General features: G+C 59.7%; 51 protein-coding genes (2 of these 51 only partly in view). 26 read left to right on the top strand and 25 right to left on the bottom strand.

Annotation, left to right across the window (positions count from 1 at the left end; all coding sequences use genetic code 11):
- Positions 1–980, bottom strand: the 5' portion of a protein-coding gene (locus tag EDY99_RS10115) for an exoribonuclease II (protein ID WP_033643246.1). The gene continues 955 nt to the left of window position 1, outside the view; the window shows 980 of its 1,935 coding nt (coding positions 1–980); it begins with the start codon at positions 978–980; the stop codon falls past the left edge of the window.
- Positions 981–1,165: 185 nt separating this feature from the next.
- The gene (gene gloA / locus EDY99_RS10110) at positions 1,166–1,693 is read right to left on the bottom strand and encodes a lactoylglutathione lyase (protein ID WP_019452681.1); all 528 of its coding nucleotides are present in this window, start codon (positions 1,691–1,693) and stop codon (positions 1,166–1,168) included.
- A gap of 99 nt (positions 1,694–1,792) precedes the next feature.
- On the opposite strand from gloA, the gene EDY99_RS10105 reads away from it, so the two are divergent.
- Entirely contained in the window at positions 1,793–2,647 is an 855-nt protein-coding gene (locus EDY99_RS10105; protein ID WP_089197113.1) for a LysR family transcriptional regulator, read from the top strand.
- A gap of 15 nt (positions 2,648–2,662) precedes the next feature.
- Here EDY99_RS10105 and EDY99_RS10100 read toward each other — a convergent pair whose 3' ends face one another.
- Positions 2,663–4,969 carry an FdhF/YdeP family oxidoreductase gene (locus tag EDY99_RS10100; protein WP_033650271.1) on the bottom strand — a complete coding sequence of 769 codons (2,307 nt, stop codon included), beginning with the start codon at positions 4,967–4,969 and terminating at the stop codon, positions 2,663–2,665.
- A 282-nt stretch (positions 4,970–5,251) separates the two neighbouring features.
- Here EDY99_RS10100 and dacD point away from each other — a divergent pair, with 282 nt between their 5' ends.
- Both dacD and EDY99_RS10090 read left to right on the top strand, forming a co-directional pair.
- Positions 5,252–6,421 (top strand): serine-type D-Ala-D-Ala carboxypeptidase DacD, encoded by a 1,170-nt coding sequence (dacD, locus tag EDY99_RS10095; protein ID WP_089197111.1) that lies wholly within the window; start codon positions 5,252–5,254, stop codon positions 6,419–6,421.
- A 64-nt stretch (positions 6,422–6,485) separates the two neighbouring features.
- On the top strand, positions 6,486–7,391 hold the full coding sequence (locus EDY99_RS10090; RefSeq protein ID WP_033643241.1) for a LysR family transcriptional regulator: 906 nt from the start codon (positions 6,486–6,488) through the stop codon (positions 7,389–7,391).
- 88 nt (positions 7,392–7,479) lie between these two features.
- Here the strand turns inward: EDY99_RS10090 and EDY99_RS10085 are convergent, their stop codons facing one another.
- Together EDY99_RS10085 and EDY99_RS10080 are read right to left on the bottom strand one after the other, a co-directional pair.
- Positions 7,480–8,028 carry an inclusion body family protein gene (locus tag EDY99_RS10085; protein ID WP_033643240.1) on the bottom strand — a complete coding sequence of 183 codons (549 nt, stop codon included), beginning with the start codon at positions 8,026–8,028 and terminating at the stop codon, positions 7,480–7,482.
- A 451-nt stretch (positions 8,029–8,479) separates the two neighbouring features.
- Positions 8,480–9,664 carry a peroxidase-related enzyme gene (locus EDY99_RS10080; protein ID WP_047575019.1) on the bottom strand — a complete coding sequence of 395 codons (1,185 nt, stop codon included), beginning with the start codon at positions 9,662–9,664 and terminating at the stop codon, positions 8,480–8,482.
- Positions 9,665–9,680: 16 nt separating this feature from the next.
- Between EDY99_RS10080 and EDY99_RS10075 the strand changes: the two genes are divergently transcribed.
- Positions 9,681–9,938, top strand: a complete 258-nt coding sequence (locus EDY99_RS10075) for a hypothetical protein (protein ID WP_004930590.1) — start codon at positions 9,681–9,683, stop codon at positions 9,936–9,938.
- 145 nt (positions 9,939–10,083) lie between these two features.
- Here the strand turns inward: EDY99_RS10075 and sapF are convergent, their stop codons facing one another.
- The 5 genes from sapF to sapA are packed head-to-tail and all read right to left on the bottom strand — an operon-like array spanning position 10,084 to position 15,378.
- Positions 10,084–10,896 carry a putrescine export ABC transporter ATP-binding protein SapF gene (gene sapF / locus EDY99_RS10070; protein ID WP_016927550.1) on the bottom strand — a complete coding sequence of 271 codons (813 nt, stop codon included), beginning with the start codon at positions 10,894–10,896 and terminating at the stop codon, positions 10,084–10,086.
- Between the two features lies 1 nt (position 10,897).
- Positions 10,898–11,890: a putrescine export ABC transporter ATP-binding protein SapD gene (gene sapD / locus EDY99_RS10065; RefSeq protein ID WP_016927551.1), complete on the bottom strand. Its 993-nt coding sequence runs from the start codon at positions 11,888–11,890 to the stop codon at positions 10,898–10,900.
- Positions 11,890–12,780 (bottom strand): putrescine export ABC transporter permease SapC, encoded by an 891-nt coding sequence (sapC, locus tag EDY99_RS10060; protein WP_004930580.1) that lies wholly within the window; start codon positions 12,778–12,780, stop codon positions 11,890–11,892. Before sapC ends, sapD begins: the two co-directional genes overlap by 1 nt.
- The gene (sapB, locus tag EDY99_RS10055; RefSeq protein WP_004930575.1) at positions 12,767–13,732 is read right to left on the bottom strand and encodes a putrescine export ABC transporter permease SapB; all 966 of its coding nucleotides are present in this window, start codon (positions 13,730–13,732) and stop codon (positions 12,767–12,769) included. Before sapB ends, sapC begins: the two co-directional genes overlap by 14 nt.
- Positions 13,729–15,378 carry an ABC transporter substrate-binding protein SapA gene (sapA, locus tag EDY99_RS10050; protein WP_033643238.1) on the bottom strand — a complete coding sequence of 550 codons (1,650 nt, stop codon included), beginning with the start codon at positions 15,376–15,378 and terminating at the stop codon, positions 13,729–13,731. Before sapA ends, sapB begins: the two co-directional genes overlap by 4 nt.
- 204 nt (positions 15,379–15,582) lie before the next feature.
- On the opposite strand from sapA, the gene folE2 reads away from it, so the two are divergent.
- The 5 genes from folE2 to EDY99_RS10025 all read left to right on the top strand — a co-directional run bounded on the left by folE2 (position 15,583) and on the right by EDY99_RS10025 (position 20,762).
- On the top strand, positions 15,583–16,509 hold the full coding sequence (gene folE2 / locus EDY99_RS10045) for a GTP cyclohydrolase FolE2 (RefSeq protein ID WP_060660656.1): 927 nt from the start codon (positions 15,583–15,585) through the stop codon (positions 16,507–16,509).
- The gene (locus EDY99_RS10040) at positions 16,499–17,059 is read left to right on the top strand and encodes a carbonate dehydratase (protein ID WP_060660657.1); all 561 of its coding nucleotides are present in this window, start codon (positions 16,499–16,501) and stop codon (positions 17,057–17,059) included. The genes folE2 and EDY99_RS10040 overlap by 11 nt, the downstream gene beginning before the upstream one ends.
- Positions 17,060–17,069: 10 nt before the next feature.
- Positions 17,070–18,257, top strand: coding sequence for a zinc metallochaperone GTPase ZigA (zigA, locus tag EDY99_RS10035; RefSeq protein WP_033650275.1), 1,188 nt, complete (start codon positions 17,070–17,072; stop codon positions 18,255–18,257).
- Positions 18,258–18,641: 384 nt separating this feature from the next.
- The gene (locus tag EDY99_RS10030) at positions 18,642–19,601 is read left to right on the top strand and encodes an SDR family NAD(P)-dependent oxidoreductase (protein WP_117187747.1); all 960 of its coding nucleotides are present in this window, start codon (positions 18,642–18,644) and stop codon (positions 19,599–19,601) included.
- 30 nt (positions 19,602–19,631) lie between these two features.
- Positions 19,632–20,762 carry an MFS transporter gene (locus EDY99_RS10025; RefSeq protein WP_060660659.1) on the top strand — a complete coding sequence of 377 codons (1,131 nt, stop codon included), beginning with the start codon at positions 19,632–19,634 and terminating at the stop codon, positions 20,760–20,762.
- Positions 20,763–20,917: 155 nt separating this feature from the next.
- Here EDY99_RS10025 and pspF read toward each other — a convergent pair whose 3' ends face one another.
- A complete protein-coding gene (gene pspF / locus EDY99_RS10020; RefSeq protein ID WP_033650277.1) occupies positions 20,918–21,925 on the bottom strand; it encodes a phage shock protein operon transcriptional activator in 1,008 nt (335 codons plus the stop codon).
- Between the two features lie 184 nt (positions 21,926–22,109).
- Here pspF and pspA point away from each other — a divergent pair, with 184 nt between their 5' ends.
- The 4 genes from pspA to pspD all read left to right on the top strand — a co-directional run bounded on the left by pspA (position 22,110) and on the right by pspD (position 23,785).
- Positions 22,110–22,775 carry a phage shock protein PspA gene (gene pspA, locus EDY99_RS10015; protein ID WP_046687135.1) on the top strand — a complete coding sequence of 222 codons (666 nt, stop codon included), beginning with the start codon at positions 22,110–22,112 and terminating at the stop codon, positions 22,773–22,775.
- A 63-nt stretch (positions 22,776–22,838) separates the two neighbouring features.
- Entirely contained in the window at positions 22,839–23,066 is a 228-nt protein-coding gene (gene pspB, locus EDY99_RS10010) for an envelope stress response membrane protein PspB (RefSeq protein ID WP_004930553.1), read from the top strand.
- Complete coding sequence (pspC, locus tag EDY99_RS10005) at positions 23,066–23,425, top strand: envelope stress response membrane protein PspC (RefSeq protein WP_123061730.1); 360 nt, start codon at positions 23,066–23,068, stop codon at positions 23,423–23,425. Before pspB ends, pspC begins: the two co-directional genes overlap by 1 nt.
- Positions 23,426–23,521: 96 nt before the next feature.
- Complete coding sequence (gene pspD / locus EDY99_RS10000; RefSeq protein ID WP_071883554.1) at positions 23,522–23,785, top strand: phage shock protein PspD; 264 nt, start codon at positions 23,522–23,524, stop codon at positions 23,783–23,785.
- 20 nt (positions 23,786–23,805) lie between these two features.
- Here pspD and EDY99_RS09995 read toward each other — a convergent pair whose 3' ends face one another.
- A complete protein-coding gene (locus EDY99_RS09995) occupies positions 23,806–25,653 on the bottom strand; it encodes a hypothetical protein (RefSeq protein WP_103101519.1) in 1,848 nt (615 codons plus the stop codon).
- 308 nt (positions 25,654–25,961) lie between these two features.
- On the opposite strand from EDY99_RS09995, the gene EDY99_RS09990 reads away from it, so the two are divergent.
- From EDY99_RS09990 to tyrR, 3 genes are all read left to right on the top strand, one after another.
- Positions 25,962–27,359 (top strand): YcjX family protein, encoded by a 1,398-nt coding sequence (locus EDY99_RS09990; protein ID WP_103101518.1) that lies wholly within the window; start codon positions 25,962–25,964, stop codon positions 27,357–27,359.
- Positions 27,356–28,417, top strand: coding sequence for a YcjF family protein (locus tag EDY99_RS09985; RefSeq protein WP_046687133.1), 1,062 nt, complete (start codon positions 27,356–27,358; stop codon positions 28,415–28,417). The genes EDY99_RS09990 and EDY99_RS09985 overlap by 4 nt, the downstream gene beginning before the upstream one ends.
- Before the next feature lie 313 nt (positions 28,418–28,730).
- On the top strand, positions 28,731–30,302 hold the full coding sequence (gene tyrR, locus EDY99_RS09980; RefSeq protein WP_033643230.1) for a transcriptional regulator TyrR: 1,572 nt from the start codon (positions 28,731–28,733) through the stop codon (positions 30,300–30,302).
- Between the two features lie 56 nt (positions 30,303–30,358).
- Here the strand turns inward: tyrR and tpx are convergent, their stop codons facing one another.
- On the bottom strand, positions 30,359–30,862 hold the full coding sequence (gene tpx, locus EDY99_RS09975) for a thiol peroxidase (protein WP_004930536.1): 504 nt from the start codon (positions 30,860–30,862) through the stop codon (positions 30,359–30,361).
- 225 nt (positions 30,863–31,087) lie between these two features.
- Between tpx and ycjG the strand changes: the two genes are divergently transcribed.
- Complete coding sequence (gene ycjG, locus EDY99_RS09970; protein ID WP_047575037.1) at positions 31,088–32,062, top strand: L-Ala-D/L-Glu epimerase; 975 nt, start codon at positions 31,088–31,090, stop codon at positions 32,060–32,062.
- Positions 32,063–32,065: 3 nt separating this feature from the next.
- On the opposite strand, the gene mpaA is transcribed toward ycjG, so the two are convergent.
- Positions 32,066–32,773, bottom strand: coding sequence for a murein tripeptide amidase MpaA (gene mpaA, locus EDY99_RS09965; RefSeq protein WP_033643228.1), 708 nt, complete (start codon positions 32,771–32,773; stop codon positions 32,066–32,068).
- Positions 32,774–32,979: 206 nt separating this feature from the next.
- Here mpaA and EDY99_RS09960 point away from each other — a divergent pair, with 206 nt between their 5' ends.
- Positions 32,980–33,330 (top strand): hypothetical protein, encoded by a 351-nt coding sequence (locus EDY99_RS09960; protein WP_015378006.1) that lies wholly within the window; start codon positions 32,980–32,982, stop codon positions 33,328–33,330.
- A 158-nt stretch (positions 33,331–33,488) separates the two neighbouring features.
- The gene (locus tag EDY99_RS09955) at positions 33,489–35,123 is read left to right on the top strand and encodes an ABC transporter substrate-binding protein (protein WP_033650282.1); all 1,635 of its coding nucleotides are present in this window, start codon (positions 33,489–33,491) and stop codon (positions 35,121–35,123) included.
- Positions 35,124–35,281: 158 nt separating this feature from the next.
- Here the strand turns inward: EDY99_RS09955 and EDY99_RS09950 are convergent, their stop codons facing one another.
- The 3 genes from EDY99_RS09950 to EDY99_RS09940 form a co-directional block, all read right to left on the bottom strand.
- On the bottom strand, positions 35,282–35,530 hold the full coding sequence (locus EDY99_RS09950; RefSeq protein ID WP_004930507.1) for a hypothetical protein: 249 nt from the start codon (positions 35,528–35,530) through the stop codon (positions 35,282–35,284).
- 194 nt (positions 35,531–35,724) lie between these two features.
- Positions 35,725–36,816: a hypothetical protein gene (locus EDY99_RS09945; protein ID WP_103101517.1), complete on the bottom strand. Its 1,092-nt coding sequence runs from the start codon at positions 36,814–36,816 to the stop codon at positions 35,725–35,727.
- Positions 36,768–37,472: a hypothetical protein gene (locus EDY99_RS09940; protein WP_033643225.1), complete on the bottom strand. Its 705-nt coding sequence runs from the start codon at positions 37,470–37,472 to the stop codon at positions 36,768–36,770. The genes EDY99_RS09945 and EDY99_RS09940 overlap by 49 nt, the downstream gene beginning before the upstream one ends.
- Positions 37,473–37,627: 155 nt before the next feature.
- Between EDY99_RS09940 and zntB the strand changes: the two genes are divergently transcribed.
- Positions 37,628–38,611, top strand: coding sequence for a zinc transporter ZntB (zntB, locus tag EDY99_RS09935; protein WP_033643224.1), 984 nt, complete (start codon positions 37,628–37,630; stop codon positions 38,609–38,611).
- A gap of 217 nt (positions 38,612–38,828) precedes the next feature.
- Here zntB and EDY99_RS09930 read toward each other — a convergent pair whose 3' ends face one another.
- The 3 genes from EDY99_RS09930 to nifJ form a co-directional block, all read right to left on the bottom strand.
- The gene (locus tag EDY99_RS09930) at positions 38,829–39,227 is read right to left on the bottom strand and encodes a VOC family protein (protein WP_033643223.1); all 399 of its coding nucleotides are present in this window, start codon (positions 39,225–39,227) and stop codon (positions 38,829–38,831) included.
- A gap of 147 nt (positions 39,228–39,374) precedes the next feature.
- Positions 39,375–40,313, bottom strand: coding sequence for a tRNA 2-thiocytidine(32) synthetase TtcA (gene ttcA / locus EDY99_RS09925; protein WP_033643222.1), 939 nt, complete (start codon positions 40,311–40,313; stop codon positions 39,375–39,377).
- A gap of 229 nt (positions 40,314–40,542) precedes the next feature.
- Positions 40,543–44,076 (bottom strand): pyruvate:ferredoxin (flavodoxin) oxidoreductase, encoded by a 3,534-nt coding sequence (gene nifJ, locus EDY99_RS09920; RefSeq protein ID WP_103681817.1) that lies wholly within the window; start codon positions 44,074–44,076, stop codon positions 40,543–40,545.
- A 247-nt stretch (positions 44,077–44,323) separates the two neighbouring features.
- On the opposite strand from nifJ, the gene ssmE reads away from it, so the two are divergent.
- Positions 44,324–44,656: a multidrug efflux SMR transporter SsmE gene (gene ssmE, locus EDY99_RS09915; protein ID WP_033632935.1), complete on the top strand. Its 333-nt coding sequence runs from the start codon at positions 44,324–44,326 to the stop codon at positions 44,654–44,656.
- A gap of 499 nt (positions 44,657–45,155) precedes the next feature.
- The gene (locus tag EDY99_RS09910; protein ID WP_015377999.1) at positions 45,156–45,410 is read left to right on the top strand and encodes a DUF333 domain-containing protein; all 255 of its coding nucleotides are present in this window, start codon (positions 45,156–45,158) and stop codon (positions 45,408–45,410) included.
- Positions 45,411–45,439: 29 nt separating this feature from the next.
- Here the strand turns inward: EDY99_RS09910 and hslJ are convergent, their stop codons facing one another.
- Both hslJ and EDY99_RS09900 read right to left on the bottom strand, forming a co-directional pair.
- The gene (hslJ, locus tag EDY99_RS09905; protein ID WP_123061729.1) at positions 45,440–45,865 is read right to left on the bottom strand and encodes a heat shock protein HslJ; all 426 of its coding nucleotides are present in this window, start codon (positions 45,863–45,865) and stop codon (positions 45,440–45,442) included.
- A 52-nt stretch (positions 45,866–45,917) separates the two neighbouring features.
- Complete coding sequence (locus EDY99_RS09900) at positions 45,918–46,910, bottom strand: 2-hydroxyacid dehydrogenase (RefSeq protein WP_033650287.1); 993 nt, start codon at positions 46,908–46,910, stop codon at positions 45,918–45,920.
- A 443-nt stretch (positions 46,911–47,353) separates the two neighbouring features.
- Here EDY99_RS09900 and EDY99_RS09895 point away from each other — a divergent pair, with 443 nt between their 5' ends.
- The 3 genes from EDY99_RS09895 to EDY99_RS09885 are packed head-to-tail and all read left to right on the top strand — an operon-like array spanning position 47,354 to position 50,492.
- Positions 47,354–49,966, top strand: a complete 2,613-nt coding sequence (locus EDY99_RS09895) for a YdbH family protein (RefSeq protein ID WP_046687126.1) — start codon at positions 47,354–47,356, stop codon at positions 49,964–49,966.
- A complete protein-coding gene (locus EDY99_RS09890) occupies positions 49,963–50,160 on the top strand; it encodes a YnbE family lipoprotein (protein ID WP_025302979.1) in 198 nt (65 codons plus the stop codon). The genes EDY99_RS09895 and EDY99_RS09890 overlap by 4 nt, the downstream gene beginning before the upstream one ends.
- Positions 50,161–50,168: 8 nt before the next feature.
- Positions 50,169–50,492, top strand: coding sequence for a YdbL family protein (locus tag EDY99_RS09885; RefSeq protein WP_033643218.1), 324 nt, complete (start codon positions 50,169–50,171; stop codon positions 50,490–50,492).
- A gap of 119 nt (positions 50,493–50,611) precedes the next feature.
- On the opposite strand, the gene azoR is transcribed toward EDY99_RS09885, so the two are convergent.
- Positions 50,612–51,217 (bottom strand): FMN-dependent NADH-azoreductase, encoded by a 606-nt coding sequence (azoR, locus tag EDY99_RS09880; protein WP_015377994.1) that lies wholly within the window; start codon positions 51,215–51,217, stop codon positions 50,612–50,614.
- 269 nt (positions 51,218–51,486) lie between these two features.
- On the opposite strand from azoR, the gene hrpA reads away from it, so the two are divergent.
- Positions 51,487–55,374: an ATP-dependent RNA helicase HrpA gene (hrpA, locus tag EDY99_RS09875; RefSeq protein ID WP_103101513.1), complete on the top strand. Its 3,888-nt coding sequence runs from the start codon at positions 51,487–51,489 to the stop codon at positions 55,372–55,374.
- 96 nt (positions 55,375–55,470) lie between these two features.
- On the opposite strand, the gene EDY99_RS09870 is transcribed toward hrpA, so the two are convergent.
- Entirely contained in the window at positions 55,471–56,283 is an 813-nt protein-coding gene (locus EDY99_RS09870; RefSeq protein ID WP_042784631.1) for a serine protease, read from the bottom strand.
- 295 nt (positions 56,284–56,578) lie between these two features.
- A protein-coding gene (gene asr, locus EDY99_RS09865) for an acid resistance repetitive basic protein Asr (RefSeq protein WP_033643216.1) crosses the window boundary here: on the bottom strand, positions 56,579–56,766 show its 3' portion. 91 nt of this gene lie beyond the right edge of the window; the window shows 188 of its 279 coding nt (coding positions 92–279); the start codon falls outside the window, past its right edge; its stop codon occupies positions 56,579–56,581.

Here is a 56,766-nt window from a genome sequence, read left to right as displayed (position 1 = left end):
TGCCAGCCGGCAATGCCGTCCAGCCAGTCGGAGACTTCGTCGTACACCAGTTTGGCTTTGGATTCGATCTCGGCGGCGAAGAACTGAATATCTTCGCCCAGCGCGCCGTCGGCGGCGATGGTCACGCGGCAAGCCAGCACCTGACGGCGCTCGTTAGGGCGCAGCGAGCACAGGTTGTCCGACAGATCGCGCGGCAGCATCGGGATGTTGAAGCCCGGCAGATAGTTGGTGAAGGCGCGCACGCGGGCGATATCGTCCAGCTTGCTGCCTTGTTCTACGTAGGCAGTAGGATCGGCGATGGCGATGGTCAACTGCAGCGAACCGTCACCGTTGTCGGTCACGTACAGCGCATCGTCCATGTCTTCGGTGCTGGCGCTGTCGATGGTGACGAATTCTAGCGCGGTCAGATCTTCACGCACCAGCTCAGAGTCCGGCTCGCTGAGGGCCTGCATCTCCGGCGCCTCTTTTTCCAGGTTGTGACGCGCCAGCGTCACCCACCACGGGGCGAAATGGTCTTCACCGTCGGTGATAAACTGGGTCAGGTCGGCGTTGAAGCCGCGATCGCCTTTCAGCGGATGGCGGCGCATTTCCGCCACCGCCCAGTCGCCGGCCTGGAAGTTGTGGGTCAGTTCACGCACCGGGCGGCACGGAATCGCGTCTTTCAGCAACGGATGATCGGGCACGATGGACAGACGATCGTCGCGCTTTTGCACGCGGCCGACAAAGCGCGACAGGAATGGCTCGACCAGGGTTTCCGGCTCGGCGATTTCGCGCTCTTTCTCGGTGTGCAGGGTGGCGATAATGCGATCCCCGTGCATGACTTTCTTCATGTACGGCGGCGGAATGAAGTAGCTTTTTTGACCGTCTACTTCAAGAAAGCCAAAGCCTTTCTCAGTCCCTTTCACTACGCCTTCAACGCGCGGGGTCTGAGAGTGAAGTTGCTGTTTTAGCTGCGCCAGCAGCGGGTTATCTTGAAACATATCGTCCAGTGAATGGGTTGTGAGTGGCAAGATTTGCGGCTGACAGTTTTACGCGAATCACCCGCTGCGAGCAAGCCTAACGTCACGGAACCCCGCGTTGCCGCGCGATTTTGCGCAAGATTGGTCAATCGGAGGGCGAACGATGAAAAACCCCGGCGCGCAGGCCGGGGTGAAGGAGGGGGCAATCAGTCCTGCAGCGGCGTCGGCTGCAGGATTTCAATCCAGTAATCGTCCGGATCGCGAATGAACGCGACGTAGTTCATGCGGCCTTCATGCAGGCGTTTCTGGAAGGTGACGCCCAGGCGCTCAAAACGCTCGCAGGCGGCGCGCACGTCCGGCACCGTGACGCACAGGTGGCCAAAGCCGCGCGGCTCGCCGTTGCCGTTGTGGTAATGGAAATCCGCCTGATTTTCGGTGCCGTGGTTATGGGTCAGCTCGAGAATGCCCGGTTGGCTCAGCGCCCAGCGTTTGCGTTCGTCGTCATCCTGCGGGATCTGCTCGCGCGGGCTGCGCGTCAGGTAGCAGATGGTGAAGGCGGCCTCTTTGAATTCTTCCAGATAGACCGGGGTAAAACCCAGTACGCGAGTGTAGAAATCCAGCGCTTTGGTCAGGTCTTTCACGCGGATCATGGTGTGGTTGAACACGTAACCGTCGGTTACCGCGTCCGGTTGGGCCGCCACGCCGGGCAGCGTCAGTAAATCATTCAGTGGCATCAGTGATCCTCCTCAGGGTGTCGACAGACTGTAGGTGAAATCGATGCTAATCTAAAGTGATTGTTTTTAACTAAAACGCTAACTAAAAGTGAATGATAGATGAAGCTGAGCCAGCTGAAGTTTTTCTGCACCGTGGTGGAACACAAAACCATCGCCGCCGCCGCCCGTGAGCTGCACTGCGTGCCTTCCAACGTTACGCTGCGGCTGCGCGAGCTGGAAGAGACGTTGGGCGGCGAGCTGTTTTTCCGCGATAAAAACCGGCTGTACGTCAATCCCAAAGGCCGGCTGTTCTACCAACAGGCGCGCGACATCGTGGCGCAGGCGGAGCGCAGCAAGCAGCTGTTCGCCGGAGAACATCAGCATGGGCTGCTGAACCTCGGGGCGCTGGATTTCTCGCTGGTCAGCCATTTGCCGGCGCGCATCGCCCGGCTGCGCCGTTTACAACCCCATCTGCAGATCAACGTGCTCAGCCGCGATTCATTGGTGCTGGAGCGCATGCTGATCGACAGTGCCCTCGATCTGGCGATCACCGACGGCCCGATTGAACATCCGTTGCTGGCCAGCCAAAAGGCGTTTGACGAACAGCTGGTGATGCTGATGCCGGCCGATGCCGGGCAGCCCGATGCCGCCACGCTGGCGGCGCTGGAATTTTACACGTTCAGCCGCGAATGTTCGTTTCGCCTGAAGGTGGATCACTGGCTGGCCTCGCGCGGGCTGAAACCGCGCATGACGCTGGAAATGGAGTCTTATGCCGCGATGGCGGCCTGCGTGCAGGCAGGTTGCGGCGTCGCTTGCGTGCCGGGTTCTTTGCTGCCGCAGATTTTGCCCGCTCCGGGGCTGAAGGTGGTGGAAATGGGCGAGGAGGGCGTGAGCGATCTGTACTTCGTCTGGCGACGGCATCAGCTGTCCGACGAATTACAGACCATCCTGGAAATATTGGCGCGCCCGGCGTGAACCGGGCGCGCGTTTTCAGGCAATGCGCAGCGAGGGTTGCTGTTCGCTGCGGCGAATCGCCACCGGGATCGACTTCGACGTCGGGGTGCCGGTGCCGTCGCCGAAGCTGGCCAGCGGCACCAGCGGGTTGGTTTCCGGGTAGTAGGCCGCCAGGTTGCCACGCGGAATGTCGTAACTCACCAGCTTGAATCCGTCCACTTTACGCACCACGCCATCGTTCCACAGGGTCTCTATCTCAACCCGTTCGCCATCCTGCAGGCCCAGCGCCGCCAGATCTTCCGGATGGATGAACAACACTTCGCGCTGGCCGTAAACGCCGCGGTAGCGGTCATCCAGGCCATAGATAGTGGTGTTGTACTGATCGTGCGAGCGCAGCGTTTGCAGGGTAAACGGCGCTTGCACGTCGCCCAGTTGCGGGAACAGGGTCGCTGGCAGCGCGGCGGCGCTGAATTCCGCCTTGCCGCTCGGCGTGGCGAAGCGCAGTTCGGCGGCGGCATTGCCCAGGTAGAATCCGCCGGGCTGCTCGCAGCGACGGTTGAAATCCTCAAAGCCGGGAATGGTGGCGGCGATATGATCGCGGATCAGCGAGTAGTCGTCGGCCAACTCCAGCCAGTCCAGCTGCTGCGTGCCCAGCACCGCGTCGGCGATGCCGCAGACGATCGCCGTTTCCGAACGTTGGGTATCCGCCAGCGGTTTGCCGATGCCTTCCGAAGCGTGAACCATGCTGAAAGAATCTTCGACCGTGATGTACTGCGAGCCGCTGGCCTGCATGTCCAATTCGGTGCGGCCCAGCGTCGGCAGGATCAACGCGTCTTTGCCGGTCACCAGGTGGCTGCGGTTAAGTTTGGTGCTGATGTGTACCGTCAAATCGCAGTTGCGCAGGGCGCGGGCGGTGCGCTCGGTGTCCGGCGCCGCGGCGGCCAGATTGCCGCCCAGCGCGATCAGCACTTTCACTTCGCCGCGCAACATCGCTTCGATCGCTTCCACCGTGTTGTGGCCCACCGCGCGATTGGCGGTGAAGTTAAAGTGGCGTTCCAGGCTGTCGAGCAGCGCCTTGGGCGACTTCTCGTCAATTCCCATGGTGCGGTTGCCCTGGACGTTGCTGTGGCCGCGCACCGGACACAGACCGGCGCCCGGTTTGCCCAGTTGCCCGAACAGCAGCTGCAGGTTGGTGATTTCACGCACCGTCGCAATCGAGTGCTTATGCTGAGTCACGCCCATCGCCCAGGTGCAGATCACCCGCTCGGCGCCCTGGTAAGTGGCCGCCGCCTGGCGCAATTGCGCCTCGCTCAGGCCCGACTGCGCGGTAATGGTCTGCCACTCGGTCGCATCCACCTGCGCCAGGTATGCCTCTACGCCGACGCTGTGCCGTTCGATAAACGCCAGGTCGAACAGGGGTGGCTCACCGGCGGCCAGCCGCTGGCGGTGGGTTTCCAGCAGCGCTTTCACCATGCCGCGCACCGCCGCCATATCGCCGCCCAGATTCGGTTGGTAATAGGAGGAACTGATCGGCGAGGATTTTGGCGTCAGCATCTGCACCGGATCCTGCGGATCGGCGAATCTTTCCAGCCCGCGCTCGCGCAGGGTGTTGAAACTGACGATGCGCGCGCCGCGTCGGGCGGCGTTTTTCAGGCTGTGAAGCATGCGCGGGTGGTTGGTGCCGGGGTTTTGACCGAACACGAAGATGGCGTCGGCTTTTTCGAAGTCATCGATGCGGATGGTGCCTTTGCCGACGCCGATGCTTTGCTTCAGCCCGACGCCGCTCGCCTCGTGACACATGTTGGAGCAGTCGGGGAAATTGCTGGTGCCGAGCATGCGGCCGAACAGTTGATAAAGGTACGACGCTTCGTTGCTGGCGCGGCCCGAGGTATACAGCTCGATTTGGTTCGGGTTGTCCATTGCGTTGATGTGCCTGGCGATCAGCGCCAGCGCGTCCGGCCAATGAATAGGCTCATAGTGGTCGGTTTCGGCGTTGTAGCGCATCGGATGCGTGAGGCGCCCCTGATATTCGAGGAAATAGTCGCTCTGCTGCTGTAGGGTGCTGACGCTGTGCGCGGCGAAGAACTCAGGCTCGACGGCGCTGCGCGTCGCTTCCCAACTGACCGCCTTGGCGCCGTTTTCACAGAAGCTGAAGGTGCTGTGGTTGTCGTCGCCCCAGGCGCAACCGGGGCAGTCGAAGCCGCGCGCCTTGTTGACGCGCATCAGGTTGCGCATGTTTTTTAGGGTTTGTTTACTGTCGAGGACAAAGCGGGTGGTGGCTTCAAGCGAACCCCAGCCGCCCGCTGGGCCGGTATAAGGCTTGATTGACGGTTTGAATTTCATGGTGACACTTCGCAGGTGGTTGTAGCTAAAAAGTAAACGCTTTTTTATGCGTCTTGCGTATTTATGTCACAAGTTTAGGGGCGCGGCAGGCAGGCGTCTAATCGAATGGGGCAATGGCGGCATAGAGCATATCTATCGCAGGCGGACGCTGACCTAAACAAATGGTTGCATAAAGACACCCGCTGCAAAAGAGTAATGGTTTCGCCTGAAAGTGAATTCATGCAGTCTATCTCGCGGATTATATTGGCATTTTATTTAGCCTGAGGGCCTGAGGAACACAGCGTGAAGCGTTCAGTATCAGTGGTGATCGGCGGTATCTTACTGCCTTTAGCGGCGCAGGCGGCGGAAACGGCGTCCCATTTTCCCACCATGACCCCACCGGCGATAGACGCCGCCTCTTACGTATTGATGGATTACACCACCGGCCAGGTGCTGGCTGCCGGCAATGCCGACGAGCGGCGCAATCCGGCCAGCCTGACCAAACTGATGACCGGTTTGGTGATCGATCATGCGCTCGATGAGCATAAGATTAGCCTCGACGATGTCGTCACCGTGGGGAAAGACGCCTGGGCGCAGGGCAACCCGGTGTTCAAAGGCTCCTCGCTGATGTTCCTGAAGCCTGGTGACAGGGTCACGGTACGCGATCTCAGCCGCGGCATCATCATCGATTCCGGCAACGACGCCTGCGTGGCGATGGCGGACTATGTGGCGGGCAGCCAGGCCAACTTCGTCAAGCTGATGAACGAGAAGAGCGCGCAGCTGGGCCTGCAGAACACCCATTTCGAAACGGTACACGGGCTGGATGCGCCGGGGCAGTTCACCACCGCCGGCGATCTGGCGGTGATTGCGCGCGCTATCATCATGAGCGAGCCGGCGGAATACCATATGTACAGCGAGAAATCGCTGACCTGGAACGGCATCACGCAGCAGAACCGCAACGGCCTGCTGTGGGACAAGACCCTGCACGTCGACGGCCTGAAAACCGGGCACACCGCCTCGGCCGGCTTCAACATCATCGCCTCCGCCACCGAAGGAGATCGCCGCCTGATCGCCGTGGTGATGGGCGGCAAAAGTTCAAAAGGCCGCGAGGAACAGGCGCGCAAGCTGCTGAGCTGGGGGCTGCGCGACTTTAGCACGGTACACCTGTTCAGCGCCGGCCAGAGCCTGGGGGAAGAGCCGATCTGGTATGGTGAAAGCCACCGCTTGCCGGTCGGCAGCGCGCAGGACCAGTCGCTCAGCCTGCCGAAAAACGAGGCGGACAAGCTGAAGGCGCAGTACGTGCTCAACGTTGCGCGGCTGGAAGCGCCGATCAACAAAGGACAAATCGTCGGCGAGATCCGCATCAGCGACAATGGTCAGGTGGTGAAAACCCTGCCACTGGTGGCGCTGCGGGCGGTGCCGCAGGGCGGGGTGTTCTCCCGCCTGGCGGATTACGTGAAGCTCAAACTCTGACTCACCGGGCGGGCGACGGCGCCCGGTGGTATACTGGTGCGAATGCCGATCATTGAGCCGCGCTATGGATATTAAACAACTGATTTATCTGTGTAATTTAGAACGGGAGCGCCACTTCGGCCGGGCGGCGGAAGCCAGCTTCGTCAGCCAGCCGACGCTGTCCATGCGATTGAAAAATCTGGAAAAAGAACTGGGCGTTTCGCTGATTAACCGCGGCAACCATTTCGGCGGCTTTACCGCCGAGGGCGAACGGGTGTTGGCGTGGGCGCGCGAGATCGTCTCGGTCTACCAAGGGCTGAAACTGGAGGTGGAGTCGCTCAAGCACGGCTTGCACGGCACGTTGCGCCTCGGCGTGGTGCCGCAGTGCAGCATCTCGGTGGCGGAAATGCTCAAGGCGGTCAGCGAACGTTATCCCCATCTTGATTATCGGTTGGCGGTGCTGAGCGCCGATCAGCTGCTGGAGGCGCTGACGGCGCACACCGTAGATATCGGCATCGGCTTTTTCGAGCTGTCGACCTTGAAAGAACTGCATTTCCAATCGCAGCCGCTGGTGGAAACCGGCGTCGAGCTGGTGTTTCATCCGCAGCATTTCCCTAAGCTGGTGGGGGATGCGCCGTTGCCGCTGGAGGCGGTGGCCGCCTTGCCGCTGTGTCTGGCCGAGCCGACGCGTTATTTCCGCCGCTATCTCGATCAGCATTTCCGTGACGCTGGATTGACGCTGCACCCGCGGCTGGAAACTACCTCTATCTTCCAACTGCTGGAGGGGATTTTCGTCGGGTTGGGCTGCGGGTTGTTCCCGCGCGGCCAACTGCAATCGCCGCTGATGCCGGCATTGCAGCGGCGTCCGGTGGCCATCGCCGCCATGCCGCGTCATGCGGCGGTGGTGGTCGATATGTCGGAGCGCGCCACGCCGTTGGCGCAGAAGTTTTTCGATGCCGCCAGCGAGTGGTTGCGGCGGCAAAATGGATAGAAAAATTTAAGTTTATCCCGTGCCCGGCAATGATTATGGCCCCTAGGGGCCATAATCATTTCTCTTCTAATGGTTGCTGAAATACGTGTTAATTGCCGACGGTAATAGTCGGATCCCAATAGAAGTAACCTAATAGTTTTTGGTCTCCGCCGTTTGGTCGATAATAAAGGCCAAATTGAATGCAATAGTTTTCCGTGCCGGTATTGGTAATGTCAGCCTGTATGAACCAATAGGTTTGGTTGGTGAAAGTGACGGGGAATACGGTATTTTGCGCAGGCATCATCGAGCTGCGCGTGTACATTTTGAATGTCGGGTTGGAGAAAACCTGGGTGCCGCTGCCAAACTGCGGCAGCCCATAGATCAGGACGCCGGCATCGAAATTTGCCGATTCGGAAGTGCCGGTCCAACGGATGACGTCGCCGACATTGGCTTTAAAATTCAGGTCCGCCGTGCCGGAGCCGCCGATCACCTGTTCGGAAGTGACGACCATATAGGCATATTGGTGGCCGATGCCCGTCGGGCTGCCGGCATCCTGACTGGGGTTTTTATTCTCGAATGCTTCTATCAGCGCATCGGTATCGATGACGACAATAACGTTAACGATATTGTTGCTGGATTTAAGTTCTTGTTCAGACATAAGTTAGCCTCACAATATTTTTTGCTGTGATAGAAAGTGAAAATAATGGGGTTGATGGCAGCCGTTTATTGAATGGATATTTAAAATGAGGAGTGGCAACGGCGCTATCGGCTTAATCATAGAGACTAAATAACAAGGCAGCCACCGGTGAAAATGTAGAGAAATTAATCGGTGCCTCTATTAATTAGCAGGGTTAAAACCTTGTTTTGATGATTCTGAGATAAATGCAGTTACAGAATGAGAGGCGAGCACGAACTGCCTATTATCCTGTTTACAGTGATAATTTTCTCGAAGTGCGACGGGAGAATAAAATAGAGAAAAATGGAGTTTAATACTAATTTAATTAAATTATTTGGTTTTAAATTTGAAATTTAAATGATTATTGATATTTATCTCTCAAAAGGACGGGCGATGAGTTAGCGGCAAAATGGGCCGCCAACTCATTGATAGATTACAGGGCAGTCTGTGCCGGTTCCGCATCGCCCAGCGTTTGGCGCAGGCGGTTTTCCCAGGCGTAGAGCGCGACGGTGAGGATCACCTCCAGCGCCTGCGCTTGATCGAGGCCGCTGTTGAACAGCGGCTGCACGCTCTGCGGGGTGAACTTCTCAGGTGCGCGAGTCAGCTCGGCGGCGGTGCGCATCACTGCGAGTTTTACCGAATCTTCGGTATACGCCAGCCCCTGAGGCAGCCCGGCGAACAGCGCCTGAACCAATCCCTCATCCTGCAATTCTTGCGCGACGGTGGCCGCGCAGTAACGGCTGCCGTTGATGCGCGAGACCGCCAGCGTCGCCAGCGCCTTGAGGCGACTCGATAACCCATATCCTTCGGCATTGATGCCGTTGAACACCCCGTTGCGCTCGCGCAGGGTGGCGGCGTCGTGGGCTAACAGCAAATAATAAGATTCGGCGCGCGCCTGCGGGTGACTTTGATCCAATACATCAAGCTGTTCGGCGGCGGCGGTTTCCGCGTCGATCGGTGGCAGGCGGGCAGACCAATTCAGTTCGTCGGCGCTGAAAGCGATGCCATCGGCGTCTTCGACGTTAGGAAAGCCGGGCACTACCACCGCCGGGCGGCCGGCCAACGCCGCGACGCCGGCGACCACGCGCGCTTGATAGCTGACAAAACCGATCACCTGCGAAAAGGTGACAATATCCGCCGGGCTCAGCCCGACGTCGGCGAGTTGTTGCAGCGCCTTGCGGCAAATCAGCGTGGGCTGGCTGGCAAGCTGGCGGGCATATTGGGTGATCTGAGCAAGGCGGATATTGCTTTCCCGGGAGGCGTCCGGGCTGTGCAGCGGGGCGAGGCGGGCGGCGTAGTGGCTACAAAGCGATTGCACGCCCGTCACCTGAGCGACGGTCAACGCGGTGCTGAGGCGATCGTAGGGTGACAATGTCACGTATCGTGACAGCGGCACCTGGTCGGGAAACAGCGCGTGGTAACCGGCCAACGAGGCGCTGAACACCCCGGCGCGAGCGCTGAGCGCATTGTTTAAGGCTTCATCGGCGAAGGCGCCCAGCCCCAGCAGAAAGCGATCGCGAAGGGTGGCCGCCTGGGGTTCCAGCGGCGCATCGCCCCGCACGCTGCTTTGGGTTTCGTGATACCACTGGGCATTATGTTGTCGACGGAGTCGTTCCATAGGTCAATCCTTAATCATGATCAACAGCCGCCGCTGCGCGCGGCAGCGTCGGCTGGACAAAGAGGCAACATGCCCGCAGGCGGGGCGAAAGGCGGTTTTAGCGCAGCTCATCACAGCAGAGGGCGTGGCCGTAAACAGAAAAACCGGCTGCCAGCGTGAGCAGAAACTGCGTAAGGCGGCGATGGCGAATGCTGTTCATCAGTGCGATATCCTGTCGTATGAGAAGTGCAACGTAGGGGATATCCTCACCGATCGCCCTGGCGAGATAAAATAATGTTACGGACTAATCAATAACTGAAAGGAATAAAATATAAGGATATATAACAAGAATGTAATTTGCATGTGCACTTTCTTGCTAAGCGGCAGGCGCGCAAGGCGATAAAAAACCCGCCGCAGCGGGTTTGAGGTGAAGGCGTGACTCAGAAGCGGCCGCCGTCGCGCCGCCAGGCATCGGCGGTCAACGCTTCGCCGAAGTGGCTGGCGATAAGGCGTTTGGTCAATTCGTGCAGCGGCGCCGCCAACACCTCCGCGGTGCTGCCGCGCTCGACGATTTCCCCTTCGTGCATCACCAGCACCTGGTCGCTGATATGTTTCATCATGCCGAGGTGCTGGGTGACATAAATATAGGAAATGCCGTGTTTTTCCTGCAGCTCCAGCATCAGATTGATGATTTGCGAGCGCATCGACATGTCCAGCGACGCCAGCGCCTCATCGGCGACGATCACCTTCGGTTGCAGGATCAGTGCGCGGGCCAGCGCGACGCGCTGTTTTTGCCCGGAAGCCAGCATGTGCGGATAGTAGTAGGCGTGATCCGGCAGCATGCCGACCTGGCGCAGCGTTTGGTTGATGCGCTGCTCGCGCTCGGCGGGCTCAAGATCGGTGTTCAGCCGCAGCGGCGCATCCAGCAGCTGGCCGATGCGCTGGCGCGGGTTGAGCGAGGTGCTCGGATCCTGAAAAATCATGCGAATACGCTGGCTGCGGTAACGATAATCGCCGAACGCCAGCGGATGATCGTCGATCAGCAGCTCGCCAGCGGTGGGTTCCACCATGCCGGAGAGCATCTTCGCCAGCGTGGATTTGCCGGAGCCGTTCTCGCCGATCACCGCCAGCGTCTGGCCTTCGCGCAGGGTAAAGCTGACTGATTTCACCGCCTCGACGTGCTGGCGGCGGAACAGCCCGGTGCGGTAGCGGTAGGTTTTGCTCAGGTTGCGCACTTCCAACAGCGTTTCCATGTTATTGCTCCTCCATGTTCAGCGGGAAGTGGCAGGCGAAGAAGTGGTTTTTGACCGGGCGCAGGCGCGGCGTTTCGATGCACTTCTTCTGCGCGTAAGGGCAGCGCGGCCCCAGGCGACAGCCGATCGGCAGGTGTTCCAGCGAAGGAATGGCGCCCGGCAGCGTATTCAACCGGCTTTTGTGCGGCAGCGAGCGGCCGAAGTCCGGCATGGCGCGGATCAGCGCCTGGGTGTAAGGGTGGTGCGGCGCCGCCAGCAACTCTTCGCACTGGGCGCTCTCCACCGTTTGCCCGCAGTACAGCACGTTCACTCGATCGGCCCACTTGCTCATCATCTGCAGGTCGTGGCTGATCAGCAGAATGGTGGTGTTGTTGTTCTGGTTGAGGCGCGCCAACAGACGGAAAATCTGCGCCTGCGTAGTCGGTTCCATGGCGTTGGTCGGCTCATCGGCGATCAGCAGGCGCGGTTGGTTGGCCAGCGCGATGGCGATCATCACTTTCTGGCACTCGCCTTCCGTCAGCTCGTACGGGAAGCTGCCCATGATGTCGTCATGATCCTTGATGCCGACGCGGTGCAGCAATTCGATGGCGCGGCGTTTGCGCCAGTTGAAGCGCTGCCACCAGTGGCCCTTATAGGTCCAGCCTGGGATGGCCTGCGCAAGCTGACGGCCGATGCTCTCGGAAGGATCGAGACAGGACTGCGGCTCCTGGAAGATCATTGAGACGTTGTGGCCCACCAGCTTGCGCCGCTCGCGCGGGCTCAGCTGCAGCAGATCGATGTCGTCGAAACGAAAGCGATCGGCGGTAACGCGCCAGTTGTCTTTGGTCACGCCGCAGATGGCCTTGGCGATCAGGCTCTTGCCGGAGCCCGATTCGCCCACCAGCCCGCGCACTTCGCCCTCGGTCAGCGTCATGCTGACGCGATCGACCGCCTTGACCGGCCCTTCGGCGGTCATAAATTCAATCGTCAAATTGCGGATATCGAGTAACGGCATTATTCCACCCCGGCATTGATTGCGCGGCGCATACCGTCGCCTAACAGGTTAACCAGCAGCACGCTGACGAGAATGGCCGCGCCGGGCAGCATCACCGTCCAGGGCGCGACGTACACCAGCTCGAGCGAATCGCCGAGCATCGCTCCCCATTCCGGCGAAGGCAATTGCGCGCCGAGATCGAGGAAGCCGAGCGCGGCGATGTCCAAAATGGCCATCGACAGCGCGCGGGTGAACTCGGTCACCAGCACCGCCGCGATGTTCGGCATGACCGCGTACCACAGGATCTGCAGCGTGGAAGCGCCGTCAAGCCGGGCCGCCACCACGTACTCTTTCTCCAGTTCGTCGTGCACCGCGCTGTAGATGGTGCGCACCATGCGCGGCAACAAGGCGAGCCACACCGCCAGCATGGCGTGTTCAAGTTTGGGGCCGATAAACGCCACCACCACGATCGCCAGCAGCAGCGACGGAATCGACAGCAGGGTATCGAGGATGTGGTTGAGCACCGCCGAGCGTAGCCCGTGGGTGACGCCGGCGAACACGCCGAGGATCACGCCGCAGAACGCCGCGGCCAGCGTCACCGCCAGCGCGGAACCGAAGGTGGCGGCGGTGCCGGTCAACAGGCGGCTGAGGATGTCGCGCCCGAGATCGTCGGTGCCGAGGAAGAACGACACGTTGCCGTAGCGCGACCAGGACGGCGGCAGCAGTTGATAGCCGAGGAACTGCTGATCCAGCGCGTAGGGCGCCAGCAGGCTGCCGAACAGCGACAACAGCAACAGGGCGATCACGCCGTAAAAACCGATCATCGCCAGCGCGTCGCCGTAGAAAATCCGCCAGGTGTAGCGCAGCGGGCTCGGCATCTTTTTCTCGCGGTATACGTTATCGAAGGGCATACCATTCCTTATGTTTCAGCGGGTTGGTTGCCGCACCCAGAATGTCGGCCAGAACGTTAATGGTGATCACCAGCGTGCCGACCACCATCACGCCGGCGGAGATCGCCGCATAGTCCTGTTGGCGAATGGCGTTGATCAGCCACCGGCCGAGGCCCGGCCAGCTGAACACCACTTCGGTGATCATCGCCAGCGTGAGCATGGTGGAGAACTGCAGCCCCAGTTTTGGCACGATCGGCGGCAGCGCGTTGTGCAACACGTGGCGACGAATGATGGTGAAGCGCGACAGGCCGCGGGTGGCGGCGGCCTTGATGTAGTTTTGGCTCAGCACGTCGTCGGTGCTGATGCGCATCAGCCGCACCACTTCGGTGGTGGGCGCCACCGCCAGCGCGGCGATCGGCAGGATCATGTGACGCAGGGCGCTGCCGATCATCTCGGCGCGATACGGCGAGTCCGACAGCCAGGCGTCGATCAGCGCGAAACCGGTGATGGGCTTCACCTGATACAGCAGATCGAAACGGCCGGAAACCGGCAGCCAGCCGAGATGCAGCGAGAAGAACAGCATCAGCAGCAGCGCCAGCCAGAACACCGGCATCGAAAAGCCCAGCAGCGCGAAGGTGCTGATGGCGGTGTCCTGCCACTTGCCGCGCAGCACGCCGGCGATGATGCCCAGCGGAATGCCGATAAACAGCGCCAGGGCGAAGGCCAGCAGGCACAGTTCCATGGTGGCCGGGAACACTTCGCGCAGCTGTTCGCTGATCGCCTGGCCGTTGATGCTGGAGACGCCGAAGTCCCAGTGCAGCAGGCTGACGAAGTAGAATTGATAGGCGTCCAGCAGGGCGGCGCCGTTCAGCGGCGCGCGCGGCGTGAAATAGCTCAGACTGAAGCTGACCAGCGTCAGGAAGAACAGCGTGATCAGCAGCAGCAGAATGCGGCGCAGGGTAAAGATAATCACTTTTTCACCTCCGGCGCGGATTCACGGTACACCCCGGCGAACGAGGCGTTGCCGAACGGGCTCAGCACCAATCCCTTGATGTCGTAACGATAGGCCTGCAGGCGCAGGGAAGACGCCAACGGCAGCACCGGCAATTGCTGCTCGAGGATTTTCTGCGCCTTGCGGTAGTTGTCGATGCGCTGAGACAGCTGCTGCGACAGCAGCGCGTTCTGCAGCACTTCGTCGAAGCTCGGGTCACACCAGTGAGCATAGTTGGTTTGCGAACGGATTGCCGCGCAGCTCAGCAGCGGCCGGAAGAAGCTGTCCGGATCGTTGCTGTCGGTGGCCCAGCCGGTCAGGGTCAGATCGTGGTTCATTTCCATCAGGCGCGCTTCCTGGAAGCGGCCCTCCACCGGCACGATGGTGACGTTGATGCCCACCTGGCCGAGGTCGGCCTGGATCAGCTCGGCGGTTTTCAGCGGGCTCGGGTTGTAAGACTGCGAGGCGGTAGGCACCCACAGCTTCAGGTTTAGCTGGCCGACGCCGGCCTGCCGCAGCATCTCGCGAGATTTGGCCGGATCGTACTCGGTGACGTGCGCGTCGTTGTCATAGGCCCAGGAGGCGCGCGGCAAGATCGAGGCGGCGGTTTCCGCCGTGCCGTAATAGATAGACTGCATCAACCGCTGGTTGTTGATCGCCAGCGAGATCGCCTGGCGCACATTGAGGTTGTCGAGCGGCGGTTTGCGGGTGTTGAACGCCAGATAGGCGATGTTCATCCCCGGACGCAGCGTCAGGCGCAGGCGCGGATCGTCGCGCAGGATAGACAGCTGGCTGGCCGCCGGATAAGCCAGCACGTCGCATTCGCCGGTCAGCAGTTTGGAGAGGCGGCCGGTACCGCCGGCGCCCAGATCGATCACCACCTGCGGCATGCGCGGCAGCCCTTTCCAGTAGGCGGCGTTGCGCGCCAGGCGAATATATTGCCCCGAGCGGTATTCGTTGAGCAGGAACGGGCCGCTGCCGACCGGCTCGCGGTCGATCAGCTCCTGATGGCCCTCACGCGTCAGCAGATCGGCGTACTCGGCGGACAGCACCGGCGCGTAGTGGGTCGCCAGATGCCACAGGAACGAGGCGTCCGGCGACTGCAGGCGAATCTCCACCGTATAGTCGTCGAGCTTTCTCACGCTCTGCACCGAATCGCCGAACTGCAGGCTGTCGAAATAGGGGTATTCGCCGCCGTTCACGTCGTGATACGGGTGTTTCTGATCGAATACGCGGGCGAAGCTGAATACCACGTCGTCGGCGTTCATCTTGCGGGTGGGCGTGAACCAGGCGGTGGTCTGAAACGGCACGTCCTTGCGCAGATGGAAGCGGTAGGTGGCGCCGTTGTCCAGCACCTCCCAGCTCTGCGCCAGCTCGGGGATCAGGCGATAGGTGTAGGGGTCGACGTCCAGCAGGCGATCGTACAGCTGGGCGGCCAGGGTATCCACCGTCAGGCCACTGCTGGCCATTTGCGGGTTGAAGGTATTCAGTATGCCGCTGACGCAATAAACAAAGCCGCTCTGGCGAATGTCCGGCAGCGGCGCCGCGCTGGGCGCGGGCGGTGTTGTCGCGGCCAGGGCAGAGCCCGTCAGGCACAACGACAGTATCCAAAAGGGTAAACCACGCATAGAGGCTCATGGGTTAATCAGCAATAGCGTTAGTGTATCGCACTCTGACCAGCAGCCCAATCCATTGAGCAAAATCGCTGAGTTTTCTGCGACTTGATTGATCAGCCCGTTCAGCGGCAAGAAAAAAGTTTTCCATGTTATGTTATAATATAACAAAATCATGTTACCGTTCCCCGGCAAAGTCACAATAACGCAAGGGGATGTATGAACGAAGTTGCACTTCCACCACGCCGTTCGCTGCCGGATGCTCAGGCATGGCGCGGCGAAATGAGTGATGTCGGGCTCGATTGGGTCGGGATGCAAGGGATCGCGCTGCCGCTGGAGCTGGCCGGCAAGCCATTGATGGCGAAGGTCGACGCCGGTATCAACCTGCGCGCCGAAGCGGCGGGCGAGCGCGGCATTCACATGTCGCGGCTGTATCTGGCGCTGGACGAGTTGACGCAGGGCGAGCTGACGCCGCAGCGCATCGGCCGAACGCTGCAGGCCTTTTTGGCTTCGCAGCCGGAACACAGCGATCGCGCCAGCTTGTCGATCGGCGGCGAGCTGTTGCTGTCACGCCCGGCGCTGCTGTCGCCGCAGCGCGGCTGGAAAGCCTATCCGCTGCGCATCGAGGCCACTCTGACGGATACGCTGACGCTGGCGCTGACCGTCGGCGTGCCTTATTCCTCCACCTGCCCGAGTTCGGCGGCGCTCAGCCGTCAGTTGGCGCAGCAACAGTTCCAGTTTGATTTTGAACAGGCGGCGGAGCGGGTCAGCCAACGGCAGGTGAGCGAGTGGCTGCTGGAGCAAGGGATGCCGGCCACCCCCCACAGCCAGCGCAGCTGGGCCTGGATCACCGTGACGCCCGAGAATGAACGGGCGTTTGAGCCGGTGAAACTGATTGATCGCATCGAACACGCGCTGGGCACGCCGGTGCAAACGCTGGTGAAACGCCGCGACGAACAGGCCTTCGCATTGGCCAACGGTCAGAATCTGATGTTTTGCGAGGACGCGGCGCGCCGTCTGTATCGCATGCTGCGCAGCCAGTGCGACTACCGCGCTTTTTCGCTGCGCGTCGAGCATCAGGAGAGCCTGCATGCCCACAATGCGGTGGCGGAGCTGAGCTGGCGGGGAGAACACCATGCTGCGTAAAAACCCCAGTGGCCATCTGCCGCAGGTCTCGCCGCTGGCCTACATCGATCCCACCGCCATTATTTGCGGCCGGGTGATCGTCGAAGACTTCGTTTACGTCGGCCCTTATGCGGTAATTCGCGCCGACGAGTTGAACGCCGTCGGCGACATGGAGCCGATCGTTATCGGCTCGCACTCCAATATTCAGGACGGCGTGGTGATCCATTCCAAGAGCGGGGCGGCGGTGACTATTGGCCGTTACAGCTCGATCGCCCACCGCGCCATTGTGCACGGCCCGTGCCGCATCGACGATCGGGTGTTTATCGGCTTCAACAGCGTGCTGTTCAACTGCCACGTTCAGTCCGGCTGCGTGGTGCGCTACAACGCGGTCGTGGACGGCGTGACGCTGCCGGAAAACCGCTATATCCCCTCGACCGAGCGCGTGGGGCCGGACAGCGACCTGTCGCGCTATCGCCAGGTCGATCGCAGCGCGCTGCAGTTTTCGGAAGAAGTGGCCGCCACCAACGTCGAACTGGTGCGCGGTTACCAGGCATTACGCAATGAATTTTAATGAGGTCCCCATGAAACAACTTCCCGTGACCGTGCTTTCCGGCTTTCTCGGCGCCGGCAAGACTACGGTGCTGAACCACATCCTGAACAACCGGCAGGGCATGCGCGTGGCGGTGATCGTCAACGACATGAGCGAGGTGAATATCGACGCTGCGCTGGTGGAGAATGAAGTGCGCCTCGATCGCCAGCAGGAGAAGCTGGTGGAGATGAGCAACGGCTGCATCTGCTGCACGCTGCGCGAAGACCTGCTGGTGTCGGTGCGCGAGCTGGCGCAGGACGGGCGCTTCGATTATCTGTTGATCGAATCGAGCGGCATCTCCGAACCGCTGCCGGTGGCGGAAACCTTTACCTTTGAGGATGAACAAGGGGAAAGCCTGTCGCAGTTCGCCCGGCTGGATACCCTGGTGACGGTGGTCGACGGGGTGAATTTCATCCGGCAATACCAGCAGGCGCAAAGCCTGCAGGAAGCTGGCCAAAGCCTGGGCGAGGACGATCTGCGCAGCGTGGCGGACCTGTTGATTGAGCAAATTGAATTTTGCGACGTGATCCTGGTCAGCAAGACCGATCTGTTGACGCCAACGCAGCAGGGCGAAGTGATGGCGCTGCTGGCCAGCCTGAATCCCGACGCCCGCATTGTGCCGATCGCGCCGGGCAAACTGCCGCTGGAGGCGGTGCTGAATACCGGCAGCTTCAGCTTTGAAAAGGCGCAGCAGGCGCCCGGCTGGCTGAAAGAGCTGCGCGGCGAACACGTGCCGGAAACGGAAAGCTACGGCATCAGCAGCTTTGTCTATCAGGCGCGACGGCCGTTTGCGCCGGACAAGTTCTACCGCGTGATCAACGGCGACTGGGGCGGCGGCAAGCTGCTGCGTTCGAAAGGCTTCTTCTGGCTGGCGACGCGGCCGCGGCAGGCCGGGCAGTGGAGCCAGGCCGGCGGCATCGCCCATTACGGCCTGGCGGGCACCTTTTGGCGCGCGATCCCGCAAGACAATTGGCCGCAGGATCCGCAAACGCGGGCGCATATACAGGAGAAATGGGTGGAGCCGTTCGGCGACATGCGCCAGGAGCTGGTGTTTATCGGCCAGCACTTGCAACAGGCGGCGATCGTGCGTCTGCTGGACGACTGCCTGCTGAGCGACGACGAAATGGCCGCCGGCGTGGACTATTGGCTGGAGATGGCAGACCCGTTCCCTGAGTGGTAATTGCGCAATCTTCGTGTGGTAATGAGAAAAATTCTCAACAAAGTGCTTTACAGACGATACTGATAACTATTATCATCGCCTGGCAGTTCACGGAAGGCCACAGTTTGCGGCTCTGATGTGGAAGGCACGACATTGCTCACATTGCTTCCAGTGTTTTTTAAGCCAGCTCGGGTGCTGGCTTTTTTTTTGCCTGTTTCAGACCGGAAACCTCGCCTGGCGAGCCGCCATGCCCCACTTTCTTCTTTTTTGCCGTGTAACCTGGACGATCTCGACAGAAGTTCGGGGTTTCATGCATTCACAGTCCCGTGACGGAATTTCATACTCCTTCTCATCGACGCGCCGGCTGCGTTTGGCCGGCCACTGTTAACCGTGAGGAGAATGCCTGTGATTACCCAACAAACCCCCATCAAGTCAGGATTCGGGCCCAAAACGACCGCCGGCGAGGTGCTCGCGGGCCAGGATCTGTCAGGCACGCTGGCCATCGTCACCGGTGGCCATTCAGGCCTCGGTCTGGAGACGACGCTGGCGCTGGCCGACGCCGGCGCACGGGTTATCGTCGCTTGCCGGGCACCGGCGGCAGCCAAAGCGGTGTTAGGGCTGAGCGCCGGCGTCGAGATCGCCGAACTCGATCTCGCCGATTTGAACAGCGTGCGTCGTTTCGCTGCAGACTTTACCGCATCGAGCCTACGGGCGGATATCGTCATTAACAACGCCGGGGTGATGGCATGCCCGGAGGCGCGGGTAGGGCACGGTTGGGAAAGGCAGTTCGCCACCAACCATCTCGGCCACTATGCGCTGACCAATTTACTGTGGCCGACCATTGCCGATGGCGGGCGGGTGGTCACCGTCTCCTCCGCCGGGCATCACCATTCGGCGATCCGCTGGGAAGATGTGCAGTTCGAGCGCGGTTACGACAAGTGGCTGGCGTACGGTCAGTCGAAGACGGCGAATGCCCTGTTCGCCGTCTGGTTGGATCTTCTGGGCCGCTCGCGGGGGATCCGCGCATTTAGCCTGCATCCGGGCAGCATCGCCACGCCGCTGCAGCGGCACATATCGAGAGCAGAGATGATAGCCCTGGGCTGGATGGACGAAGAGGGCAATCCGGCCGATCCCGATGCCCTTAAAACGCCTCAGCAGGGGGCTGCTACGCAGGTCTGGGCCGCCACCTCACCGCAGTTGCAGGGATTAGGGGGCCTCTACTGTGAGGATGGCGATATTGCCGGCATCGCCGTCCACGACAGTCAGGCGCTGGTTGGCGTGAAGGAATACGCGATCGACCCGGAACAGGCGCAGCGTCTGTGGGCGCTTTCGGCATCGCTGACCGGCATTGATGCCTTCGCCTGACCAGGCCGCTAATCGGATAAGGGGGAGCCCATGATGTCGATGATGAAAGAAAAAAATCTGGCGATATCCAGCATGTTTTTCATGCTGGGGCTGTGTTTCGGCAGTTTGAGTTCAAGGATGGCGACGATCAAGGGAGGGCTTGCGTTGTCTGACGGCGTATTCGGCACCGTCCTGTTCGCCATGTCGGCCGGCGTGGTCGTGTCGCTGCCGATATCGGGATGGGCGATCGCCAAACTCGGCAGCAGGGTGGTCGGCGTCGCGGCTATTCTGTTCAACGCCACGCTTTTGCTTCTGGTGCCCTTCGCCGCGACGGTCCTGCAACTGGCGGTGCTGCTGTTTTTATGCGGGTTCGCTTACAGCGCGGTCAATGTCTCGAACAACATGCAGGCCAGTATCGCCGAGGCGGTCAGCGGTAAAACGAGGCTGCCGTTCTTTCACGGTATATGGGGCGTGGCGGGGTTCGTCGGCGCAGGGATCGGGGCGTTAATGATCGGTCGGGATGTCGCCTTGCCGCTGCACTTTGCGGGCATAGCGGCGGTGGCTCTGATGTCCGCCTTGCTGTGTCGGCGGGCATTGTTCGACAAACCGGAACTGGAACAGACCGGGCGCGCTTTCGCCATCCCGGACCGCTCGCTGTTCAACTATGGCCTGATCGTTTTCTGCTCGATGGCTTGTGAGGGCATTATGTATGACTGGAGCGTCGTTTATTTTCAGGACGTCGTCTCGGTCGATCGAAAATACATCGGCCTGGGTTTTACGGTATTTATGGCGGCCATGACGATCGGCCGGCTCATGCTGAACCGGTTCGTGGATCGGATCGGAGTGAGAAGAACGTTGCAATGGGGCGGGATGCTGGCATTCACCGGCATGACGCTAACGACCTGGTTACCGGGTTTGGTGACGTCGATAATCGGTTTTTTCCTGGTTGGGCTTGGCATTTGCGCCATTATTCCGCTGGTTGCGGGGGCGGCCGCAAGGTCTTCTTCCATGGCGCCAAGCGCTGCCATCGCGGCAGTGCTGACCATCGGTTTTCTGGGGACGCTGATCGGGCCGCCGTTAATCGGGTTCTTATCCGAAACTGTCGGTTTGCGCTATGCCTTTCTGGTCTGCGTCGCGTTGTCGCTCGGCGTTATTTATCGGGCAGGAAAAATACCGCTGTGATCTTACAAGAAGGTGATTCATCGGCGGGTTATTCGCAGATAGACGTGACCGTCGAGAAAGGCCGACCTCTCCAGGCGGCCGTTCTCAGGCCACATCTCTCAACCTGGGGCTAATAGCTGACGGCCGGGAAAGACCGGCACCCAATCCCCGCGTTGCTAATCCTCGTCTTGCTCGCCGTTTTGCAGCAGCGCATGCTTTTTCAGCATGCCGCGCAACTGGTGGTAAGTGAGTCCCAGCAGCTGCGCCGCCTTGCGCTGGTTGAATCGCCCTTGCTGCAGCGCTGCTTCGATCAGCGCCTTCTCTTGCTCCAACTGCCAGTTTTTCAGCTCGAGCGGCAGCGCCGGCAACGCGCCGGCGCCTTCAGGGGCAGGCGTAAGCGGCGTGGCCTCGCGTGGCGCAAACGGGTTGATGACGATCTCATCCAGCGGGTTGTCGCTGTCGCCGTGACGATAGACCGAACGTTCCACCACGTTTTTCAGTTCGCGCACGTTGCCCGGCCAGCCGTAGTTGAGCAACGTCTGCCTGGCGCGTTCGGTAAAGCCGGGAAACAGCGGCAGCGCCAGCTCGCGGCACATTTGAATGGCGAAGTGCTCGGCCAGCAGCATGATGTCGGGCCGGCGTTGGCGCAGCGGCGGCAGCTGCACCACGTCGAACGCCAGCCGATCCAGCAGATCGGCGCGGAACTTGCCCGCCGCCGCCAGCGCCGGCAGATCGTCGTTGGTGGCGCACACCAGTCGCACATCTACCCGCAGCGGCTGGCTGCCGCCCACGCGTTCCAGTTGGCCGTATTCGATCACCCGCAGCAATTTCTCCTGCACCAGCATTGGCGCGGTCGCCAGCTCATCGAGGAACAGCGTGCCGCCGTCGGCGCGCTCGAAGCGGCCCAGATGACGTTTCTGCGCACCGGTAAAGGCGCCGGCCTCGTGGCCGAACAGCTCGGAATCCAGCAGGTTTTCATTCAGCGCCGCACAGTTGAGCGAGATGAACGGCCCTTGCCAACGGTTGGAGAGGTAGTGCAGACGATGGGCGATCAGCTCTTTACCGGTGCCGCGCTCGCCGATCACCAGCACCGGTTTGTTCAGCTTTGCCACCTGGGAGACTTGCTCCAATACTTCGACAAAGGCGTTTGCTTCGCCCAACAAATTCTCTGGCTGTTCGTTCATGATGAAATTCGCCAATGTTTGGTGAAAATAATCACTCTACAGCAAGCGCGCAGAGAGTCAAAAATAAAGAGTTGTTGTTTTTCAATTAGATAAAAGTTGGCACGGGTTTTGATTATCTCTTTGGGCAAGCTGTACGACTTAACGCGGCGCTTCAGACGCCATCAGAACCAAGAGGAAGTGAATTATGGGTATTTTTTCTCGTTTTGCCGACATCGTGAACGCCAACATCAACACCCTGCTGGACAAGGCGGAAGATCCGCAGAAGCTGGTGCGGTTGATGATCCAAGAGATGGAAGACACGCTGGTTGAAGTCCGTTCTACGTCGGCGCGCGCGCTGGCGGAGAAAAAGCAGTTGCTGCGTCGCATCGAGCAGGGTGAAAGCCAGGTAAGCGACTGGCAGGAAAAAGCCGAGCTGGCGCTGCGCAAAGATAAAGAAGACTTGGCCCGCGCGGCGCTGATCGAAAAACAAAAGGTTGCCGACCTGATCGCCACGCTGACGCAGGAAGTGGCGACCGTAGAAGAAACGCTGGCGCGCATGAAGAGCGAAATCGGTGAGCTGGAAAACAAGCTGACCGAAACCCGCGCGCGGCAGCAGGCGCTGGCGCTGCGCCATCAGGCCGCATCTTCCTCGCGCGAGGTGCGCCGTCAGCTCGACAGCGGCAAGCTGGATGAGGCGATGGCGCGTTTCGAACAGTTCGAACGTCGCATCGACCATATGGAAGCCGAAGCGGAAAGCATCGGTATCGGTAAAAAGAAGTCGCTGGACCAGGAGTTTGCCGAGCTGAAAGCCGATGACGCCATCAGTGAGCAACTGGCGGCGCTGAAAGCCAAGATGAACCGCTCCGAGTAAGGCGAACCGCGGCCACACGCCGGAGGTGGCCGCCTATCCAGGATCCGATAAGAAGGAATAACAATGAGTGCTTTATTACTTGCCATTCCGCTGACAATTTTCGTGCTGTTTGTCGCGCCGATTTGGCTTTGGCTGCATTACAGCAATCGGCAACAGACCGGCATCCAGCTGAGTCAGCAAGAAATGCAGCGCCTGGCGCAGCTGGCGGAAGACGCCAAACGCATGCGTGAACGCATTCAGGCGCTGGAAGAGATCCTCGATGCGGAACACCCGAACTGGAGACAGTCCTGATGAACATGACGCTGGGCAGTAAAAAGCTTTATCGCGTACCCGAAGAAGGCATGGTAAAAGGCGTCTGCGCCGGTCTGGCTCACTATTTCGACGTGCCGGTGCGCCTGATCCGCGTGATGGTGGTGCTGTCGCTGTTCTTTGGGCTGTTTTTCTTCACGCTGGTGGCCTATATCGCGCTGGTGTTCGTGTTGGACGAAGCGCCGGCCAGCCGTTTCGAGGGCGAGCATCAGAAGACGCCGCGCCAGCTGCTCGATCAGCTGGAATATGAGCTGGGCAGCGGCGAACAGCAGCTGCGTCAGGTCGAGCGTTACGTGACGTCCGACACCTTCGGCGTTCAGAGCCGCTTCCGCAAGCTGTAACTCTTCTTGCGATATCCGGCCTGTGCAGGCCGGATATCTCGCCGCCGTCATCCCGTTGAAGGTCATCTTAATCGTCTTGTGCCGGAGGGCATTGTCATGAATAAAATTGATGTCGCGAACGCCACCAGAACGGGTGGATTTAAATCAGGAGCGGCGGCAATGTTGAAGACATTGGCTAAAGTCATCATCATAGCGTTATTGAACTATGGCCCGGCGGGCGCCGCCGGCTGGCTGTTGAAGACCGTCGGCCGCAAACCGGTGCGCTTCGTGCTGGCGCTGGTGCTGGAACCGCTGTTCCGTAAAGGCCTGAACAAGGCATTCGGGCGTTACGTGGCGGGAGAGAAGATGCCACCCAAGTAGGGCGGCATGATATCGTTCATTCAATTCGCTGCGGTGACTTTTGTCCCCGGGGTTGCCAAATAGACCCAATTCGAACCGTTGCTTATGATTGCCTGTGCCGATGGATTTGCTGCGGTATTGGTGCAAAAAATAGCGGTGCCTTTGCAAACATTCGCAGCAGGAAGTTGAGCAAACGTCATGGAAGATAAGCTCGTGCCGAAACGACTGATGCGACTGGAGGGGCGCCACCCGGTAGTCGTTTTCACCCAGCTATAGATGGCACCTTCTTCGTCACCGGCCACAGCAGTATTGAACCATTCGGAACCAATGGGGCGCATTACGCCGCCGAGCTCTTTGGGGCCGTCGGCGATCCGTACTGCGGTATAGTTGGATTTTCCAGGCTGATATGAACAGCCGTAACTGGTGCTGATGGTCGTGTTGCCTTCAACGTCAACGTCAATGACCGAGCCAGCCCCCGATCGTGAGACATAGTAAAAATCTCCCGAGCAACGCCCGCCGAGGAAACGTAGATTGCTGGTATTGCTTTTCACGCTGCCATACTGGCAGTCGACCAAATCGATACGTGGGTTGGCTCCATCTTCTGTCAGAGCAACGTTGCCGGAAAAGTGGGTGTCCGAAATAGTACTTGGATAAGCAGGGTATCGCCAGGTCAAACTGGCTAGTCGGCAATTGCTGATCATGGCTTTTACACTGGATGAAAAGTCCATATCCTGAAGCCAGCACCCATTCATGAACACATTGAATTTTTTGCCTGATGCTGCGTGAGTAATATTCCCTCCTCGATTAATATTTGTAGCATATAAAACACCGTATCCAGAGCTATAGACTAAGTGTTTTATCTCTGATGCCTGAACTTCATTGAGGTAAACTTCGCCAGAATTATTCATATATAATAGACAGCTGGCATTGGGATTGTTGCCGATCAATTTTTGAAGCGGGCCGGTTCGATGTTCCATATGTAGGTTTTTAAACCAAAGTCCTATTCCACCGTTAACATAGATAGTCGGGCTTATCAAATTGGCTTCCCATTGACAATCTTCGAATCGTAACATGTTGCAGTGGTCATTTTGCATTGTTGATGTTAAATGAATGGGGGCAAGAAGCATCTTATTGAAGTCAGTGATGTCCAGGTAGTTATCATAATCTCCCGACGTTCTGCCGCAGCCTTGAACCTCGACGAATTTGAAGTAACTATCCTGAACCTTATCTAAATAAAGACCGGCTCCCCGACAGTAAAGAATGCTTACATTCTGGGCGTGCACATAGCTTGCGTATTTTATACTCAGTCCGCAAATCGTCTTGTTATTTCCCCTTAGCTGGAAGTTTCTGAAACTGACACCGCTATAGGTTATTTCTCCCTGAGCGGCGTCGATGGTTATAATCCCTGTTATATCAGTCTGTTCTGCCAAGTCTTGTCCGTTGTAGACGAACACGGCACGACCGTTGTAACTGCTTTCACCGTAAAGGGAAATTCCACTGTTGGCTGGAAAGACGACCGGTGTTTTAATATTCCAATAGCCGCTTGGAATCTTTACGGAGCGTTCACCTCTGATCAGTGCAATGTTTTGAATCAGGGGGCCATTATCGTCAAGAGTAAGATCACATCCCCCGTCGTATAAAGAAAGCTGGGTTAAGTCATTACGATACCACGCTGCTGGGGATTGATTGACTTTAAGCGTCGAATAGCCACCGTCGTCAATGGCATTTACCGCGTTGGTATGTCCTGTAAATACACCGCCACCTTTACCCTTTCCTTGATAATACTCGGTTAAGATTATGCGTTGACCGTCATATTCTGGTTGGGTGTTTTTAAGTGTTGCCATCGAATTTATAATGGTCAGGTCGCGCTCGAAATTAATTGTGCTCATCGGATTCTCCGGTTAGTATTCGTATTGACATAAACGTTTTGATGAAGGGGTTGTATCGTTAGTACGAGTGATTGTGATTATTCCTGTGGGGGTAATACTATCTCGTCTTTGTATAGGGGGCGATATTAGGTTGCTCGGCTATGTCTTACACAAAGCGTTGTCGGTTAAGTTGAGAAGGTGGCAATTTTCATCTGTGGCAAATCTCACTCTGCTTGTGGCTATAATAGTGAGCATAGGCCATGTGGTTAGCGAAGTGTTACCGTGTAACTGCATGTTTTAGTGAATAAAAGGATGCGACTCCAGGCAAAATGAAACGACTGCAAAATGAGTTAACCTCGCTGGTCAACCGCGGAATGGATCGCCATCTGCGCCTGGCGGTGACCGGCCTGAGCCGCAGCGGCAAAACCGCCTTTATCACCGCCTTCGTCAATCAACTGCTGCATGTGCACAGCGGCGCGCGCATGCCGCTGTTTTCACCGGTGCGCGAAGAACGCCTGCTGGGCGTCAAGCGCATCCCGCAGCGCGATCTCGGCATCCAACGTTTCACCTACGACGAAGGGCTGGCGCAGCTGTACGGCGCGCCGCCGGCCTGGCCGACGCCGACGCGCGGCGTCAGCGAAATCCGACTGGCGCTGCGCTACCGCTCCAACGACTCGTTGCTGCGCCATTTCAAAGACACCTCCACGCTGTACCTGGAGATCGTCGATTATCCGGGCGAATGGTTGCTGGATCTGCCGATGCTCGAGCAGGATTACCTGGCCTGGTCGCGGCAGATGACCGGGCTGCTGCAGGGGGAACGCGCCGAATGGGCCAAGCCCTGGCTTGACCTGTGTAAAACCTGCGATCCGCTGGCCCCGGCCGACGAAAATCGCCTGGCGGCGATCGCCCAGGCCTACACCGATTATCTGTTGCGCTGCAAAAGCGAAGGTCTGCACTTCATTCAGCCGGGCCGTTTTGTGCTGCCGGGCGACATGGCCGGCGCGCCGGCGCTGCAGTTTTTCCCGTGGCCCGATGTTGCCGCGGCGGGCGAGTCGAAACTGGCGCAGGCCGACAAACACACCAATATCGGCATGCTGCGCGCTCGGTTCAATTATTACTGTCAGTCGATCGTCAAAAACTTCTATAAAGAGCATTTTGTCCGTTTCGATCGGCAAATCGTGCTGGTTGACTGCCTGCAGCCGCTCAACAGCGGCCCGCAGGCGTTCAACGACATGCGCCTGGCGCTGACCCAACTGATGCAGAGTTTCCATTACGGCAAACGCACGCTGTTTCGCCGCTTGTTCTCGCCGACCATCGACAAACTGATGTTCGCCGCCACCAAGGCGGACCACATCACCGCCGATCAGCACGCCAATCTGGTGTCGTTGCTGCAACAGCTGGTGCAAGAGGCGTGGCAGAACGCGGCGTTCGAAGGCATCAGCATGGATTGCGTCGGCCTGGCCTCGGTGCAGGCGACCGAGAGCGGCATTGTCGATCATCAGGGGCAGCGTATTCCGGCGCTGAAGGGCAATCGCCTCAGCGACGGCGCGCCGCTGACGGTGTTCCCCGGCGAAGTGCCGGCCCGTTTGCCGGGGCCGACGTTCTGGCAGAGCCAGGGATTTCACTTCGATGAGTTTCGCCCGCGTGCCATGAGCGTGGACAGCCCGTTGCCGCATATCCGTCTGGATGCGGTGATGGAATTTTTACTGGGAGACAAATTGCGATGAGCGAGCCGATCAAACCGCGTATCGATTTTGACGAGCCGTTGCAGCCGCCGCAGGAACCGACGTTGCGCGCCGGCGTCGCTTTCGACGCCGAGCAGGCGGAGAGCTTCTTTCCGGCGGCGCCGGAGCTGCAGCAGGAGGAGGAAGAAGGGCGCGCCGAGGGCATCATCAACGCTGCGCTGAAGCCGAAACGCAGCCTGTGGCGCAAAATGGTCACCGCCGGGCTGGCGCTGTTCGGCGTCAGCGTGGTGGCGCAGGGCGTGCAGTGGGTGCATACCGCCTGGGTGCAGCAGGACTGGATCGCCATGGGTGGCGGCGTGGCCGGCGGCCTGATCGTGTTCGCCGGCGTCGGTTCGGTGGTCACCGAATGGCGGCGTTTGTATCGGCTGCGCCAGCGCGCGGAAGAGCGCGACGTGGCGCGCGAGCTGTTGCACAGCCACGGACTGGGGCAAGGGCGCGAATTCTGCGAGAAGCTGGCGCGCCAGGCCGGGCTGGATCAGGGGCATCCGGCGCTGCAGCGTTGGCAGGCCTCGCTGCATGAAACCCAAAATGACCGTGAAGTGGTGGAGCTGTACGCCAAACTGGTGCAGCCGGTGCTCGACAACCAAGCGCGGCGCGAAATCAGCCGCTCCGCCGCCGAATCGACGCTGATGATTGCCGTCAGCCCGTTGGCGCTGGTGGATATGGCGTTTATCGCCTGGCGCAACATCCGTTTGATTAACCGCATCGCCGCGCTGTACGGCATTGAACTGGGCTACTTCAGCCGCATTCGTTTGTTCCGGCTGGTGCTGCTCAACATCGCCTTCGCCGGCGCTTCCGAACTGGTGCGCGAAGTGGGCATGGACTGGATGTCGCAGGATCTGGCGGCGCGGCTGTCGGCGCGCGCGGCGCAGGGCATCGGCGCCGGGTTGTTGACCGCGCGGCTGGGCATCAAGGCGATGGAACTGTGTCGCCCGTTGCCGTGGCTGGAAGGGGAAAAACCGAAGCTTGGCGATTTCCGCAGCCAGCTGATCGGCCAGTTGAAAGACACGCTGAAAAAGAGCGACGACAAGGCCAAATAACCCCGCGACGGCGCTCCTGGCAGCGCCGTTATTTCACCGGCGCCAACGCCGGACGTAATCGAGACTTGACGATAGTCGATCCCCCTGCGCTTGCGTGATAAATATCTGCAAAATTAATTCTGTTTGTGATAACTCTCTGTTTGTGGGCTAAAATGACGCCGATGCTGTTATTCGCTTGCGTTTAAAATCAGCAACCACGGCAATAAATCAGAGTTCTGTCAACTTTTGCTGACAGATCGCTTCTACCGCCCGGTGCGAGGGAGTATCATCATCGCTAACGATCCCCGCACCTGCAGAGATAAGGCCAACACTGATGCGTTTGGAAGTATTTTGCGAAGACCGCCTCGGTCTCACTCGAGAATTACTCGATCTTTTGGTATCGCGCAGCATTGACTTACGTGGCATCGAGATCGATCCCATCGGCCGCATTTACCTCAATTTCTCCCAGCTGGACTTCGATACTTTCCGCGCGCTGATGGCGGAGATCCGCCGCATCGCCGGCGTGACCGACGTGCGCACCGTCAGCTTTATGCCTTCCGAACGCGAGCATCGCGCGCTGCGTGCGCTGCTGGAGTCGATGCCGGAGCCGGTGTTCTCTATCGACATGAAGGGCAAGGTCGAGCTGGCCAATCCGGCGGCGCTGGCGTTGTTCAGCCTGAACGAAGACAAGATCCGCAACCAGACCGCCGGGGCGCTGATCGGCGGCTATAACTTCAGCCGCTGGCTGGAGAGTGAGCATACGGCGCCGCACTCAGAACGGGTGGTGATCCGCAGCCAGGACTTCCTGATGGACATTACGCCTATCTATCTGGAGGACGAACAGCAACAGCCGGCTGCGGTCGGCGCGGTGGTGATGTTGAAGTCCACCGCGCGCATGGGTCGCCAACTGCAAAATCTGTCGGTGAACGACGATACCGAATTCGATCACATCGTCGCGGTGAGCGCCAAGATGCGTCACGTGCTGGAGCAGGCGCGCAAACTGGCGATGCTCGATGCGCCGCTGCTGATCGTGGGCGATACCGGCACCGGCAAGGATATTCTGGCTCGCGCCTGCCACCTGCGCAGCCCGCGCGGCAAACAGCCGTTCCTGGCGCTGAACTGCGCCGCGCTGCCGGATGACGTGGTGGAGAGCGAGCTGTTCGGCCATGCGCCGGGCGCTTATCCCAACGCGCTGGAAGGCAAAAAGGGCTTCTTCGAGCAGGCCAACGGCGGTTCGGTGCTGCTGGATGAGATTGGCGAAATGTCGCCGCGCATGCAGACCAAACTGTTGCGTTTTCTCAATGACGGCACGTTCCGCCGGGTCGGCGAAGAGCATGAGGTGCACGTTGACGTGCGCGTGATCTGCGCCACCCAGAAGAACCTGACCGAGCTGGTGCAGCGCGGCGAATTCCGCGAAGACCTCTATTATCGCCTCAACGTGCTGACCATCACCATTCCGCCGCTGCGCGAACGTCCGCAGGACATCATGCCGCTGACCGAGCTGTTCGTGGCGCGCTTCGCCGATGAGCAGGGCGTGGCGCGGCCCAAGCTGGCGAACGATCTGGGTAGCTTCCTCAGCAAATACGGCTGGCCGGGCAACGTGCGCCAGCTGAAAAACGCCATCTACCGCGCACTGACGCAAACCGAAGGCTACGAACTGCGGCCGCAGGATATCGTGTTGCCGGAGTTCGAGGTGGAGATGTCGCTGGGCGACGAGGTGCTGGACGGTTCGCTGGACGACATCAGCAAGCGTTTCGAGCGCTCGGTGCTGACGCGCCTGTATCGCACCTATCCCAGCACCCGCAAGCTGGCGAAGCGGTTGGGCGTTTCCCATACCGCCATCGCCAACAAGCTGCGCGAATATGGCCTGAGCAGCCGCAAAGGCGGCGCTGAGGGCGAAGAATAAAAAAGGCGCCTTGCGGCGCCTTCCCGTGTATCCAAAGCCGGCGTTCGCCGGCTTTATTATTTCAGCGCTGCCAGCGCCGCGTCGTAATCCGGCTCGGTGGTGATTTCGTTCACCAGCTCGCTGTACAGCACGTTGTCCTGGCCATCCAGCACCACGACCGCACGCGCGGTCAGGCCCGCCAATGGACCTTCGGCGATTTCAACGCCGTACGCCTGTTTGAACTCGGCGCCGCGCAGGGTGGACAGCGTGACCACGTTGCTCAGGCCTTCCGCGCCGCAGAAACGAGACTGGGCGAACGGCAGATCGGCGGAGATGCACAGCACCACGGTGTTATCCAGGCCGCTGGCCAACTGGTTGAATTTACGCACCGACGTCGCGCAGACGCCGGTATCGATGCTTGGGAAGATGTTCAGGACTTTGCGTTTACCCGCGAAGCTGCTCAGCGCTACGTCTGACAGGTCTTTGGCAACCAGCGAGAAGGCCTTGGCCTGTTCGCCCTGCTGTGGCAGTTTGCCCGCTACGCTGACCGGATTGCCTTGAAAATGTACTGTCTGAGTCATTGCTAGATTCCTTTTACAGGTGTTTATACAAAGGGTATGAACCTGATGAAACGGCGCGCCGGCGGCGGCTGTTAACATCAGGTTCACACCCTGACGCCAGTTTATGACAAGCGGGGCGGATTGGATATCAAAGTTTGCTAAATAGTTGTATATATTAGGCTGTTCTATAAAACATCACCGGCGCATCAGCCTGCCTGGATGCGCAGTTTTCGCTCAGGAGCCGTTATGAGAGACATGCGTTTTTACCCGGAAGCCTGGCCGCTGCACACCGCCTTCGTGATCGCGCGCGGCAGCCGCACCGAAGCCAGGGTGGTGGTGGTCGAAATCGAACAGCAGGGCGTGCGCGGCGTCGGCGAATGCACGCCGTATCCGCGCTATGGCGAGAGCGAGGAATCGGTGATGACGCAGCTGGCTGAGATGGCGCCGGCGATCGCGCAAGGCATCACCCGCGAACAGCTACTGACGCGGATGCCGGCGGGCGCGGCCCGCAACGCGCTGGACTCGGCGCTGTGGGATTTGGAGTGTGGTCTGCACGGGCAGAGCCTGTGGCAGCGCAGCGGCGTGACGGCGCCGGCGCAGATCCGTATGGCGCAGACCGTCAGCATCGGAACGCCGGAAGCGATGGCCTTCGCCGCGCGTGAGCTGGAGCGGCAGGGCGCCACGCTGCTGAAGATCAAACTCGACGATCACTATATCAGCGAGCGGCTGGTGGCGATCCGCGCCGCGGTGCCGCAGGCGACGCTGATTGTCGATGCCAATGAATCCTGGCAGGCGGAAGGGCTGGCGGCACGCTGCCAGCTGTTGGCCGATCTCGGCGTAGCGATGCTGGAGCAGCCGCTGCCGGCCGGTGACGACGCCGCATTGGAACACTTTATTCATCCGCTGCCGATCTGCGCCGATGAGAGCTGCCACACCCGCGCCGATCTGCCGCGGCTGGCGCAACGCTATCAGATGGTCAACATCAAACTGGACAAAACCGGCGGCTTGACCGAGGCGCTGGCGCTGGCGCAGGCCGCGCGCGAACAGGGATTCGCCATCATGCTCGGCTGCATGTTGTGTACGTCGCGCGCGATATCCGCCGCCTTGCCGCTGGCGCCGGCGGCGCGTTTCGTCGATCTGGACGGCCCGACCTGGCTGGCGCGGGACGTCGAACCGGGTCTGGCGTTCGAATGCGGGGCGATCGTCGATCTCGCCCCGTAGGGATTAATTCGGGTAGGTCAGCAGTTCGGTCATGGCGTCGATGTAGCGCTCGCTGGCGGCATCGGCGGAGATCGGCGGGAATTCGGCGGTGATGCACGGCAGGGACAGATCCGCGCACCAGCTGCCGAACGAACCGGGCGTTTCATAGCCGACGCTGGTCACCAGCGGGAGTTCGAACTTGTGCGACAGCCAAACGCCGAGCCGCGAGCTGGCGGGATCTTCGATGCAGGCCAGCGGCTCATGGAACGACACCACCCAATGCGGCTTCAGGCGATGGATCAGATGACACAGCGCCTGGGTTTCCGGTTCGGAGCCGGGGCGCCCGCCGGTGGAGAGCCTGACGTCGCGCACCGGCGCCGCGCTGTTCCAGCGATAGACGGTGTCCCCGGAGCGCCAGTTGGCGGCCGGGAAGTTGCGGTTCAGATCGACGCCGTTGGCATTGGCGCGCAGCCCCAGCTGACAGCCGTCGGGGTTGACCGCCAGCACCACGTGGTGGCGCAACTGTTCGGGGGCGATGCTGCGCAGCGCGCAGGACAGGGTTACGATGGCGGCGCTCTCATCGCCGTGGGTGCCGGCGATGATCAGCCCGGTTTCCGGGCCGCTGACCGCCGCCGGGAAATAGAGCAGCGGCGCGCCCAGCAGCGAGCTGCCGTAGTTCTCTCCTGCGACGGCCAACTGGCCACGTTCACTGCGCGGTCGATGTTCGGTCATGGTGTTGTCCCTGAGTTAAAGGCCGAGAGTCATTGTCATTTTATTCAGTGTATTACGCTTTGAGACATCTTTCCCATCGCAATTGTGCGGCGTTTGCGCGATCTGTGATGCGGTAGCGGCGAAAACGCCAATTAAACCGCACCTGGCCTGAGGCTGTTGTTATACTAACGGCAGAGCTAAGCCAATCACCCGCAAGAGGATTTAACATGCCAGTAGCCAGAATCATCGCCAGCTATAGCGAAAATGAAAATGACACCATCACGCTGCTGTGCGGCGTAGACGCTGAAAACCAGATCCGTCAGGGGGAATGGTTCGGCGTGGTGAAAAATGACGACGGGCGCGGGGACGAATCGAACTATCCGTTCACCCTGCATATCGATTACCAGAAAGATGCCTTCTATCTCGATTACGGCTACGACGACGCGGATGCACGTCAGCTGCAAAAAACCGATATCTCGGCCCGTCCGCTGGCTGAGAAAGGCTTTTTCACCGTGTTCGATGAAGAAGAGGGTGAAGAGTTCAGCTACCGCATCAACAGCATCCACCTGTACGACTGACGGTCGCTGCCGCAATCCCACCCGTGCCGCCCTGCGCCGCACGGGTTTTTTATCGCCTGAATCGCACTTTTTGCAACTTCTCGCCCGCGGGCTCTAGGCCGGATGGATCTTGTGCTATATGATAAAAAATTCAGATGGTTAACGGGGGACAAATCATAATGACGGGAAAAAAAATGCAACGGGGTTTTCGTTTGGCGCTCTGCGCGGCGGCGATCGGCGCCTGTATGAGCAGCGCCATGGCGGCGCAGGTTCCCCCGGGCACCGCGCTGGCGGACAAACAGGAAATCGTGCGCCACATTAAAGACGAACCGGCCTCGCTCGATCCGATCAAAGCGGTTGGCTTGCCGGAGGCTCAGCTGGCGCGCGATCTGTTCGAAGGGCTGGTCAATCAGGACGCCAACGGGAAAGTGATCCCCGGCGTCGCCACCCGCTGGCAGACCAGCGACAATCAGACTTATATTTTCCATCTGCGTAAAGACGCGCGTTGGTCAAACGGTGACCCTGTCACGGCAAAAGACTTCGTTTACAGCTGGCAGCGGCTGGTAGAACCGAAAAATCTGTCGCCGTTCGCCTGGTTCGCGCAACTGGCGGGGATCCAGAACGCCGAGCAGATCATCAGCGGCAAACTGCCGGCCGATCGCTTGGGCGTATCGGCGCCGGATGACTACACGCTCAAGGTGCAGTTGGACAAGCCGGTGCCGTACTTCGTCAGCCTGACGGCCAACTTCAGCCTGTTCCCGGTGAACAAGGCGGTGGTGGAAAAATACGGCAATGACTGGACCAAGGTCGGCAATCTGGTGGGCAACGGCGCGTTCAAACTGCAGGAGCGGGTGGTGAACGAGAAGCTGGTGCTGACGCCTAATGACCATTACTGGGATCATGCGCGCACCGTGCTGACCAAAGTGACCTTCGTGCCGATCAACCAGGAATCCAACGCCACCAAGCGTTACCTGGCGGGTGACATCGACATCACCGAATCCTTCCCGAAAAACATGTATCAGAAGCTGCTGAAAGACATCCCGGGGCAGGTGTACACCCCGGATCAGCTCGGCACCTATTATTACGCGTTCAACACCCAGCGTGCGCCGACCAACGACGTGCGGGTGCGTCAGGCCTTGTCCTACGCCATCGATCGCAAGATTATCGCGGAGAAAGTGTTGGGCACCGGTGAAAAACCGGCTTATCACTTCACGCCGGACGTCACCGCCGGGTTCAAACCCGAGGCGAGTTTGCTGCAACAGCAGCCGCAGGCGGAGCTGGACGCGCAGGCCAAGGCATTGCTGCAGGCGGCCGGCTACGGCCCGAACAACCCGCTGAAGCTGACGCTGCTGTATAACACCTCGGAGAGCCACCAGAAGATCGCCATCGCCGTGGCCTCGATGTGGAAGAAAAAGCTGGGGATTGACGTCAAGTTGCAAAACCAAGAGTGGAAAACCTACATCGACAGCCGCAATACCGGCAATTTCGATGTGATCCGCGCCTCCTGGGTGGGTGACTATAACGAGGCGTCGACCTTCCTGTCGCTGCTGACCTCCACCCACAGCGGCAATATCGCCAAGTTCAAGAATGCGGACTACGACAAGCTGCTGGCGCAGGCGGGGCGGGAAACCAACCCGGCGGCGGTGACCGCCGATTACAACAAGATGGAACAGATCATTGCCGATCAGGCGCCAATCGCGCCGATATACCAATACACCAACGGCCGCCTGATCAAACCGTGGGTAAAAGGCTACCCGATCACCAATCCGGAAGATGTGGCCTATAGCCAAACGATGTATATCATCAAACACTGAATGGGTTTATTTATCGCCCCCGCGCAATGCGGGGGCGTTATTTTCTCGGCGGCGAAACCACGCGGCTAATTAATTTTTCCATGCGATAAACCCCGTTTAATAATAAACAGGGTTGCCATCATCACATTAATATTGTCTATTTCAGAGAGCGGTTACGCTTACAGACAGTCCCGCATGGCGTCCACCACTACGCGGCCGCTCATATCGGTCTGAGTAATGCGGTAGCTGGTGGGATAAGAACGACGGGTACTGAAACGATCGTGGACGGAGACCTTGCCAATCTGCAGACCGGCGGCGTTTTTCACCACAAACTCACTGATCTCTTCCTGGCCCTGGTTTTGCAAATGGATATTGCTGATTTTTTCCAGCGTATCGCTGGCGTTTATTTTTAAATGGTCGCGTAACATAACTACCTCCTCGTAGTGAGAAAAGTATATGCCCCTAAAATTTGCGCTGAAACAGCTTTGTGTTGATTTATTATTATCATTTTGAATTAAAATTGATAGCAATATGTTAAGTCATAATAATAACGGTATTACCAGCGCTTTATCGGCGATATTGTCTGATTTATCGGCAATGGTTTATTTCAATGCCGTTATTATTAGTCTGCATTAATGGAGAACAGCGCTTGCCTGGCCGCCGGCGCGGGAAAGACGCAGGCGACGTTGTGTCCGCAGCCGGGAACGAGGGTTAACCGATGCGGCTTCTCCGGCGCCAGATAGCGCCGGTCATAGTCGGCATAGGCCAGGGCGCGCTGCAACCGGTAGGGACCCTGCAGCTGGGCGGCGCAGGATTTGTCGAGTATCCGATAGTAGGCCCCCGGCGCGGTGCCGGTATCACCGTCTGCGGCCAGGTAGGTGATATCCGCCGCCGCATAGCGCCGGCGGGCTGCGTCGGCGGTGCGCTGCAGGTGAACGGGAAGCGCTTCCGTACCATATTTCCACTGGTTAGCCTGTGGGCACTGGCCGGCGTCCAGCGTTTGCCAGCGGAAGCGACAGGTTTTTTCACTGCCACAGAGCTCCGGGTGAAGGGGCTGGGGACGCAGGTTGTCAAAATAGAGCCAGCTGCCCGGATCGGCGACGACATAGCGCAGACGCACTCCGTCCGGCGGGTTGGCGAAGCCGACATAATGCTGCACGAATTGGGCGCCGGCGGAGAAACCGGCGACGGTGATCGACTGCAACGACGGCCAGCGCCGTTTCAGATCGGCCAGCAGGTTATCCATGGCGTTGAACGAGCCGGTTTTCCCGCCATTATCCAAACCGCCTTCGATCCAGGAGCCGCAGCGCCACAGGGCGTCCCCCTCTTGCGGCGCCGGCAGCCCGGCGGAACGGCAGCGGGCGGCAAGCGTCTCCGGTACCTGGAACAGCGGGGCGACCAGCAAGCTGTTGTCTCCCGCTCCCTGCGCGGCGTCGATCGCCGCTTGCAATGTCTTGGCGACATCGCGCGGGTGGCCGTGCATCACCACCAGCGCGGTGCGCGGCTGGGGGGAGTGAGCGTGCGCGACAAAATAAGGCAGTGAACCCGCCGCCGTCGGCGCGTGATAGGGTGTGGCGAGGCGTTCTAACACCGGCTCTGCACGAGCCGATTGGCCGAACAGCAGCAGGGCGGCCATTGCGATGCAGCGCAGGCGGCGCATTCTCGTCAGGTTCGGCGCAGCGCAGCGCGCAGTTGTCTCAGGACTTCCCGGCATCGTTGTTCCTCACGCGCTCGTTGATAGTAGCGATAAAAGGCGCGTTCCGAACTGAGGTTACCCGCGCGTGCCAGCTGCCTGAAGGTCAGGTATGCCAGGCTGAACATAATGATAATAAACAATAAGCCGGGGAACAGCAGCTGCCAGCCGTCGGTGATGCGCGCATTAGGCAGATAGCGGAGTGAATAGGGCGTAATCAATACCCCTAACTGCTGCAGCCCCCATTGAGTCAACGCAGGGAACAGCACCAGCAACGTAACGAACACCAAATACAGCAAGAAATAGCGACAGGAAAGCAAGAAACGCTTGAACGCGTTATTGGCGCTTGGCCGCAAAACGAAGCCTGCGGGCGTGGCGCGCAAGATTTGCTGACGGCCACCGGTGAAACGATAGCGTTCCAGCGCCGCTACGCTATCCGGCAATGCCAGCAGCAGCTGCAGCGCAACAAGGCCGGCGCTGCGGTTGCCGATATAGTCGCGAAACCGCAACAGACGTATGGGGGCGCTTTGGGGCTTCTCGACGGATTCGAGCAGGTTTAACAGCTTATCGTGGTTTTCCCGCCGAATGCGAAAAGGCGTTTTGACCACGGCGATAAACAGCGTAATGACGGTCGGTAGGACGATTTTCAAGATATCTGCGGTGCTGATTTGTAACATGCGAGTTTCCTCTCGGGCTGTCTTGCGTTCCTGGCAGCAGAAGTATAGACCACGCTTATGGGACAACATGAAAACTGGCGTTACAGCTTGGTCTTTGATCTCCAAGGCGTTAACGCTAGACTCAGCAACATAAGCAAGACTGAGGGGATAAATGAATGGATGTGATTGAGGGGAGCGAGCTGCAGGTCGCCGACGCGGTCTACGCCTACCAGCTGGATGGCAAGGGCGGCGTCACGCCGATCGAGCGGGATGACAAGATCACCTGCGACGCGCCTTGCTGGCTGCATCTTGATTACGCGCACCCGGCCAGCGCCGAATGGCTGAGCACCACGCCGCTGCTGCCGGACTCGGTGCGCGAAGCGCTCTCCGGCGAAAGCTCACGGCCGCGCGTCAGCCGCCAGGGCGAAGGCACCATGATCACGCTGCGCAGCATCAACTTTAACGCCAACTCACGGCCGGACCAGTTGGTCACCATTCGCGTGTACATCACCGATAAACTGATTATCTCCACGCGGCACCGCAAGGTGTATTCCATCGATCAGGTGGTGAACGATTTGCAAAGCGGCGCCGGGCCGACCAACAGCGGCAACTGGCTGGTGGAGATTTCCGATGCGTTGACCGATCACACCAGCGAATTCATTGAGGATCTGCACGACAAGATTATCGATCTGGAGGACGCCTTGCTGGAACAGCAGGTGCCGGAGCGTGGCCAGCTGGCGTTGATCCGTAAACAGCTTATCGTGCTGCGCCGTTACATGGCGCCGCAGCGTGACGTTTTCGCACGGCTGGCCAGCGACCGCCTGCCGTGGATGAGCGACGACGATCGCCGCCGCATGCAGGACATCGCGGATCGCCTGGGGCGCGGGTTGGACGATCTGGACGGCAGCATCGCGCGCACCGCCATCTTGTCCGACGAAATTACCACGGTGATGGCCGACGCGATGAACCGCCGCACTTACACCATGTCGCTGTTGGCGATGGTATTTCTGCCGACCACCTTCCTGACTGGGCTGTTTGGCGTCAACCTTGGCGGCATACCGGGCGGCGGCAACCCCTTCGGTTTCGCGGCATTTTGCCTGATGCTGGTCGGGTTGGTGCTTGGCGTCGCCTGGTGGCTGAAGCGCAGCCGCTGGCTGTAGGCGAAAATGACGAAAACCCGGTTAACATTGAGCAAAATCAACATTTAGCCGGGGGAAATGGGGCATGATCTCTCTCGCAGGTGAATGCAACGTCAAGCGATGGGCGTTGCGCTCCATAATTGTCTTACTTTCTTATTTTTGAATTACTGCATAGCACATTTGATTCGTACAATGCCGGTTTAATCACCGGCATTTTTTTATTCGATTTCTCTCTTCCTCAGGCCGCGCTTTCATCCCAGAAGCTGGCTTCAATCTTGTGCCCATCCAAATCGCGGACAAAGCAGCCGTAGTAAGCCTCACCGTAGTGCGGCCGCGAACCGGGCGCGCCTTCATCGACGGCGCCGGCCAACAGCGCCTGGCGATGGAATTCATCCACCTGCTGCTTGCTGGTCGCGAAAAAACCGACGTGCGTGCCATTGCCGGGTGAAGCGGGCTGGCCGTCGATCGGCACCTGCAGCCAGAACTCCGGGTAGTCGCGGCCATAACCGATCGCGCCGGGATGCTCCAGCACCCGTCGGCAACCCAAGGCGGCCAGCGTGCGATCGTAAAAGGCCGCGGCGGCGACGAAATCGTTCGAGCCCAGCGAGACGTGGGACAGGCAGGGGGTGATATTCATTGCGCGATCTCCATATAACTGTATAAATGCACAGTATAGGGTAAAAACGGCATCGCCCAGCAAATTATGCGCAAACTGTGAACAGGATCGAGATCGTCGAGAGAGGGAAAAGGTCGCCGCTCGCAGGGTGGCGAGCGGCGAGGGGACTTATTTGATTTCCAGCACGTCCAAACGCGCCGGCGCAGGCGCCGCGTCGTCCGAATCTTCCGGCTGCCAGCCGACCGGCTGCATCGGAATGTCTTCGCGATCGAAGGCCAAATCGCCGCCGTCCACCACCGCGCTGCCGTGGTGAATGCCTTTGAAATCAAACAGATTGATATCGCTCAGGTGCGAAGGCACCACGTTTTGCATGGCGCTGAACATGGTTTCCAGCCGGCCTGGGTAACGTTTGTCCCAGTCGCGCAGCATGTCGCCGATCACCTGGCGCTGCAAATTAGGCTGAGAGCCGCACAGATTGCATGGAATGATCGGGAACGCTTTGGCGATCGAGAAACGCTCGATGTCTTTCTCGCGGCAATAGGCCAGCGGGCGAATGACCACGTGCTTGCCGTCGTCGCTCATCAGTTTGGGCGGCATGCCTTTCATCTTGCCGCCGTAGAACATGTTGAGGAACAGCGTCTGCAGAATATCGTCGCGGTGGTGGCCCAGCGCGATCTTGGTGGCGCCCAGTTCGGTGGCGGTGCGATACAGAATGCCGCGGCGCAGGCGCGAGCACAGTGAACAGGTGGTTTTACCTTCCGGGATCTTGTCTTTAACGATGCTGTAGGTGTTTTCTTCGACGATCTTGTACTCCACCCCCAAGCCTTCCAGGTAAGCAGGCAGAATATGCTCAGGGAAGCCGGGCTGTTTCTGGTCGAGATTCACCGCCACCAGCGAGAAATTGATCGGCGCGCTCTGCTGCAGATTGCGCAGGATCTCCAGCATGGTGTAGCTGTCTTTGCCGCCGGACAGACAGACCATGATGCGGTCGCCTTCTTCAATCATATTGAAATCGGCGATCGCTTCGCCCACGTTGCGGCGCAGGCGTTTTTGCAATTTGTTCAGGTTGTACTGCTCTTTTTGGCTAACGGATTGCTTTTCTGACATTTAAATCGTGCTCATTCTCAATGGGGGGCACTAGGGGCATGGCGTTGTAGACCGCGAGTTTACCATTCAACCGGCCGATTTTGATCATTATTCATCATCCAGCTTCCACGCGCCCGACGCGAGGCCTGTATGGTACGGATTGCGCGCAGGAATGCCAGCAGGTTTTATTGCTACGCCTTACGTCAACGGTAAAAGATCAGGGCGCGAATCGCTCGTGCCCTGAGGGAGGTTACTCAGCGGCGGACTTTTCCGCCTTGCCGGCCAGCAGGCTGAGGAAATCGTATTTCTCCTTCAGCTCTTTCTCGGCGGCCTGATACAGCGCGCTGGCTACCTCCGGCTGCTGCGCGTTCAGGCGACGGAAACGCTGTTCTTTCAGCAGCGTTTCCGACAGGTTGCTGTTCGGCGGCCGCGAATCCAGCGCCAATGCGGCCTTGCCCTCGGCGCTGCGGCGCGGATCGAAGCGGTACAGCGGCCAGAAGCCGGTGGCGGTCAGCTGTTTCATCTGATCGTGGCTGAGCGCCAGATCGTAGCCGTGCTCTTCGCACGGGCTGTAAGCGATGATCAGCGACGGCCCCGGATAGGCCTCGGCCTCCTGAATCGCTTTCACCGTCTGGTTGAGCTGCGCCCCCAGCGAGATCTGCGCAACGTAAACATGGCCGTACATCATCATGCTGACGCCCAGATCCTTGCGCGCCTTGCGCTTGCCGTGCTCGCCGAATTTGGTCACCGCGCCGAGCGGCGTGGCCTTCGACTGCTGGCCGCCGGTGTTGGAGTAGCACTGGGTGTCGAGCACCAGCACGTTGACGTTCTCCGTCAGGCTGAGGACGTGATCCAAACCGCCGAAGCCGATGTCGTAGGCCCAGCCGTCACCGCCGATCAGCCAGATGGATTTATCCACCAGATAGTCGGCGTCGGTCGCCAGCTGGCGCGCATCTTCACCTTCAATACTCGCCAGCAGCGCGCGCAGTTCGGCGATTTGCTTGCGGCGCGGCTCCGGCGCCACGTCTTCCATCTGCAGGGCATTGACCAACTGCTCCGGCAGCTGCGGCGCCAGCGAATTCAGCAGGCGCAGCACCCGCGCGCGATGTTGATCGACCGTCAAACGGAAGCCCAGGCCGAATTCGGCGTTGTCTTCGAACAGCGAGTTGGCCCATGCCGGCCCGCGCCCTTCGGCGTTGGTGGTGTACGGCGTGGTCGGCAGGTTGCCGCCGTAGATCGACGAACAGCCGGTGGCGTTGGCGATCAGCAAACGGTCGCCATAGAGCTGGGTCAACAGCTTGATGTACGGCGTTTCGCCGCAGCCGGAGCAGGCGCCGGAGTACTCGAACAGCGGCGTGATCAGCTGCGAGGTGCGAATGTCGATGCGTTCCAGCTGCGCCGTATCGATTTCCGGCAGCTGCAGGAAGAAATCGTAGTTGTCTTTTTCCGCCGTCAGATTATCGAGGCGTGAGGCCATATTGATGGCCTTGATCTCCGGGTTCTGGCGATCTTTCGCCGGGCAGACCTCGACGCACAGGTTACAGCCGGTGCAATCCTCCGGCGCCACTTGCAGCACGTATTTTTGCCCGCGCATATCGCGCGCTTTGACATCCAGCGACTGCAGGGAGGCGGGGGCGTGTTCCATCTCCGCCGGCTGCACGACCTTGGCGCGAATGGCGGAGTGCGGACAGGCGGCGACGCAATGGTTGCACTGGGTGCACAGGTCGGGCTGCCAGACCGGGATCGCTTCGGCGATGTTGCGCTTTTCCCACTGGGTGGTGCCCACCGGCCAGGTGCCGTCCGGCGGGAAGGCGGAAACCGGCAGCGCATCGCCCAGTCCGGCCAGCATCGCGGCGGTAACGGTTTTGACGAAGTCAGGCGCGGCGTCCGAGACCACCGGCGGGCGCATCGGGCTGCTGTCGTCGACCGGCTGCAGCGGGATTTCAATCAGCGCGCCGCGGGTGGCGCCCAGCGCCTGCCAGTTGCGCTCGACGATCTCCTGGCCTTTGCTGCTGTAGCTGCGGGCGATGGCGTCCTGCAGCTGTTGCAGCGCCACGTCGCTCGGCAGGATCTGCGTCAGATGGAAAAACGCCATCTGCATGACGGTGTTGATGCGCGCGCCGAGCCGGCATTCACGCGCCAGCTTGGCGGCGTTGATGATGTAGAAACGCGCCTGGCGTTGATGCAACAGCGCCTGTACCTCCTGCGGCAGGCGCGACCAGACTTCGTCGGCGCCGTAAGGGGTATTGAGCAGGAAGGTGCCGCCGGGTTTGAGGCGCTCAACCATCTGGTACTTATCGATAAACTGCAGCTGGTGGCAGCCGACGAAATCCGCCTGGCTGACCAGATAGGCCGAATTGATCGGCTGCTCGCTGACGCGCAGGTGCGAGACCGTCAGGCCGCCGGCCTTTTTGGAGTCGTAGACGAAATAGCCCTGCGCATACAGCGGCGTGGCGTTGCCGATGATTTTGATGTTGTTCTTGGTGGCCGAGACCGAGCCGTCGCTGCCCAAACCGTAGAACAGCGCTTCCAGCGAGGCGCGCTGCGGCAGGATTTCGTCGCTCAGCGGCAGCGAAAGGCCGGTGACGTCATCGAAGATGCCGACGGTGAAGCGCGGGCGCGGCTGCGGCTGGGCCAGCTCGCGAAACACCGCCAGCGCGCAGTCCGGGCCGAACTCCTTCGACGACAGGCCGTAACGGCCGCCGATCACTCGCGGCAGCGTGGCGCGCTCGCCCCGGCTGTAGGCTTCCGCCAGCGCGGTCATAACGTCCAGATACAGCGGCTCGGCCAGCGCGCCTGGTTCTTTGGTGCGATCGAGCACCGCGACGCTGCGCACGCTGTCCGGCAGCGCGCCGAGCAGGTGTTTGGCGGAGAACGGCCGGAACAGCCGCACTTTCAGCACGCCGACTTTTTCGCCGCGGGTCAGCAGGGTGTCGATCACTTCTTCGCAGGTGCCGGCGGCGGAGCCCATCACCACCACCACGCGTTCGGCCTGCGGGTGGCCATAATAGTCGAACGGCCGGTAGTGGCGGCCGGTGAGGGCGGCGAAGGCCTCCATGGCGTCGATCACGTGCTGGTCGGCGGCGTCATACCAAGGGTTGGTGGCCTCGCGCGACTGGAAATAGGTGTCAGGGTTGGCGGAAGTGCCGCGCACCACCGGATGATCCGGCGACAGCGCCCGGCGGCGGTGGGCGTCGATCGCCGCCTGCGGCAGCATGTGCCGCAACGTATCGTCGCTGAGCGGTACGATTTTATTGATCTCGTGCGAGGTGCGGAACCCGTCGAAAAAGTGGATGAACGGCAGGCGCGCGTTGAGGCTGGCGGTCTGCGAGATCAGCGCGAAATCCTGCGCTTCCTGCACGCTGCCGGCGCACAGCATGGCGCAGCCGGTCTGGCGCACCGCCATCACGTCAGAGTGATCGCCGAAGATTGACAGCGCGTGCGTGGCCACGGTGCGCGCGGCGACGTGCAGCACAAACGGCGTCAGCTCGCCGGCCAGTTTGTACAGCGTCGGGATCATCAGCAGCAGACCCTGCGATGAGGTGAACGAGGTGGACAGCGCGCCGGTCTGCAAGGCGCCGTGCACGGTGGCGATCGCGCCGCCCTCCGACTGCATTTCCACCACTCGCGGGATATCACCCCAGATGTTTTGCCGGCCATCGCCGGACCAGGCGTCCGCCTGCTCCGCCATGGTGGAACTTGGCGTGATAGGGTAGATGGCAATCACTTCGTTGGTGCGATAGGCCACGGAAGCGACTGCATTATTACCATCTGTAGTTATCATCGACATTACCTTTTCATTGCTCACAAAGCCGCGAAAGCGCACTTTCGCAGTAATGGAAAAAAGTCTAACAGAGGGTTTGAACGCGGCTTTATCGCGTTTGTGTGGCGGGCGATAAATCGGCAAGCGTATCCGGCATCGCTATTTGCATCGCCGGTTGAGGTCCTTCAATAAATTGTTTTCGCCGTTTAAAGACAATTTATTTCCGGCGCGTCATAATTGCGCATCGGTAAACTGACAGAAGAAAACCATGAGCGGATTTATGTATTTGACGATGGCGATAGTCGCGGAAGTGATCGCCACCACCATGTTGAAAGCCTCCGAGGGCTTTACCCGTCTGTGGCCGTCGCTGCTGGTGGTGCTGGGCTACGGCGTAGCGTTTTGGGGGCTGTCGATGGTGGTCAAGAGCATGCCGCTGGGCATTGTGTATGCGATTTGGTCGGGCATGGGGATCGTGCTGGTGTCGGTCGCGGCGGTATTCGTTTATCAGCAAAAATTGGATTGGCCGGCGATTGTCGGCATGGGATTAATTATTGCCGGCGTGCTGGTAATAAATTTACTGTCGAAAGCCTCTGTGCACTGAATGTTATTTTGATGTAAAAAAAGCCGGCGTGACAGCAAGTCGCGCCGGTTGAAGAATTCAGCCATCATTCACTGAAAATAGTGGAATGCTAATTAGTTAGCGCCGTCAGCATAGACGCAAATATCATCCTCTCCGGTAGCAAAAAATGCGCCGTCACGCCGAAAGCACGCGGGGTTAATTAATACCGATATCATGCGAAGAAACCCCGTCGCCGGCAACGGTGACGTTATCACTTTCTCTCTGCGGCCGGGGCGGGCGGTGGGGGCCGCTGTCACGTTTAACCTCCCGCAATGGGGGCGGAAATATTCTGCAAACAAAATAAATGTCCGGCCGGCGCAAAAAAACCACAAATAATGGCCGGAATATATTTTCATTATTTATATATCGAGCTAGATTAAACAAGTTTGCATCAAAGATAGCGAAACGTGTCCGCCAAGTGACGCGCGTTATCGGCAATGGCGATTTTACACAGCGCAGTTCCGGGTTCAGGAGTGGGATAATGACGACATCAAAATGGCTGCTTGCCAGCGCCGTGCTGCTTTTAGCCGCCTGCAGCAGCAACAACGAAGAGCCAGTACAGCAGGGCAACAGTGCCAGAATCAATACGTTGCAGACCAGCGCCGGTTGCGCGGCGGTCGGCGGCGTCACCACCATCGCGCACAACTTGAACGGTGAAGCGTTGCGCATGTGCCAGATGCCGAACGGCAAACAGTGTGAGGAACGCACGCTGGGCCTGGGCAGCTGCGCCGGGTAAGCCCACGGCGCCAGGCCTGGCGTCCAGAATCAATATACCCAGTCGCGCAGGGCATAAACCAGCGTGTGGCCGCTGCCGTTGAGCGTCAGCTGCTGCGCGCTCAGCGTCACTTCGGCGCCGTTTTCCAGCACGGCGCCGATCACCCGATCCCAGCGATTGCGCTGCTCATCAGGGCACAGCCTGCGCGTCGAGGCCAACGGTTTTACCGTCAGTACGCCGTCGCGTAATTGCCCCTGGCCGAAAAAGCGGTTGCACATCGCGCCGGACACATGCAGGTTCTCGCCGAACTCCAGATTGAGCAGGACGCCGCCCGTTGGAGATTTTGCCGCTTCGCCATCGACGCTCTGCAACACGAAATTATGATGCATCAGATCGCCGGGCGTAACGGTCGCGGGTGGTTTCATGCTGCATCCCCCCAAGACCAGCGCCGCAAAGGCGGCCATCGTTGTTCTCATCGTCGCGCTCTCAAATAAACAGGGCGCCGCAAGGGGCGCCCTGAGATGCCGTTCACGCGTTCAACTGGTTCGGGCAGGCTTCGCCGCGATCCAATTGGCTGATGTTCTGCAGCGTGGTTTGCGAAATGCTGGTCAGCGCCTCTTCGGTCAGGAAAGCCTGATGGCCGGTGAACAGCACGTTGTGACAGGCCGACAGGCGGCGGAACACGTCATCCTGAATCACGTCGTTAGACTTGTCTTCAAAGAACAGATCGCGTTCGTTCTCGTAGACGTCCATCCCGAGCGCGCCGATTTTTTGCTGCTTCAACGCGTCGATGGCGGCGGTAGAGTCGATCAGCGCGCCGCGGCTGGTGTTGATCACCATTACGCCGTTTTTCATCATCGCGAAGGCGTCGGCATTCAGCAGATGGTGGTTTTCCGGCGTCAGCGGGCAGTGCAGGGTGATTACGTCGGATTGCGCGTACAGCGTTTTCAGGTCGACATACTCTGCGCCCAGTTCCAGCGCCTGTTCGCTGGGGAACGGATCGTAAGCCAGCAGCTTCATGCCGAAGCCTTTGAGAATGCGCATCGTCGCCACGCCGATTTTACCGGTGCCGATCACGCCGGCGGTGCGATTGTGCATGTTAAAGCCGATCAGCCCTTCGAGAGAGAAATTGGCGTCGCGGGTGCGTTGATATGCGCGGTGAATACGGCGGTTCAGGCACATCATCATGCCTACCGCGTGTTCCGCCACGGCTTCCGGCGAGTAGGCCGGCACGCGCACTACCTTGATGCCCAGCGCTTTGGCGGCGTCCAGATCGACGTTATTAAAACCGGCGCAGCGCAGGGCGAGAATTTCGACGCCCAGCGCCGCCAGTTCTTCGAGCACTTCACGGCTGCCGTCGTCGTTGACGAAGATACACACCGCCTTGCAACCGGCGGCCGTTTTGGCGGTTTTTTTACTGAGTAAAAAGTCGAAGAATTCCAGCTCATAGCCAAACTGCTGATTCACCAGTTCGAGATATTTACGGTCATACTGTTTGGTGCTGTATATCGCCAATTTCATCGTGGTTTCTCCACCGTGATTTTGTGATCAATTTAACAGATTTTAGTAAATTCGACAATTGGTTAGCCACGCTGCAAGGCTGCTGTGGGCTGGCGACGGTGAAGGGAAGGCGACGGTGAGGCGGGCGACAAAAAAATCCCCACGGGGGTGTGGGGAATGGCTTCTCTAGTACACAGTTAGCTAGCAGCTAAACTTTTATTAGAATGCTTGCAAGACTATTAATCATCAACGGTAACAACAATAACAAAAGTCTGAAAACTGTCCTATTTATGTGATGTATATGTAACGAAAATCTACAACTCCGCGCGCGCTTGCGCCAAAAGGGTGCAAATCGCCTCTGCGACCGCGCTCAGCTTCACCCTATGTCAAATTCGTGCCATCATTATTGTCAATTCAGGCATAGACTTAACCAATGCCTAACACAGGAACGAAGCAATCATTTAATGACCAGGCGATTGAAAGTATTCATAGGGACGGTGGCGGGCTGCGCAATCCTGGTGCTGGCGTTGTGGCAAACCTTGCCGCGCTGGCTGCCGGGGGTGTTATCGCATTGGTTGCCGGCGGGAAGCCGACTGGAGTTGCAGGGCAAATTGCATTGGCGCCAGGGCGGCCTGACGTTGGCGGGGGCGCGTTTCACCGCGCAAGATTGTCTGCTGGCCAGCGTCGGGCCGACGCGGCTGGCTTATCGGCAAGGCCGCTGGCAGCTGTCGAGCGATAAGGTCAGCGTCGATAGCGCCTGTTTGTCAAAACTGCCGGGCGGCGACGCCAACAGCGCGCCGCTTGCGCTCGATCAACTGCAGCGGCAGCTGCCGCCGCTGGATCTCACCATTCATGACCTCACGCTCATTCCCTGGCAGCGTTATGCCGGGAAGCTGCAGCTTTCCTCCGGCTCTGACGGGCAACGTCTGCATTATCGGGGGCCGAATCTCAGCGCCGAGGCGCAGCTGGATGAAAAACAACAGCTGACGTTGCACAGCCTGACCGTCATTCCGCCCAACAGCGCGCAACCGCTGCGCCTCGCCGGCAAGATAACCATTCCGCTGGATCTGGCCAGCCTGCCGACGCAGGGCGCGCTGCAGGGTGAAATGCAGACGGCCTATCTGGAAAAACCGGTTTTGCTGGATATGCGCTGGCAACAGCAGCAGGGCGTGTTGACGGTGAGCGAGAAAGGCGACGATCGGCCGCTGGCGGTGCTGCCGTGGGAAGTGACCCCGCAGCGGGTCAGCATCAAGCAGGGCGAGTGGCGTTGGCCCTACAGCGGACAGCCGTTGAACGGCGGCCTCAGCATCGCGCTGCACGACTGGAGCAAGGGACTGGATGAAACGGAGATCAGCGCGCGGCTGAACGTGATCACGGCCGGCCACAACGGCAAGGGCAATGCGGTGCTGACGCTTGGGCCGGGCAAGGTGGGGCTGACCGACAGCGATCTGCGGTTCCAACTGACCGGCCAGGCCAATCTGGCCGACTTCTCCGCTACCGCGTCGATCCCGGGCGTGCTCGGCGGCAGCATTCTCAACCCGACGCTGGTTCTGCAGCCGGGTTCGTTGCTGCGCCTGTGGGGCAAGGTGACGCCGGAAATGACGCTGGAAGAGGCGCGTTTGCCGCTGGCGGGCGTGAAGGTGACCGCTGCCGGTATTACCGGCCGCCTGCAGGCGATTTTGAGCGCCAGCGACAGTTACTGGGGCCGCTTCAAGCTGCATCTAGACGGCCAGGCGCAGGATTTCTGGCCGGACAAGGGCCACTGGCAATGGCGCTACTGGGGCAATGGCCGCTTGCCGCCGCTGCAGGCCGCCTGGGACGTGGCCGGCAGCGGCAGCTGGCGCGACAGCGAGTTGGTGCTCGATAAACTCTCCACCGGCTTCGATAAGTTGAAGTACGGCCTGGTGACGGTCGCCGCGCCGCGCTTGAGCCTCAACCAGCCGCTGCGCTGGCGGCGTGATGAACAAAGCCCGCAGTTCAACGGTGAGCTGCAGCTGGCGGCGGATAAGGTCAGCTTCAGCGATGGCGGTTATCTGCCGGCGCCGGTGCTGGCGCTGCAGGTGAACGGCCGTTCGCCGGACAGTTTCCAGATGCAGGGCAAGCTGCAGGCGCAACAGATCGGTCCGATCGCGCTGCGCGGCCGTTGGGACGGCGAACGTCTGCGCGGCGAAGGCTGGTGGCCGAAACAGTCGCTGAAGGTCTTCCAACCGCTGCTGGCGCCGGATCTCAATCTCACGCTGCGCGACGGCGAGTTTTACGCGCAGTCGGCGTTTTCCGCCGCCCGCGAACAAGGGTTCGAGGCCGGTGGCCACTGGGTGGTGAAAAACGGCGGCATGTGGCTGAAGGACGGGGAGATGAGCGGCCTGGATTTCATCCTGTCGTACCGGTTCAAGCAGCATCACTGGCAATTGGGAGCTAAACAGCCGGTATCGCTGCGCATCAAGTCTTTCACCAACCTGTTCGAGATGCAGAACATTTCCGCCGATTTGCAGGGCACCTATCCTTATAGCGAAGGGCAGCCACTGACGTTGAGCAACGTCGGCGTGGACATGCTCAACGGGCATATCAGCCTGTCGGCGCTGCGGTTGCCGCAGCATGACGCCGCAGTGCTGAAGCTGGACAAGGTCGATCTCAGCGCGCTGTTTACCGCCCTGAAACCGAAGCAGTTCGCCATGTCCGGCCGCGTCGACGGCGAGTTGCCGCTGTTCCTGAACCATCCGAAGTGGCTGGTGCAAAACGGCTGGATCGCCAACGCCGGCACGTTGACGCTGCGCCTGGACAAAGACATGGCCGACGCCATCGGCAGCAACAACCTGGCGACCGGCGCGGCGATCGACTGGCTGCGCTACATGGAAATCAACCGTTCGCATGCCCGGGTCGATCTCGACAACCTGGGCGAGCTGACGCTGAGCGCACGCATCGACGGCATCAACCCGCAGAAAAGCGCCAAGCGCGAGGTGATCCTGAACTATCGCCATCAGGAAAACGTGTTTCAGCTGTGGCGCAGTTTGCGCTTCGGCGACAATTTACAGGAGTGGCTGGAGCAGGCCCTCTCACAACCTGGGGAGCAACAATGAAAATCATGAGTGTGTCGACGCTGGCAGCGGTGCTGTGCGTTTCGCTGCTGAGCGGCTGCGTGCCGCGCATCGAGGTGGCGACGCCTAAGGATCCGATCACCATCAATATGAACGTCAAGATCGAACATGAAATTCATATCAAGGTGGATAAGGACGTCGAAAACCTGCTGAAAACCCAAAGCGGTCTGTTCTAGGAGCCGACATGAAAAAACGTTATTTGTGGCTGGCCGGCGCCGCCTGGCTGTTCAGCGGCCTGGCGATGGCGCTGACGCTGGATGAGGCGAAGCAGCAAGGGCGGGTGGGGGAAACCCTGAGCGGCTACATCGCGCCGGTGCAGCAGGACGCCGAAACTTTGGCGCTGGTGAAGCGCATCAACGCCGGCCGCGCCGAGAAGTATCAGGAAGTGGCGGACGGCAACCATATCGCCGTTGATGAAGTGGCGCGCATGGCCGGCCAGAAGCTGGTGACGCGGGCGCAGAGCGGCGAGTATGTGCGCGGCATCAACGGCCAGTGGCTGAAGAAGTAAAAAAAAGCGCGCCGTCTGGCGCGCTGAATGATACGGATAGATGATTATTATGAGGGTAGTGCAGGTTTGACAAGGCTTGCCTCTTGTCCGGCAGGGGCATGACGCCCCTGCGCAGTCTCTTACGCGGCAACCACCTGAGACAGGGCCGCTTTGGCGTCTTCCTGTGCTTTGGTCGCCACTTCCGGACCGTAGGCGATGCCTTCCGCGAAGACGAACTCTACGTCGGTGATGCCGATGAAGCCCAGGAACAGACGCAGGTAAGGTTCCACCAGGTCGGTTGGGGTGCCTTTATGAATGCCGCCGCGGCTGGTCAGGATCACGGCGCGTTTGTTTTTCACCAGGCCTTCCGGACCGTTTTCGGTGTAACGGAAAGTCACGCCGGCGCGGGCGACCAGATCGAAATAGTTTTTCAGCTGGGTCGGGATGTTGAAGTTGTACATCGGTGCGGCGATCACGATGACGTCATTGGCCTGCAGCTCGGCGATCAGTTCGTCCGACAGGGCCAGCGCTTCTTGTTGACGCGGAGTCAACGGAGCATCGGAAGGACGCAGCGCGCCAACCAGCTCGCCGTCCAGCACCGGGATTGGCTGTGCGGCCAGATCGCGCACGGTGATGGTGTCGCCGCTGTGGGCGTTGCTCCATTGCTCTACGAAGAAATCGGCCAGTTGGTTAGACTGAGAGTAGGTCGCCAGGATGCTTGATTTCAGAACCAATACGTTGCTCATCGATAATTCCTTACGTTGTGACAGTGACATCAGGACTCAGCGTCCCTTGCATGAACTACATGCTATTCACATTCCCCCAACAGTGATAGCGCAATATTTCGAGATCTTCGTTCGATTTTATTGAATAACATGCCGAGGCTTTACTCGCGAAAGTAGGGGGAAAAAGCCGTTTGTGATAGGCTGTGCGGCTAAAGCAAAAAAATCGCTAAAAAAACATTAAACCGTTGCTAAGCCTGGTCTTGGCCACGATGAAACAAGGAACACCGAACGTGAAATCTCCGCTTGAGGCACTGCCGGCCCAACTGGGCGAGCTGATGCTCCGCGATCAACAACGCCTGCGTCGTCGCCTGCAGGGCGCACGAAAAATCAAAAATCCCGATGCCCAGCTGGCGGTCGCCGCCGAAGTGGAAAGCGACATCGCGACGGCGCGGCAAAAAGTGCAGGCGCGCGCCGCGTCTTGCCCGCGCATTACCTATCCGGAAAGCCTGCCGGTCAGCCAGAAAAAGCAGGACATCTTAAACGCTGTCCGCGACCACCAGGTGGTGATCGTCGCCGGGGAGACCGGCTCGGGGAAAACCACCCAGTTGCCGAAGATTTGTCTGGAGCTGGGGCGTGGGGTGAAAGGGCTGATCGGCCATACCCAGCCGCGCCGCCTGGCGGCGCGCACCGTCGCCAACCGCATCGCCGACGAGCTGGAAACCCCGCTCGGCGGCAGCGTGGGCTACAAGGTGCGCTTCAACGATCAGGTAGGGGAAAACACCCTGGTCAAGCTGATGACCGACGGCATTTTGCTGGCGGAGATTCAGCAGGATCGCCTGCTGATGCAGTACGACACGCTGATCATCGATGAAGCGCACGAGCGCAGCCTGAATATCGACTTTATTCTCGGTTACCTGCGCGAACTGCTGCCGAAGCGCCCGGATCTCAAGGTGATCATCACCTCGGCGACCATCGATCCGCAGCGTTTCTCGCGCCACTTCAACAATGCGCCGATCATCGAGGTTTCCGGCCGCACCTACCCGGTGGAGGTGCGCTACCGCCCGGTGGTCGACGACGGCGACGATACCGACCGCGACCAGCTGCAGGCGATTTTCGATGCGGTAGATGAGCTTGGGCGCGAAGGGCCGGGTGACATTCTGATCTTCATGAGCGGCGAGCGCGAGATCCGCGATACCGCCGACGCTTTGAACCGCCTCAATTTGCCGCACACCGAGGTGCTGCCGCTGTATGCGCGCCTGTCGAACAGCGAGCAGAACCGGGTGTTCCAGTCGCACCACGGCCGCCGCATCGTGCTGGCCACCAACGTGGCGGAAACCTCGCTGACGGTGCCGGGCATCAAATACGTCATCGATCCGGGCACCGCGCGCATCAGCCGCTACAGCTTCCGCACCAAGGTGCAGCGCCTGCCGATCGAGCCGGTGTCACAGGCCTCCGCCAATCAGCGTAAAGGGCGCTGCGGCCGCGTGTCGGAGGGGGTGTGCATCCGTCTGTACTCCGAACAGGATTTCCTCTCGCGGCCGGCGTTTACCGATCCGGAAATTCTGCGCACCAACCTGGCGTCGGTCATTCTGCAGATGACCTCGCTGGGGCTGGGCGACATCGCCGCGTTTCCGTTCGTCGAGGCGCCGGACAAACGCAACATTCAAGATGGCGTGCGCCTGCTGGAAGAGCTGGGGGCGATCACCACCGCCGATAACGGCCACTATCAGCTGACGCCGCAGGGCCGGCAGCTGGCGCAGTTGCCGATCGACCCGCGTCTGGCGCGCATGGTGCTGGAAGCTCAGAAGAGCGGCAGCGTGCGCGAGGTGATGATCATCACCGCCGCGCTGTCGATTCAGGATCCGCGCGAGCGCCCGATGGACAAGCAGCAGGCCTCGGATGAAAAACACCGCCGCTTCGCCGACAAGGACTCGGACTTCCTGGCGTTCGTCAACCTGTGGGATTATCTGCAGGAGCAGCAAAAGGCGAACTCCTCCAGCCAGTTCCGCCGGCTGTGCCGCAACGATTTTCTCAACTACCTGCGGGTGCGCGAGTGGCAGGATATCTATACCCAGCTGCGCCAGGTGGTGAAAGAGCTGGGGCTGCCGATCAACAGCACGCCTTCCGACTACCGCAGCGTCCACACCGCGCTGCTGACCGGCCTGTTGTCGCACATCGGCCAGAAGGATGCGGACAAGCAGGAATACACCGGCGCGCGCAACGCCCGCTTCTCGATCTTCCCCGGCTCCGGCCTGTTCAAGAAGCCGCCGAAGTGGACCATGGTGGCCGAACTGGTGGAAACCAGCCGCCTGTGGGGGCGCATCGCCGCGCGCATCGAACCGGAATGGATCGAGCCGCTGGCTCAGCACCTGGTGAAACACAGCTACAGCGAACCGCACTGGTCGAAGTCGCAGGGGGCGGTGATGGCCAGCGAAAAGGTCACGTTGTTCGGTCTGCCGATCGTCGCGGCGCGCCAGGTCAATTACGGCGCCATCGATCCGCTGCTGTGCCGCGAGCTGTTTATCCGCCATGCGCTGGTGGAGGGCGACTGGCAGACGCGCCATGCTTTCTTCCGCGAAAACCAAAAGCTGCGCGCCGAAGTGGAAGAGCTGGAGCATAAATCGCGTCGCCGCGATATTCTGGTAGACGACGAAACGCTGTTCGGCTTCTACGATCGCCGTCTCCCCAACGATGTGGTGTCCGGCCGTCATTTCGACAGCTGGTGGAAGACCGCCGCCAAACAGCAGCCCGACCTGCTGAACTTCGAAAAAGAGATGCTGATCAAGGATGGCGCCAACAAGATCAGCGCGCTCGACTACCCGAACTTCTGGCATCAGGGTAACCTCAAACTGCGGCTGAGCTATCAGTTCGAACCAGGCACTGACGCCGACGGCGTGACGGTGCACATCCCGCTGCCGATCCTCAATCAGGTGGAGGAGCAGGGGTTCGAATGGCAGATCCCCGGCATCCGCCGTGAGCTAGTGATCGCGCTGATCAAATCGTTGCCGAAACCGGTGCGTCGCAACTTCGTGCCGGCGCCGAACTACGCCGAAGCGTTCCTTGGCCGCGTAACGGCGCTGGAATTGCCGCTGCTTGACGCGCTGGAGCGCGAGCTGCGGCGCATGACTGGCGTGACCGTGTCACGTGATGACTGGCAGTGGGATCAGGTGCCCGATCACCTGAAAATGACTTTCCGCGTGGTGGGCGAGAAAAACCAGACGCTGCGCGAAGGCAAAGATCTGGCCGCCCTGCGCCTGCAGTTGAAAGAGAAGGTGCAGGAGACGCTGTCGGCGGTGGCCGATGACGGACTGGAGCAGAGCAACCTGCATGTCTGGAGCTTTGGCCAATTGCCGGCGTTCTACGAGCAGAAGCGCGGCGGCTATTCGATGAAAGCCTATCCGGCGCTGGTGGATGAAAAGGACAGCGTGGCAATCCGCCTGTTCGACAGCGAAAGCGAACAGCAACAGGCGATGTGGCAGGGCACGCGCCGCCTGCTGTTGTTGAATATTCCTTCGCCGATCAAATATCTGCATGAAAAGCTGCCGAACAAGGCCAAGCTGGGGCTTTATTTCAACCCGTACGGCAAGGTGCTGGAGCTGATCGACGACTGCATTTCGTGCGGCATCGACAAACTGATCGCCGAACACGGCGGCCCGGTTTGGCAGGAGGAAGACTTTGCACGGTTGCAGGAGCAGATCCGCGCCGAGCTGAACGACACGGTCGTTGAGGTGGCCAAGCAGGTTGAACAGATCCTGACGGCGGTCTTCAACATCAACAAACGGCTGAAAGGCCGGGTGGACATGTCGTTGGCGCTGGCGCTGTCGGACATCAAGACCCAGCTCGGCGGGCTGGTCTACCGCGGCTTCGTCACCGGCAACGGATGGAAACGGCTGCCGGACACGCTGCGCTACCTGCAGGCGATCGAACGCCGATTGGAGAAACTGGCTATCGATCCGCACCGCGATCGCGCGCAGATGCTGCGGGTGGAGCAGGTGCAGCAGGCGTGGCAGCAGTGGCTGAACAAGCTGCCGCCGAAGCGACAGCAGGAGGAAGAGGTGAAAGCGGTGCGCTGGATGATTGAAGAACTGCGTGTCAGCCTGTTCGCGCAGCAGCTGGGCACACCTTACCCGATCTCCGACAAGCGCATTCTGCAAACCATCGAACAGCTTTCGGGCTAAGTTCAGGCGCGCCGGCCGGCAAACGGCCGGCGCAGCGCAAGTTGAAATTCAGGGAACAGAGAAACAGCAACGGCGCTTGATGCGCCGTTGCGAGAGCTACTTGCCTGCCGCCAGGGCGTCCAACGCGTCGCGGATGCCGGGCACTGCCAGAGCGCGGTTATCGGCGCGGTAACGATCTTTCGCCGCCGGTGCCGAACTCTGGATGGCGATCAGCTGCCAGCCGTCGGCGGTTTTCAGCAGCAGCGGTGAGCCGCTGTCGCCGGGCAGGGTATCACACTGGTGCGACAGCACCCCTTGCTGGGCCCAGCCGGTCACCTTGCAGTTTTGGTGGCTGTAGAGGTCATCAAGATGGTCCTCCGGGTAGCCCGCCTGGGTGATCAGCCGTTTGGCCTGTTTCAGGGCCTGAGTCAACGCCTTGCTGTCGCCTTGCCACAGCGGCAGCGGGGCGATCGGCAGCGGCGTTTTGTCTTTCAGCCGGATCAGCGCAAAGTCATAAGCGGCGGCGGCGGGCGGCACGATCCAGCCGTCGCCGTCCGCTTTCAGCTTTTTGCCCAGTTTGCTGTCGACCAGAGTTTCAATATTGTCGGTTTGATACTGCCATGATTTATCGCCCGCCACGAAGCGCAGGGCGACGGCTTTATCCAATTGTCCCGGCGGCGCCAGCACGCAATGGCCGGCGGTCAGCGCCAGGTGTGGGGAGATCAGCGTGGCGGTACACAGATTGCCGCTGGCGGTTTCGACCTGGCCGATGGCTTGCCACGGCTGGGCGGCGGTATCCGTGACCTTGATTCGTTCATCTTTGCCGAAAAACAGACGCGTTTGCTCGGCCTTGGACGGGCCGTCGGCGCGTGCCGCCTGGGAGGCGATGAGCGGGAGTGAGCACAGCAACAGTAAAACGGATATGCGCATAGATCTCTTGCCTGACAAATACGGATCATCCATAAACACACTGAATGCTAACTATAGACTGATTTAGCAGCCATGTGGATGGGCAATAACTGATTTTTCAATAATTTCCCGCCGGCGAGGCGACAGGCTACAGATAAAAAAAGACGGCGATCAGTCCACAGAGGATCAGGGCGGTCAGAATGATCTCGAACAGGTAGCGGCGCAGCATCAATGAGAACCCCCCGGATGAAAAAACACCCGGTGAACCGGGTGTCGTGCACGTCAAGCCTGAAGCGGTGAGGGGAACCTCACGACATTACGCTTTTTTGTGGCTGGCTTTCTTGTGGTGCTTTTTAGCCGCCTGGGCTTTTTGCGCCGGGGCTTTTTTGCCGGCTTTCTTGTGATGCTTTTTGGCCGCCTGAGCTTTCTGTACCGGGGCTTTCTTGCCGTGGTGTTTCACCTGAGCTTTAGCCGGCGCAGCGGTGGCGGTGGTTGCGGTAGCCG

Origin of the sequence: Serratia sp. LS-1 (genome assembly GCF_003719595.1) — a bacterium.
GTDB classification, from domain to species: Bacteria; Pseudomonadota; Gammaproteobacteria; order Enterobacterales; family Enterobacteriaceae; genus Serratia; species Serratia ureilytica.
Note: the sequence above shows the minus strand (reverse complement) of the source record. Positions and strands in the feature narration are given on the sequence as shown.

Excerpts from the sequence above, each read along its gene's own strand:
- gloA (WP_019452681.1), bottom strand. The coding sequence starts at position 1,693 with ATGCCACTGAATGATTTACTGACGCTGCCCGGCGTGGCGGCCCAACCG.
- EDY99_RS10105 (WP_089197113.1), top strand. The coding sequence starts at position 1,793 with ATGAAGCTGAGCCAGCTGAAGTTTTTCTGCACCGTGGTGGAACACAAA.
- EDY99_RS10100 (WP_033650271.1), bottom strand. The coding sequence starts at position 4,969 with ATGAAATTCAAACCGTCAATCAAGCCTTATACCGGCCCAGCGGGCGGC.
- EDY99_RS10090 (WP_033643241.1), top strand. The coding sequence starts at position 6,486 with ATGGATATTAAACAACTGATTTATCTGTGTAATTTAGAACGGGAGCGC.
- EDY99_RS10085 (WP_033643240.1), bottom strand. The coding sequence starts at position 8,028 with ATGTCTGAACAAGAACTTAAATCCAGCAACAATATCGTTAACGTTATT.
- EDY99_RS10080 (WP_047575019.1), bottom strand. The coding sequence starts at position 9,664 with ATGGAACGACTCCGTCGACAACATAATGCCCAGTGGTATCACGAAACC.
- EDY99_RS10075 (WP_004930590.1), top strand. The coding sequence starts at position 9,681 with ATGATCAACAGCCGCCGCTGCGCGCGGCAGCGTCGGCTGGACAAAGAG.
- sapF (WP_016927550.1), bottom strand. The coding sequence starts at position 10,896 with ATGGAAACGCTGTTGGAAGTGCGCAACCTGAGCAAAACCTACCGCTAC.
- sapD (WP_016927551.1), bottom strand. The coding sequence starts at position 11,890 with ATGCCGTTACTCGATATCCGCAATTTGACGATTGAATTTATGACCGCC.
- sapC (WP_004930580.1), bottom strand. The coding sequence starts at position 12,780 with ATGCCCTTCGATAACGTATACCGCGAGAAAAAGATGCCGAGCCCGCTG.
- sapA (WP_033643238.1), bottom strand. The coding sequence starts at position 15,378 with ATGCGTGGTTTACCCTTTTGGATACTGTCGTTGTGCCTGACGGGCTCT.
- folE2 (WP_060660656.1), top strand. The coding sequence starts at position 15,583 with ATGAACGAAGTTGCACTTCCACCACGCCGTTCGCTGCCGGATGCTCAG.
- EDY99_RS10040 (WP_060660657.1), top strand. The coding sequence starts at position 16,499 with ATGCTGCGTAAAAACCCCAGTGGCCATCTGCCGCAGGTCTCGCCGCTG.
- zigA (WP_033650275.1), top strand. The coding sequence starts at position 17,070 with ATGAAACAACTTCCCGTGACCGTGCTTTCCGGCTTTCTCGGCGCCGGC.
- EDY99_RS10025 (WP_060660659.1), top strand. The coding sequence starts at position 19,632 with ATGATGTCGATGATGAAAGAAAAAAATCTGGCGATATCCAGCATGTTT.
- pspF (WP_033650277.1), bottom strand. The coding sequence starts at position 21,925 with ATGAACGAACAGCCAGAGAATTTGTTGGGCGAAGCAAACGCCTTTGTC.
- pspA (WP_046687135.1), top strand. The coding sequence starts at position 22,110 with ATGGGTATTTTTTCTCGTTTTGCCGACATCGTGAACGCCAACATCAAC.
- pspB (WP_004930553.1), top strand. The coding sequence starts at position 22,839 with ATGAGTGCTTTATTACTTGCCATTCCGCTGACAATTTTCGTGCTGTTT.
- pspC (WP_123061730.1), top strand. The coding sequence starts at position 23,066 with ATGAACATGACGCTGGGCAGTAAAAAGCTTTATCGCGTACCCGAAGAA.
- pspD (WP_071883554.1), top strand. The coding sequence starts at position 23,522 with ATGAATAAAATTGATGTCGCGAACGCCACCAGAACGGGTGGATTTAAA.
- EDY99_RS09995 (WP_103101519.1), bottom strand. The coding sequence starts at position 25,653 with ATGAGCACAATTAATTTCGAGCGCGACCTGACCATTATAAATTCGATG.
- EDY99_RS09990 (WP_103101518.1), top strand. The coding sequence starts at position 25,962 with ATGAAACGACTGCAAAATGAGTTAACCTCGCTGGTCAACCGCGGAATG.
- EDY99_RS09985 (WP_046687133.1), top strand. The coding sequence starts at position 27,356 with ATGAGCGAGCCGATCAAACCGCGTATCGATTTTGACGAGCCGTTGCAG.
- tyrR (WP_033643230.1), top strand. The coding sequence starts at position 28,731 with ATGCGTTTGGAAGTATTTTGCGAAGACCGCCTCGGTCTCACTCGAGAA.
- tpx (WP_004930536.1), bottom strand. The coding sequence starts at position 30,862 with ATGACTCAGACAGTACATTTTCAAGGCAATCCGGTCAGCGTAGCGGGC.
- ycjG (WP_047575037.1), top strand. The coding sequence starts at position 31,088 with ATGAGAGACATGCGTTTTTACCCGGAAGCCTGGCCGCTGCACACCGCC.
- mpaA (WP_033643228.1), bottom strand. The coding sequence starts at position 32,773 with ATGACCGAACATCGACCGCGCAGTGAACGTGGCCAGTTGGCCGTCGCA.
- EDY99_RS09960 (WP_015378006.1), top strand. The coding sequence starts at position 32,980 with ATGCCAGTAGCCAGAATCATCGCCAGCTATAGCGAAAATGAAAATGAC.
- EDY99_RS09955 (WP_033650282.1), top strand. The coding sequence starts at position 33,489 with ATGACGGGAAAAAAAATGCAACGGGGTTTTCGTTTGGCGCTCTGCGCG.
- EDY99_RS09950 (WP_004930507.1), bottom strand. The coding sequence starts at position 35,530 with ATGTTACGCGACCATTTAAAAATAAACGCCAGCGATACGCTGGAAAAA.
- EDY99_RS09945 (WP_103101517.1), bottom strand. The coding sequence starts at position 36,816 with ATGCCGGGAAGTCCTGAGACAACTGCGCGCTGCGCTGCGCCGAACCTG.
- EDY99_RS09940 (WP_033643225.1), bottom strand. The coding sequence starts at position 37,472 with ATGTTACAAATCAGCACCGCAGATATCTTGAAAATCGTCCTACCGACC.
- zntB (WP_033643224.1), top strand. The coding sequence starts at position 37,628 with ATGGATGTGATTGAGGGGAGCGAGCTGCAGGTCGCCGACGCGGTCTAC.
- EDY99_RS09930 (WP_033643223.1), bottom strand. The coding sequence starts at position 39,227 with ATGAATATCACCCCCTGCCTGTCCCACGTCTCGCTGGGCTCGAACGAT.
- ttcA (WP_033643222.1), bottom strand. The coding sequence starts at position 40,313 with ATGTCAGAAAAGCAATCCGTTAGCCAAAAAGAGCAGTACAACCTGAAC.
- nifJ (WP_103681817.1), bottom strand. The coding sequence starts at position 44,076 with ATGATAACTACAGATGGTAATAATGCAGTCGCTTCCGTGGCCTATCGC.
- ssmE (WP_033632935.1), top strand. The coding sequence starts at position 44,324 with ATGAGCGGATTTATGTATTTGACGATGGCGATAGTCGCGGAAGTGATC.
- EDY99_RS09910 (WP_015377999.1), top strand. The coding sequence starts at position 45,156 with ATGACGACATCAAAATGGCTGCTTGCCAGCGCCGTGCTGCTTTTAGCC.
- hslJ (WP_123061729.1), bottom strand. The coding sequence starts at position 45,865 with ATGAGAACAACGATGGCCGCCTTTGCGGCGCTGGTCTTGGGGGGATGC.
- EDY99_RS09900 (WP_033650287.1), bottom strand. The coding sequence starts at position 46,910 with ATGAAATTGGCGATATACAGCACCAAACAGTATGACCGTAAATATCTC.
- EDY99_RS09895 (WP_046687126.1), top strand. The coding sequence starts at position 47,354 with ATGACCAGGCGATTGAAAGTATTCATAGGGACGGTGGCGGGCTGCGCA.
- EDY99_RS09890 (WP_025302979.1), top strand. The coding sequence starts at position 49,963 with ATGAAAATCATGAGTGTGTCGACGCTGGCAGCGGTGCTGTGCGTTTCG.
- EDY99_RS09885 (WP_033643218.1), top strand. The coding sequence starts at position 50,169 with ATGAAAAAACGTTATTTGTGGCTGGCCGGCGCCGCCTGGCTGTTCAGC.
- azoR (WP_015377994.1), bottom strand. The coding sequence starts at position 51,217 with ATGAGCAACGTATTGGTTCTGAAATCAAGCATCCTGGCGACCTACTCT.
- EDY99_RS09870 (WP_042784631.1), bottom strand. The coding sequence starts at position 56,283 with ATGCGCATATCCGTTTTACTGTTGCTGTGCTCACTCCCGCTCATCGCC.